The 57,422-nt window shown below is 70.6% G+C and carries 46 protein-coding genes, 4 tRNA genes and 1 pseudogene (1 of these 51 cut by a window edge); 27 read left to right on the top strand and 24 right to left on the bottom strand.

All coding sequences use genetic code 11. The features are described from left to right. Window positions 1-391, bottom strand: partial view of a response regulator transcription factor gene (locus ACZ7MX_RS11875; RefSeq protein WP_030415880.1) — the 5' portion only. The gene continues 311 nt to the left of window position 1, outside the view; 391 of the gene's 702 nt are visible here — the first part of the coding sequence; its start codon is at window positions 389-391; its stop codon lies off the left edge, out of view. 407 nt (window positions 392-798) lie between these two features. Here ACZ7MX_RS11875 and ACZ7MX_RS11880 point away from each other — a divergent pair, with 407 nt between their 5' ends. Next, window positions 799-1,437 (top strand): NADPH-dependent FMN reductase, encoded by a 639-nt coding sequence (locus ACZ7MX_RS11880; RefSeq protein ID WP_472131426.1) that lies wholly within the window; start codon window positions 799-801, stop codon window positions 1,435-1,437. 170 nt (window positions 1,438-1,607) lie between these two features. Here the strand turns inward: ACZ7MX_RS11880 and ACZ7MX_RS11885 are convergent, their stop codons facing one another. The 3 genes from ACZ7MX_RS11885 to ACZ7MX_RS11895 all read right to left on the bottom strand — a co-directional run bounded on the left by ACZ7MX_RS11885 (window position 1,608) and on the right by ACZ7MX_RS11895 (window position 5,507). Then, on the bottom strand, window positions 1,608-2,507 hold the full coding sequence (locus tag ACZ7MX_RS11885; RefSeq protein WP_472131427.1) for an amidohydrolase family protein: 900 nt from the start codon (window positions 2,505-2,507) through the stop codon (window positions 1,608-1,610). A 411-nt stretch (window positions 2,508-2,918) separates the two neighbouring features. Beyond that, window positions 2,919-3,875 carry a DUF2797 domain-containing protein gene (locus ACZ7MX_RS11890; RefSeq protein ID WP_472131428.1) on the bottom strand — a complete coding sequence of 319 codons (957 nt, stop codon included), beginning with the start codon at window positions 3,873-3,875 and terminating at the stop codon, window positions 2,919-2,921. A 579-nt stretch (window positions 3,876-4,454) separates the two neighbouring features. Beyond that, window positions 4,455-5,507 carry a GlxA family transcriptional regulator gene (locus ACZ7MX_RS11895; protein WP_472131790.1) on the bottom strand — a complete coding sequence of 351 codons (1,053 nt, stop codon included), beginning with the start codon at window positions 5,505-5,507 and terminating at the stop codon, window positions 4,455-4,457. A gap of 258 nt (window positions 5,508-5,765) precedes the next feature. Here ACZ7MX_RS11895 and ACZ7MX_RS11900 point away from each other — a divergent pair, with 258 nt between their 5' ends. Then, window positions 5,766-6,560, top strand: coding sequence for an NAD(P)H-dependent oxidoreductase (locus tag ACZ7MX_RS11900; RefSeq protein ID WP_472131429.1), 795 nt, complete (start codon window positions 5,766-5,768; stop codon window positions 6,558-6,560). A 144-nt stretch (window positions 6,561-6,704) separates the two neighbouring features. Here ACZ7MX_RS11900 and ACZ7MX_RS11905 read toward each other — a convergent pair. The 6 genes from ACZ7MX_RS11905 to ACZ7MX_RS11930 form a co-directional block, all read right to left on the bottom strand. Next, a tRNA-Met gene (locus ACZ7MX_RS11905) sits at window positions 6,705-6,778 on the bottom strand. Between the two features lie 117 nt (window positions 6,779-6,895). After that, entirely contained in the window at window positions 6,896-7,120 is a 225-nt protein-coding gene (locus ACZ7MX_RS11910) for a cold-shock protein (RefSeq protein WP_472131430.1), read from the bottom strand. 424 nt (window positions 7,121-7,544) lie between these two features. Further along, entirely contained in the window at window positions 7,545-7,955 is a 411-nt protein-coding gene (locus ACZ7MX_RS11915) for a VOC family protein (protein WP_472131431.1), read from the bottom strand. A gap of 98 nt (window positions 7,956-8,053) precedes the next feature. After that, window positions 8,054-8,446: a helix-turn-helix domain-containing protein gene (locus ACZ7MX_RS11920; protein WP_472131432.1), complete on the bottom strand. Its 393-nt coding sequence runs from the start codon at window positions 8,444-8,446 to the stop codon at window positions 8,054-8,056. Between the two features lie 481 nt (window positions 8,447-8,927). Then, window positions 8,928-9,000 (bottom strand) — tRNA-Arg (locus ACZ7MX_RS11925). A 431-nt stretch (window positions 9,001-9,431) separates the two neighbouring features. After that, window positions 9,432-9,522: transfer RNA gene (locus ACZ7MX_RS11930), tRNA-Ser, on the bottom strand. Between the two features lie 240 nt (window positions 9,523-9,762). Here ACZ7MX_RS11930 and ACZ7MX_RS11935 point away from each other — a divergent pair. After that, window positions 9,763-10,506, top strand: coding sequence for an SSI family serine proteinase inhibitor (locus ACZ7MX_RS11935; protein ID WP_472131433.1), 744 nt, complete (start codon window positions 9,763-9,765; stop codon window positions 10,504-10,506). 192 nt (window positions 10,507-10,698) lie between these two features. Continuing rightward, complete coding sequence (locus ACZ7MX_RS11940; protein WP_472131434.1) at window positions 10,699-14,760, top strand: PAS domain-containing protein; 4,062 nt, start codon at window positions 10,699-10,701, stop codon at window positions 14,758-14,760. A gap of 48 nt (window positions 14,761-14,808) precedes the next feature. Here the strand turns inward: ACZ7MX_RS11940 and ACZ7MX_RS11945 are convergent, their stop codons facing one another. After that, window positions 14,809-16,458 carry a long-chain fatty acid--CoA ligase gene (locus ACZ7MX_RS11945; protein WP_472131435.1) on the bottom strand — a complete coding sequence of 550 codons (1,650 nt, stop codon included), beginning with the start codon at window positions 16,456-16,458 and terminating at the stop codon, window positions 14,809-14,811. A gap of 294 nt (window positions 16,459-16,752) precedes the next feature. Between ACZ7MX_RS11945 and ACZ7MX_RS11950 the strand changes: the two genes are divergently transcribed. Further along, entirely contained in the window at window positions 16,753-16,989 is a 237-nt protein-coding gene (locus tag ACZ7MX_RS11950; protein WP_472131436.1) for a hypothetical protein, read from the top strand. Between the two features lie 50 nt (window positions 16,990-17,039). Here the strand turns inward: ACZ7MX_RS11950 and ACZ7MX_RS11955 are convergent, their stop codons facing one another. Further along, on the bottom strand, window positions 17,040-18,905 hold the full coding sequence (locus tag ACZ7MX_RS11955) for a SpoIIE family protein phosphatase (protein ID WP_472131437.1): 1,866 nt from the start codon (window positions 18,903-18,905) through the stop codon (window positions 17,040-17,042). 125 nt (window positions 18,906-19,030) lie between these two features. On the opposite strand from ACZ7MX_RS11955, the gene ACZ7MX_RS11960 reads away from it, so the two are divergent. Together ACZ7MX_RS11960 and ACZ7MX_RS11965 are read left to right on the top strand one after the other, a co-directional pair. Then, the gene (locus ACZ7MX_RS11960) at window positions 19,031-23,536 is read left to right on the top strand and encodes a HAMP domain-containing protein (protein ID WP_472131438.1); all 4,506 of its coding nucleotides are present in this window, start codon (window positions 19,031-19,033) and stop codon (window positions 23,534-23,536) included. Further along, window positions 23,533-24,027: pseudogene (locus ACZ7MX_RS11965) on the top strand (response regulator); the annotation flags it as partial. The gene ACZ7MX_RS11960 and the pseudogene ACZ7MX_RS11965, both read left to right, overlap by 4 nt. A gap of 535 nt (window positions 24,028-24,562) precedes the next feature. On the opposite strand, the gene ACZ7MX_RS11970 reads toward ACZ7MX_RS11965, so the two are convergent. The 7 genes from ACZ7MX_RS11970 to ACZ7MX_RS12000 all read right to left on the bottom strand — a co-directional run bounded on the left by ACZ7MX_RS11970 (window position 24,563) and on the right by ACZ7MX_RS12000 (window position 31,470). Beyond that, entirely contained in the window at window positions 24,563-25,096 is a 534-nt protein-coding gene (locus ACZ7MX_RS11970; RefSeq protein ID WP_030416267.1) for a SigE family RNA polymerase sigma factor, read from the bottom strand. Between the two features lie 126 nt (window positions 25,097-25,222). Then, window positions 25,223-26,470, bottom strand: coding sequence for a lipid-transfer protein (locus ACZ7MX_RS11975; protein WP_472131439.1), 1,248 nt, complete (start codon window positions 26,468-26,470; stop codon window positions 25,223-25,225). Continuing rightward, window positions 26,467-27,027: a MaoC family dehydratase gene (locus ACZ7MX_RS11980; RefSeq protein ID WP_472131440.1), complete on the bottom strand. Its 561-nt coding sequence runs from the start codon at window positions 27,025-27,027 to the stop codon at window positions 26,467-26,469. Before ACZ7MX_RS11980 ends, ACZ7MX_RS11975 begins: the two co-directional genes overlap by 4 nt. A gap of 85 nt (window positions 27,028-27,112) precedes the next feature. After that, a complete protein-coding gene (locus tag ACZ7MX_RS11985; RefSeq protein ID WP_472131441.1) occupies window positions 27,113-28,453 on the bottom strand; it encodes an acyl-CoA dehydrogenase family protein in 1,341 nt (446 codons plus the stop codon). After that, complete coding sequence (locus ACZ7MX_RS11990; RefSeq protein WP_472131442.1) at window positions 28,453-29,499, bottom strand: bifunctional MaoC family dehydratase N-terminal/OB-fold nucleic acid binding domain-containing protein; 1,047 nt, start codon at window positions 29,497-29,499, stop codon at window positions 28,453-28,455. The genes ACZ7MX_RS11985 and ACZ7MX_RS11990 overlap by 1 nt, the downstream gene beginning before the upstream one ends. Further along, complete coding sequence (locus ACZ7MX_RS11995; protein WP_472131443.1) at window positions 29,496-30,809, bottom strand: acyl-CoA dehydrogenase family protein; 1,314 nt, start codon at window positions 30,807-30,809, stop codon at window positions 29,496-29,498. Before ACZ7MX_RS11995 ends, ACZ7MX_RS11990 begins: the two co-directional genes overlap by 4 nt. 352 nt (window positions 30,810-31,161) lie before the next feature. Further along, on the bottom strand, window positions 31,162-31,470 hold the full coding sequence (locus tag ACZ7MX_RS12000; RefSeq protein WP_472131444.1) for a hypothetical protein: 309 nt from the start codon (window positions 31,468-31,470) through the stop codon (window positions 31,162-31,164). A 739-nt stretch (window positions 31,471-32,209) separates the two neighbouring features. Between ACZ7MX_RS12000 and ACZ7MX_RS12005 the strand changes: the two genes are divergently transcribed. Both ACZ7MX_RS12005 and ACZ7MX_RS12010 read left to right on the top strand, forming a co-directional pair. Then, a complete protein-coding gene (locus tag ACZ7MX_RS12005) occupies window positions 32,210-33,247 on the top strand; it encodes a bifunctional DNA primase/polymerase (RefSeq protein ID WP_472131792.1) in 1,038 nt (345 codons plus the stop codon). Between the two features lie 1,363 nt (window positions 33,248-34,610). Next, window positions 34,611-35,870: an adenylate kinase family protein gene (locus tag ACZ7MX_RS12010; protein ID WP_472131445.1), complete on the top strand. Its 1,260-nt coding sequence runs from the start codon at window positions 34,611-34,613 to the stop codon at window positions 35,868-35,870. 198 nt (window positions 35,871-36,068) lie between these two features. Here ACZ7MX_RS12010 and ACZ7MX_RS12015 read toward each other — a convergent pair whose 3' ends face one another. From ACZ7MX_RS12015 to ACZ7MX_RS12025, 3 genes are all read right to left on the bottom strand, one after another. Next, window positions 36,069-37,406, bottom strand: a complete 1,338-nt coding sequence (locus ACZ7MX_RS12015; protein WP_472131446.1) for a pentapeptide repeat-containing protein — start codon at window positions 37,404-37,406, stop codon at window positions 36,069-36,071. A 357-nt stretch (window positions 37,407-37,763) separates the two neighbouring features. Continuing rightward, complete coding sequence (locus tag ACZ7MX_RS12020; RefSeq protein ID WP_472131447.1) at window positions 37,764-38,429, bottom strand: YdcF family protein; 666 nt, start codon at window positions 38,427-38,429, stop codon at window positions 37,764-37,766. Further along, window positions 38,426-39,223 (bottom strand): GntR family transcriptional regulator, encoded by a 798-nt coding sequence (locus tag ACZ7MX_RS12025; RefSeq protein WP_472131448.1) that lies wholly within the window; start codon window positions 39,221-39,223, stop codon window positions 38,426-38,428. The genes ACZ7MX_RS12020 and ACZ7MX_RS12025 overlap by 4 nt, the downstream gene beginning before the upstream one ends. 668 nt (window positions 39,224-39,891) lie before the next feature. On the opposite strand from ACZ7MX_RS12025, the gene ACZ7MX_RS12030 reads away from it, so the two are divergent. The 15 genes from ACZ7MX_RS12030 (at window position 39,892) to ACZ7MX_RS12100 (ending at window position 51,318) form a co-directional block, all read left to right on the top strand. Beyond that, window positions 39,892-40,161: a DUF6284 family protein gene (locus tag ACZ7MX_RS12030; RefSeq protein ID WP_472131449.1), complete on the top strand. Its 270-nt coding sequence runs from the start codon at window positions 39,892-39,894 to the stop codon at window positions 40,159-40,161. Continuing rightward, window positions 40,158-40,616 (top strand): Pycsar system effector family protein, encoded by a 459-nt coding sequence (locus ACZ7MX_RS12035; protein ID WP_472131450.1) that lies wholly within the window; start codon window positions 40,158-40,160, stop codon window positions 40,614-40,616. The genes ACZ7MX_RS12030 and ACZ7MX_RS12035 overlap by 4 nt, the downstream gene beginning before the upstream one ends. Continuing rightward, window positions 40,613-41,746, top strand: coding sequence for a hypothetical protein (locus ACZ7MX_RS12040; protein WP_472131451.1), 1,134 nt, complete (start codon window positions 40,613-40,615; stop codon window positions 41,744-41,746). Before ACZ7MX_RS12035 ends, ACZ7MX_RS12040 begins: the two co-directional genes overlap by 4 nt. Window positions 41,747-41,756: 10 nt before the next feature. Next, on the top strand, window positions 41,757-42,059 hold the full coding sequence (locus tag ACZ7MX_RS12045) for a hypothetical protein (RefSeq protein ID WP_472131452.1): 303 nt from the start codon (window positions 41,757-41,759) through the stop codon (window positions 42,057-42,059). An 80-nt stretch (window positions 42,060-42,139) separates the two neighbouring features. Then, window positions 42,140-42,322, top strand: a complete 183-nt coding sequence (locus tag ACZ7MX_RS12050) for a hypothetical protein (RefSeq protein WP_472131453.1) — start codon at window positions 42,140-42,142, stop codon at window positions 42,320-42,322. A gap of 21 nt (window positions 42,323-42,343) precedes the next feature. Further along, window positions 42,344-42,736: a DUF6251 family protein gene (locus tag ACZ7MX_RS12055; protein WP_472131454.1), complete on the top strand. Its 393-nt coding sequence runs from the start codon at window positions 42,344-42,346 to the stop codon at window positions 42,734-42,736. Between the two features lie 72 nt (window positions 42,737-42,808). Continuing rightward, complete coding sequence (locus ACZ7MX_RS12060; protein ID WP_472131455.1) at window positions 42,809-42,976, top strand: DUF6257 family protein; 168 nt, start codon at window positions 42,809-42,811, stop codon at window positions 42,974-42,976. Between the two features lie 91 nt (window positions 42,977-43,067). Then, window positions 43,068-45,362, top strand: a complete 2,295-nt coding sequence (locus ACZ7MX_RS12065) for an FtsK/SpoIIIE domain-containing protein (protein ID WP_472131456.1) — start codon at window positions 43,068-43,070, stop codon at window positions 45,360-45,362. A 398-nt stretch (window positions 45,363-45,760) separates the two neighbouring features. Next, the gene (locus ACZ7MX_RS12070; protein WP_472131457.1) at window positions 45,761-46,249 is read left to right on the top strand and encodes a hypothetical protein; all 489 of its coding nucleotides are present in this window, start codon (window positions 45,761-45,763) and stop codon (window positions 46,247-46,249) included. Between the two features lie 85 nt (window positions 46,250-46,334). Continuing rightward, window positions 46,335-47,039, top strand: coding sequence for a class I SAM-dependent methyltransferase (locus ACZ7MX_RS12075; protein ID WP_472131458.1), 705 nt, complete (start codon window positions 46,335-46,337; stop codon window positions 47,037-47,039). After that, window positions 47,036-47,926 carry a bifunctional DNA primase/polymerase gene (locus ACZ7MX_RS12080; RefSeq protein WP_472131459.1) on the top strand — a complete coding sequence of 297 codons (891 nt, stop codon included), beginning with the start codon at window positions 47,036-47,038 and terminating at the stop codon, window positions 47,924-47,926. Before ACZ7MX_RS12075 ends, ACZ7MX_RS12080 begins: the two co-directional genes overlap by 4 nt. After that, entirely contained in the window at window positions 47,923-48,291 is a 369-nt protein-coding gene (locus tag ACZ7MX_RS12085) for a hypothetical protein (protein ID WP_472131460.1), read from the top strand. The genes ACZ7MX_RS12080 and ACZ7MX_RS12085 overlap by 4 nt, the downstream gene beginning before the upstream one ends. Further along, window positions 48,288-49,463: a DUF3631 domain-containing protein gene (locus ACZ7MX_RS12090; RefSeq protein WP_472131461.1), complete on the top strand. Its 1,176-nt coding sequence runs from the start codon at window positions 48,288-48,290 to the stop codon at window positions 49,461-49,463. Before ACZ7MX_RS12085 ends, ACZ7MX_RS12090 begins: the two co-directional genes overlap by 4 nt. 225 nt (window positions 49,464-49,688) lie before the next feature. Further along, on the top strand, window positions 49,689-49,880 hold the full coding sequence (locus ACZ7MX_RS12095) for a helix-turn-helix transcriptional regulator (RefSeq protein ID WP_472131462.1): 192 nt from the start codon (window positions 49,689-49,691) through the stop codon (window positions 49,878-49,880). Between the two features lie 70 nt (window positions 49,881-49,950). Further along, entirely contained in the window at window positions 49,951-51,318 is a 1,368-nt protein-coding gene (locus tag ACZ7MX_RS12100) for a tyrosine-type recombinase/integrase (RefSeq protein WP_472131463.1), read from the top strand. A gap of 140 nt (window positions 51,319-51,458) precedes the next feature. On the opposite strand, the gene ACZ7MX_RS12105 is transcribed toward ACZ7MX_RS12100, so the two are convergent. Both ACZ7MX_RS12105 and ACZ7MX_RS12110 read right to left on the bottom strand, forming a co-directional pair. Continuing rightward, window positions 51,459-51,545: transfer RNA gene (locus ACZ7MX_RS12105), tRNA-Ser, on the bottom strand. A gap of 51 nt (window positions 51,546-51,596) precedes the next feature. Then, on the bottom strand, window positions 51,597-53,180 hold the full coding sequence (locus tag ACZ7MX_RS12110; protein WP_472131464.1) for a S1C family serine protease: 1,584 nt from the start codon (window positions 53,178-53,180) through the stop codon (window positions 51,597-51,599). Between the two features lie 1,050 nt (window positions 53,181-54,230). Here ACZ7MX_RS12110 and ACZ7MX_RS12115 point away from each other — a divergent pair. From ACZ7MX_RS12115 to ACZ7MX_RS12125, 3 genes are all read left to right on the top strand, one after another. Then, on the top strand, window positions 54,231-55,157 hold the full coding sequence (locus ACZ7MX_RS12115; RefSeq protein ID WP_472131465.1) for a glycerophosphodiester phosphodiesterase: 927 nt from the start codon (window positions 54,231-54,233) through the stop codon (window positions 55,155-55,157). Between the two features lie 140 nt (window positions 55,158-55,297). Beyond that, a complete protein-coding gene (locus ACZ7MX_RS12120) occupies window positions 55,298-55,918 on the top strand; it encodes an ATP-binding protein (RefSeq protein WP_472131466.1) in 621 nt (206 codons plus the stop codon). 274 nt (window positions 55,919-56,192) lie between these two features. Next, window positions 56,193-57,161: a DUF5926 family protein gene (locus ACZ7MX_RS12125; protein WP_472131467.1), complete on the top strand. Its 969-nt coding sequence runs from the start codon at window positions 56,193-56,195 to the stop codon at window positions 57,159-57,161. The last annotated feature ends 261 nt before the right edge of the window (window positions 57,162-57,422 follow it).

A 57,422-nucleotide genomic window follows, 5' to 3' on the forward strand; every position in this document is an offset into this window, starting at 1 on the left:
CGGCCGCCGCCCCGGCCCGGCGCAGCAGGCCCCGCAGCCTGGCCACCACCTCCTCCAGGCTGAACGGCTTGGTGACGTAGTCGTCCCCGCCGGCCGTAAGCCCGGCGATCCGGTCCTCGACCGCATCCTTGGCCGTCAGGAACAGCACCGGCACGTCCGGCAGTTCGCGCCGCAGCCGTCCGAGCAGCGTCAGCCCGTCCATGTCCGGCAGCATGACGTCCAGCAGCACCGCATCCGGCCGCCAGCTACGGGCGGAGCGCAGCGCCCCCGCGCCATCCCCTTCGGCACGGATGTCCCAGCCTTCGTACCGCAGCGCGAGCGACAGCAGATCGGCGAGCGAGGACTCGTCGTCGACCACCAGCACCCGCACCGGGCTGCCGTCCGGCCGCAGCAACTCCGGCTGCTTCCCGGGCACTCTCCTGGACGCAAAACCCGCCGGAACCGAACCCGCCGGAACCGCCGTAACCGGAACCGACGAAACCGGAACTGACGAAGCATGAAGAGCCGCTGAAGACGACGAAGTCACGGTCATGCCGGTGAGCCTGATGCCCGCTCGTGAGAGCTCCCTTGCTCCTTCCTGTGAATCTCCTGAGAATCCCGGACGCCGGCCACGACCGGGCCCATGCTCGGTCCGCAACCGGGTCCGTGACCGGCCTGGGCCGCCCCCCGCGCGGTCCAGGCCGATCACCACTGCCCCAAGCATGGCACCCCCCACTGACAATCACTCTGACCAGCACTTTTGCCTCTTAACGGGTACCTCACCCACCCACCCAGGACCACCCGGCGTACCGTCCCCCCATGACACACGACCCTTTGATACACGGCCCGTTGACACACGACCCTCTGCCGCCGGCCCCTCCCACGCACACCTCCCTTCCGGGCGACTCGCTGACCCTCGTCGCCCTCTCCGGCAGCCTGCGCGCCCGTTCCTCCAACGGCGCGGTGCTGAACTCCGCCCTCACCCTGTGGAACGGCCCCGCCACCACCGCGGACATCGGCGCCCTCCCGCACTTCAACCCCGACCTGGACGGAGAGGACGCCACTCCTCCCGCCGCCGTCGCCGCCCTGCGCACCGCCGTCGCGTCCGCCGACGCCCTGCTCATCGTCAGCCCGGAGTACGCGCACGGAGTCCCCGGCGTCCTCAAGAACGCACTCGACTGGCTGGTCAGCAGCGGCGAGGTGGTCCACAAGCCGGTCGCGGTGATCACCGCGTCCCCGTTCCCCACCGGCGGCGATTACGCCAACGCCCAACTCCGGGAGACCCTGCGCATGATGACCGGCGAGGTCATCACGGCCGCCTGCCGTGAAATCCCCGCGATCGGCCCGAAGATCGACGCCGCGGCGGAACGCGTCTCGGACGAGGCCACCCTCACCGACCTGGCCGCGGCCCTGGCCCACCTGGCCACCGCCGCAACGGAAACGCCGGCAGCCCACTAGCGCCCCGGGCTACCTGGCACACCGCCAGCGCACCGTCAGCCCACTGATCCACCACGGTCTCCATCACGGCCTACACCACAGCCTCTGCTCCGGCCTCCAACCACGGTCCCGCCCGGTCTCCTCCACCTTCCCCGCCCCGGCCCCCCGGTCCGTTCTCCCGCACGGTCGGTCTACCCCCCGTTCTCCACCCCCGCTCCCACCCCGAACAACCGCGCCGCATTGCCGTAACAAACACCGCGCAACCACTCCTCCCCCATCCCCAACCGGGCCAGCGCCTCCAGTGCATGGGCGTACCCGTAGGGGATGTTGGGGAAGTCGCTGCCGAAAAGGACCCGTTCACCGAGCTCCGCCAGCCGGGGGCGCTCGGCCCGTGGGAACGGCGCGGTCCGTTCCGCGAAGTCCGTGAAGGCCATCGTCGTATCGAGGTGCACACCGGGATACCGTTCGGCCAGCTCCAGGAAGTCGGCGTACTCCGGCATCCCCAGGTGCGCGATGATCAGCCGGAGCCGGGGATGCCGGGCCAGCACCCGCGCGATCGGCTCCGGACCGGTGTGCTTACCCGCCGCGGGCCCCGACCCGCAGTGCACGACCACCGGCACCCCCGCCTCCGCGACGGCCCCCCACACCGCATCGAGCCGGGCATCGGCCGGGTCGTACGCCCCCACCTGCACATGCGCCTTGAAAACGCGTACCCCGCCGGCGAGTTCGTCCCGTACATACGCCTCCGCGCCGTCCTCGGGGAAGAACGTCGCGGTCCGCAGACAATCCGGCGTACGGGCCGCGAAGTCGGCCGCCCAGCCGTTCAGCCACTGCGCCATTCCCGGCTTGTGCGGATAGATCATCGACGTGAACGCTCGTACGCCGAAGCCGCGCAGCACCGCCAGCCGCTGGTCCTCCTCGAAGCGGTACGTGATCGGCCACTCCCGGCCCACCAGCGGCCCGGCCGCGTCGAAATACGCCCAGACCTTCGCCATCACGCGCTCCGGCATGAAGTGCGTATGGACGTCGATCAGCCCCGGCAGGCCCAGCCCCCGCCAGAACGCCCCCACCCTCTCGTCCCCGTCCGCCACCCCGACCCCTCCTCGTTCCTCCGCCACACCGACGGCCGCCACCCGTCGGGCACCGGCCGCTCCCAGCCTCGCAGGCGCGCCCGGCCCAGCAGAACCCTGCGCCACAGCCGAGCCCTCCCTCCCAGCAGAACCCCGCACGCCAGAGGAACCCCGCGCCTCAGAGGGACTCCCAAGAAGCACCGTCAGAAGCACTCCTCAGAAGAACTCCGCACCGCAGAGCAACTCGGAAGAACCCAGGAGAACCAAGGAGAACCAAGGAGAGCGCCCAAAGAACCCGAAGAACCCTGAAGAACCCAGAAGAACCCGCCCCCGCAAAAGCGCACCGCCCATCGCACGCCCAGAACAGACCCGCACGGTCAGGACAGACCCGGGCGCCAGAACAGACCCGCGCGCCATAACAGTCCGCCACGGTCAGAACAGACCTTCCTGCTCCCCTCCCCGCTCCGGCGCCCCCGGTACCGCCGTACGGGCCGGCAACACCGGCACGGTCGTCACCCGCCCCGTGGCCGCCCCCAGCACCCACCCCGACAGCAACCGCGCATCCATCACCGCAACCGGCCACGACCCACCGGCCCACGCACCCTGACCGGCCCCCTGACCCGCACCCCCGGAACGCCGCCCCTCAACCCCACCCACTGGGCCCACTGGGCCCACTGACCCGCCTGACCCCATGGGCCCCACTGGTCCCGAGGAGATGAGGGCATCCCCTCCCGCCAGCCGGAGATACACATCCGACCCGACCCCGGCCAGCACCTCCCCCACGATCTCCGCTCCCGCCGTCAGCCCGCCCAACACCGCCGCACCGGCCGGTACCCGGTCGAGCCCGAACAGCTCCGTATGGTCCGTACACGCGAACTCCACCGGCTCCAGCGTCTCCGGCCATCCAGTCAACGCCTTTGCCATCGCGTGCAGTTGAGCCAACTCGGCGCACCGCTCCGGTACCGTCGGCAGCACCCCCCGCGCCGCCCGCTTCGCCGCCTTCGTGAAGCGGTCCGGGATCCCCAGGGCACTCCCCAACACCGCCTCGGCCCGTCGCGCCGCCATCAGCGGACCGCGGCCCAGCCATGCGTACGCCACCGCCCCCTGCTCCACCAACCGCGCCGGCCCCCGCTCGGCGGCCGTGATCCCCACCTTGAGCAGACCGGGCCCGAAGTACGCGAGGTAGACGGCGTACGGACGCGGGTCATCGGCCATGGTGTCCGCGGCCACCGACCGCGACCGGTCCAGCTGGGCGCACCGCGCGCACTGATCCTTGGCGCTCTCCCCGTCCAGCACCGCCGAATACGGGCACAGCAGCCAACGGCCGGCCCGCCGCACGCCCAGACAACGGCGCTCGCCCTGCGCCGCGAAGGCCAGCCTCTTCCCCACGGGGAGCGGACTCTCCCGCTCCTCGTCCCGCTCGGCGCAATACCAGCCCAGCCGCTGCCCGAACCACGCCGAGGCCCCCTCCGCCCCAGCCCCCGCCGGAGCCGCCACACCGGCCCTCGTCAGCCCGTCAGGCTCCCTCAGCCCGTCAGGCTCCCCCAGCCCCCCACCGGCCTCGCTCAGCGCTCCGGAGGCCGTCAGCGCACCAGTCACCGGCCCAGCCCTGGACCCCGCTCCGCCCGGCCCGGACCCCACTCCCGGCCGCAGCCCCAGCCCTGGCCCCGCCCCCGGCCGTACCCCCGAACCACCGCCCGACCAGCGCGGTCCCGTACATCGCCACCACACCTCGCCAGCGTACGACTCGCCACTGACAACGCCCGCCTCCCGCAGAGCGCCAGCTTCCCGCAGAGCGCCGCCTCCCGCACAAGCGCCCGCCTCATGCACCCCGCGCGAACCCGACCCTCGCGAGCCACAGCCTCTGGCCCGCCCCCCACGAGCCACGACCCCCGGCGCCCGACCCCGCCCCGGCCCCGCCCCCACCAGCCGTAAGAAGTCAGCCACCCACCCCGCTCCCCACCCCCTTCAAGCCACCAACCCACCTCCACCCCGACCGCCCGCCCTCGCCCCCAACGCCGGTCCCGGGGGCACCTCCGGCGCCGAATCCGGGCCCACCCCCGGCTCAGGCCCTGACCCCGCCCCCACCCCCGGCCCCCGAAACGTATTCCGGTACACCCGCGGCGACACCCCCAGCGCCGACTGCAGATGCTGCCGCAGCGACGCCGCCGTCCCGAAGCCGGCCTCCGCCGCGATCCGGTCCACCGTCAGCTCCGTCTCCTCCAGCAACTGCCGTGCCCGCTCGATCCGTTGCTGGGTCAGCCACTGCAACGGCGAGATCCCCACCTCCTCCCGGAACCGCCGGGTGAAGGTCCGCACGCTCATCGCCTCGCACGCCGCGAGCTCCCGCAGCGTCACCGGCCGGTCCAGGTGTTCCAGCGCCCAGGCCCGCGCCCGGCCCGTCGAGGACACCTGCGGCTCCGGCATCGGCCGCCGGATGTACTGCGCCTGGCCGCCCTCCCGGTGCGGGGGTACGACGGTCCGCCGAGCCACGTCATTGGCGACGGCCGCCCCGTGGTCACACCGGACCATGTGCAGACACAGGTCGATCCCCGACGCGACCCCCGCCGCCGTCAGCACGTCCCCCTCATCCGTGTACAGCACGTCCGCGTCCAGTTCGACGTGCGGAAACAGCCGGCGGAAGTCGTCCACCGACCGCCAGTGCGTGGTCGCCCGCCGCCCGTCCAGGAGCCCGGCCGCCGCGAGCACGAACGCGCCTGTACAGATCGACGCGATCCGCGTCCCGGGCCGGATCCGCTCCAGCGCCTCGGCCAGTTCCGCGCTCAGCCGCCCGGCCGTAAGCTCCGCCCGGTCGTAATCCGCCCCGGAGGCCGGCACGACCACGGTGTCCGCCTCGGCAAGCGCCTCCGGCCCGTGCGCCACACACACGGTGAAATCCGTGTCCGTCCGCACCTCACCCGGCTCCAGCGCACACGTCACCAGCTCGTAGAGCCGCTCCCCGTCCGCCGAACGGGCCTCGCCGAAGATCCGGTGCACGATGCCCACCTCGATCGGCAGCATCCCGTCCCGCACCAGCACCGCCACCCGATGCCGCCGCACCCCATCCCCACCCCTCACTCGCCCCGCCCCATCCCACGACGCCCCACGGCCCAATCCCATGACGTAATCCCGCGGCCCATTCCCATCACCGGCCCGCAGCCGACCCAATCACCGGACCGACCCACGCTCGACCCATCACCCACCCCATGGCCCGATCCTTGCACAGTATGGCCATCCGGCCACTCGTCCGTACGCCCACCCGTCCGGACAGTGGGAGTCATGAAGATCCTCTGGCTGTTCGCCCACCCCGACCCGCGCTCCCTGAGCAGCGCCCTCAAGGACGAGGGCCTGCGCGCGCTCGAAGCCCACGGCCACGAGTACCGCGTCTCCGACCTGTACGCCATGAAATGGAACCCGGTGGTCGACGCCACCGACTACGGCCACGACCCCGCCGACCGCCTCCACATCGGCCCGGCCTCCGAACGTGCCTACCACCACGGCCACTTGACCCCGGACATCACCGCGGAACAAGAGAAGGTCACCTGGGCAGACACGGTGATCATCCAGTTCCCCCTGTGGTGGTACGGCATGCCCGCCATCCTCAAGGGCTGGTTCGACCGCGTCTTCATCAAGGGCTTCGCCTTCGGCCACACCGATCCGGAGTCCGGGCGCCCGCTGCGCTACGGCGACGGCCGGCTCACCGGCAAGCGCGCCATGGTGATCACCACCGCCGGCGCCCGCGCCGCCACCCTGGGCCCGCGCGGCGTCAACGGCGACCTCAACGATCTCCTCTTCCCCCTGCAGCACGGCACCCTCTGGTACGCCGGCATGTCGGTCCTCCCGCCCCTCCTGATCCCCGGCGCGGACCGCACCACTCCCACCGCCTACGCAACCGCCGCCACCCGCCTACGCGAGCGCCTGCGCACCCTCCCCACCACGGAGCCCCTCGCCTTCCGCCACCAGAACACCGGCGACTACGACGACAACCTCCTCCTCCACCCCCACCTCACCCCCACCCCACCCACGGGCCCCTCCGCCCACTACACAACCCCGCCCCCACCCCACCACCCCTGACGCCCCTGCCACCGCAAGACCGCGCGACCGCCCGACCGCCCGACCGCAAAGCCTCGGAACACAAAAAGCCCCGCAACGAAAAACACCTAGGAACGCAAAAAGCCGCAGGACCGTGGATAAAGATCCACGGTCCTGCGGCGTCAGTAGCGGGGACAGGATTTGAACCTGCGACCTCTGGGTTATGAGCCCAGCGAGCTACCGAGCTGCTCCACCCCGCGTCGGTTCCCCGAACACTACGCGACTCCCGCCCCCACGCCTAATCCTTTCCCCCACCGACCACCACACCGCCACACACCCGGCCCGGCCAGCCCTGGCACAAAGGCTCTCCCGTGATGTCAGGCAGACCGAGGCACGATGGTCACCGCACGGTAGTCGTATCCATCCTGCTTGAAGCCGGGGGCTTCCCACACGAGGTCCACCTGCTGGCCGGGCGCCAGCGTGCGGAAGCCGGCCGCCTGGATGTCGGAGTAGTGGCCGAAGCAGCCGCCAGGTGTCTCGGGGCAGTCGAGGACGCCCCACCCTTCTTCGTCGCTCCACTCGCGGACAATCGCGGTCACCATGGGCGAAACTCTACCGACCCTGTCTGCCCCGGCTGTTCAGGAACGTCACCCGCAGCGGAGCCGGGGAAGCGCACCTGGTGGAGCGGAGCGCAGCCGGCGCCTTGACGAGGTGGAGAAACCTGTAACAACCCAAGGACCTCCGGCGCCTGAACAACTGTTGGCAGAACCAGCAAGCGCAATTGCGTTACGGCAGAGGAGGATGACCGGCGTACCCACAGAGAGGCTGAGCCGGTTGGCTTCCCTCGGGCTGGTGCCTCGTGCCCGATGCCTGGTGTTTCACCTTCTCGTCCCCCCTCGTACCCCTCTACCGCCGGTGGCGTTTTTGGCGCGAACGGTGAGGCAAGACGTGGCAGAACTGCCGGAGGAGCGAAACGCGGCCCAGGAGGTGTCCGATGGGGCAGTCGCCCGACCCATCGAACGCTGCTCAGACCCGCGGCTGGGTGAAGCGAATGCGGTTGCCGAAGGGGTCGCGGAGGCCGCAATCGGTTCCGTAGGGACGATCGGTGGGTTCCTCGGTGAACTCCACGCCCCGGCCCAGCAGCGTCTCGTAGGTCTTGCGGCAGTCGTCCGTGGTGAAGATGAGCCAGCCGCCCATCGCGCCCTTGGTCACCAGTTCCCGTACCTGCTCGGCGGTTTCCTCGGACATCGCCGGCGCGCCGGGCTTCTCCAGCAGGATCTGGCGCTCGGGGTGCCCGGGGACGCTGACGGTCAGCCAGCGCATGAAGCCCATGTCGACGTCGGCGGTGACCTCAAGGCCGAGCTTTCCGACGTAGAAGTCGAGGGCTTCGTCCTGGTCCAGGACGTATATCTGCGATTGCGTGATGGCGTTGAACATGTCCCTCACGCTACTGAGCACGCCGGACGAAAACTTATCCAAAACTGCTCAGTCGACGGACGTTCCACGCACGGGGAGCCGGCGGCCGGCTCGAAGGGTCAGGCGCTCGGTCGCGCCCACGCCATCGTGAAGCAGGTGGGCACGCCCGTGGCCGCCGCTTGCTTGCGGTACTCCCTCGGTGACCGGCCGACGATGTCATGGAAGGTGCGACTGAAGGTCCCGGGACTGTTGAAGCCCACCTCGAAGCTGATGTCGGTCACCCGGCGATCGGTCTCCCGCAGGAGGAACATCGCGCGTTCGACCCGACGGCGCTGCAGGTAATGGTGGGGCGTCTCACCGAAGGTGGCCCGGAAGACGCGCGAGAAGTGCGCCTCCGACACATGGGCGATCCGCGCCAGTGCCGCCACGTCCAAGGGCTGCGCATAGGCACGGTCCATCGCATCCCGCGCCCGAAGCATGCGACGGTTACTCTCCTCGGCAGCACGACTCACGGCGCCATCACACCACAGCCCTGCTACGCCGAAAGACGGGGCCGTGACCGCTCCCGCCGCCCCTATTGGTTTGGTGAGGTGCTGGCCTTGGTGAGGTGCTGGACCTGCGCCGGCCGGACGTAGACCTGCATGAAGGCGTCGTCACCGTCCGGCAGGCGCTTCGCCGGGTCGGCGGGTCGGCGGGGAGTTGCTGACCGTCGCCCCGTGATCACGGAAGTCCTGCCCCCCCCAGCTCGATCCGCGCGCCCATGGACCTCCACACCTCCGTGCGGCACGACTCCCAGCGCTCCGCCTTCGACCGCGTCGGGGTGCGCCGAGTGGTGACGGCAGCCGACGGGACGATGACGGTGGCGCGGCCGGCGTCCCAGTGGCCATCTGATCCACTCCGCATCAGCCCTCTGAGGCGGTTGCCGTCAACCACTACCGTCACCGCCAACGCCAGAGGCCCCGTTCGCTATCGAACGGGGCCTCTGGCCTGCTGTGCGCTCGGCAGGATTCGAACCTGCAACCTTCTGATCCGTAGTCAGATGCTCTATCCGTTAAGCTACGAGCGCTTGGCTTTCCGGCGGTTTTTCTTGCCGGTCGGCGTTGCGGGAACAACATTACATGACCTGCGGCGTCAGGCGAAATCCATTCCTCTCACCCCCTCTGACCTGCGGAAATGCGTTTGTGGGCGGGGGTGGGGGTGAGGCGGAGCCGGGACGGCGGTCGGCGATCCGAGTGAAGTTCGGGTGGGGGGAACCCTCTTCGGAGCCGGGCTTGGACGGACTGGACGGGTGGGCTCGATGTTCGGGTGTGACGGGGGCCACTGGGGAGAACGCCCGTCAAAGACCGGGGGAGGGAGATCCCGGGGAGGCTCCGGGGGAAGATCCGGGAAAGGTTTCGGGGAAAGCCAGGCCCAGGGATCAGGGAAGCGTCCGGGGAGATCAGCGCCGGAAAGCGTTCAGGCCCCGGTCGGGGTGACCGGGGCCTGGACGGAGACGAGCGGAGGCGGAGGGATTTGAACCCTCGATCGGGGGTAAACCCGAAACCGCATTAGCAGTGCGGCGCCATAGACCGGACTAGGCGACGCCTCCACGCACCCCACGCGCGCAGGCGCGCTGTGGTGTGTGTCGATGATGGCACAGCTCCGAGGGCTGTCACCAATCGCCCCCTACGGTACTAGGCGCGCGGGCCACCCGGCAAAGACGTTCCTGCGGCGCAACGTCGGGGGCGGCGGCGCGTTAGGAGTGTGGGGCCGTGGCGATCGCTGTGTCGTGCGCCCCCGGCGTGTACGTACCGCGTACCGCCCCGCACTCGCCTCTCTGGAGCCTGTGATGTCGCACCGCCGGACGTCGTCCCCCTTCGCCGCCGCTGCCACCGTCGTCACCGCCGTCACCGCAGCCACCGCCGTGCTGGCCCTGGTGGCGCCCGTCGCGTCGGCCGCCCCGATCCCGCTCCCCCACCACCGGTCCGGCGGCGGCGTGACGGGCGCGGGCCACCACGGCCCCGAGGGGAGCGGGAACGGCCATGGGGGTGGGGAGGAGCGGCGTACCGGTGGAGCGGGGGCGCTGATCGGGCCTGATCTGGTCATGGGGCGGAATGCGCATCGGGAGCAGCTGGCCTCCCCCGATGACCGCCAGGTCGCCCACCACGCCACCCACCGCACCGCCCAGCCCGGCGGCCACCACGCCACCCCTCACACCGCCCAGCCCGTCGCGGCGGACCGGCGTGGGGCCCAGGGGGCGCCGCGGGATCACCTCACCGTTACCGTCCGCCGGTCCGGGTCGGCGCATACGGACGGGACCTTCGAGCTGTATTGCCACCCTGCGCACGGCACGCACCACCATGTGCGGCGGGCGTGCGCCAAGCTCGACTCCATGACGCGGTGGGGGAAGGACCCGTTCGCGCCGGTGCCGCAGCACGCGCAGTGCACGATGATCTACGGCGGACCGGCGACCGCGCATGTCACCGGAACGTGGGCGGGGCGGCCCGTCAACGCGGACTTCCGGCGCACCAACGGGTGTGAGATCGAACGCTGGAGCCGCTTCGAACCTCTGCTCCCGGCGACCAGTTCGTGACCCGTTTCGTGCCGCAGTAGCGTCCCAGGTCAGGACGAGGGGCACATGTCGGGCGTGCGGCGAGTCGCACGGCGCCGCGGCATAACCTCCCCGTCATCCGCCTCCGCGTCGCGCGCGAGTGCCCGTAGACTCCATCCCGACGGTCCGCCGCGGCGGGCCCGGCACGGTGCGGTAACAGGAGGGAAGCGTCTCGTGAGCAGCAGGCCATCCCGAGGCGCTGCTCGCCTCGCAGCCATACTCGACGCCCTCCCCGACGCGCTGTTGCTCGTCAACTGCAACGGCACCGTCGTCAACGCCAACACCATCGCGCTGGAGACCTTCGAGGCGCCGGGTACGGCCCTGGTCGGGCGCGGTCTGCTGGACCTGCTGCCGGACTTCGACTCCAAGCGGATCCCGGGCTCGATGCGGCGCCGGGACGAGGAGGTCGCGGGGCAGCGGACGAAGCCGACGCGGATGGTCGCGCGGCGGACGGACGGCACCGAGATGCTGGTCGAGGTGACCAGCGCCAATCTCGAGGACGGCCGGACGCCGTACGAGTCCGCCTTCGAGGCCGCCTACGCCGATCACCGCAACGGCTACACCGGCGACGAGCTGCTGATGCTCGTCGTACGGGACCTGAGCGGCACGCTGGACACCGAGGCCGAGCTGGCCCGCCAGCAGCGGCAGACCGAGATGATCCTGCGGGCCGCGGCCGAGGGTGTGGTCGGGGTCGATTCCGAGGGCAAGGTTGTCCTGGTCAACCCGTCCGCGGCGCAGATCCTCGGGTACCGGGCGAGTGAGCTGGGCGGGAAGGAACTGCATCCGCTCGTCCATCACTCGCGGGCGGACGGGTCGCCGCTTCCTTGGGAGGACACGCCGCTGGCCGACACGCTCAAGTCGGGGCGCAAGCACCGGGTCCGCGGGCAGGTGCTGTGGGCGAAGGACGGGCGTGCGGTGGCCGTGGACCTGACCACGGCGCCGGTGCGGGACGGCGATCAGCTGGTCGGCGCGGTGATGACCTTCACCGACCGGCGGGCCTTGGACGCGCTGGCGGCCCGGCATGCCCAGCTGCTGGCCGTCTTGGAGCAGGCGCTGCGCGGTCCGCTGGAGGAGCTGAAGGGCGAGCTGGGCACGCTGGCGTCCGATCCGGCCGGCCAGTTGTGGCCGGAGGCGAACCAGATCCTGCACCACCTCGCGGCCGGCCACGCCCGGATGACGACGCTGGTGGACAACGTCCTGAGCTATCAGCGGCTGGACGCCGGCAAGGAGAAGCTGAACCGCGCGAAGGTGTCGCTGGACGGTGTGGTCGCCGCGGGCGTGGAGGGCGCGATCGAGCTGATCGGGCCGGGCCGGGCGCAGTTCGCGGTGCATGCCCCGCCGATAGAGGCGGTGGTGGACGCGGAGCGGGTGGCGCAGGCGCTGTCGCATCTGATCGCGGATGTGGCGGGCGTGGATTCGACCGGGCGGATGCCGGTCGGTGACGGCGCCATGGGGACCGGCGGGCGTGCCGCGATTCCCGGGGACTCGACGATCGTGGTGGCGGCGGCCAAGCGCGGCGAGGTCGTACGGATCGAGGTGCGCGGGCCGTTCGGCGGCGGTGACCCGGTGCACGAGCCGCTGGTCCGCGGGATCGTGCGGCAGCACGGCGGGCTGCTGCAAACCCATGAGGTGCCGGGCAGCGGTCCCGGTACGGGCGGCAGCGCCTACGTGCTGGAACTGCCGGTGGGGATCGACGGCGCCGACGACGTGACGTCGGCGGACGGTGCCGCGGAGACCGGGACGGGGGAGGTACCGGCCGGCAACGAGACGACGGTGATGCCGGTCCCGACCGCGCGGGCCCGGGGTACACAGGTCGACGCGGCGGACGAGGGCGTAACGGGCCAGGGGCCCGCGGTGGGTGACGGCGGTACCGAGGGGGCCGGTGAGTCCCTCGGTGCCGGTGTGGAGCAGGGTGCGGCGGTGCCGGCGCAGGCCGGTGGCGCGTCGCCGACCGGACGCCGGCGGGCCCGGCGCCCCGTTGGGGAGCAGGGCGCGCCCGAGGGTGTGCCGGGCGAGCCGGCGGCTGCCGAGGGCGAGGGCCCGGGGCTGCCGCCGGGTATGGCGGGTGCCGAGGCCGTGCCTCCTACGGGGCGCCGGCGGGCGCGGCAGGGTGCCACGGAGGGCGCCGGGCTGCCCGCGCTGCCCTCGGGTGCAGACCCGTCCGCCGGCCGGCAGCCGGGGCAGGTGCCGGCCGCCGGACCGGACCGGGGCGAGGCCGCCACCGGGCCGGGTGCCGCGGCCGGGCCGTCGACGGGCCCGGTGCCCGCACGTCCGCAGATTCCGGGCCAGGCCCCGGCGCCCGCCCAGGCGCAGGGGCTGGGTCCCGTCCAGCCCGCCGGCCGGCGGGCCCGCCGGGCGCTGGCCGAGGCGCCGGAGCGCGCCGCGCAGGGCGAGCGGGGCCGGGCGCCGGCCGGCGCCGGTGCCGCGCAGCAGGCCGGGCAGCGGACGGCGTTCGCGCTGCCGCCGGCCGCGGCGGACCGGGTCCCGCAGCCGGCGCCGTCGGGGCTGCCCGCGCTGCCCGCGGTCGCCGATCAGGTGCCCGCGCAGGCGGCCGGTCCGCAGGAGGCCGGCGGTACGGGCCGGCGCCGGGCGCGTCGGCCGGTGGCCGGTGGTCCGGAGGCCACGCCGCCCGCCGGGCCGCCCGGGTACGCCCTGGAGGCCGCCGCCGGGAATGCCGACTCGGCCGAGATCCAAGGCGATTGGGACGAGCCGACCGGGCGCCGTCGGGCCCGCCGGGCGGCCGCCGAGGAGCGCGCGGCGGCCGCGATGGCCGACTCCGAGTCGTCCGGGACGTTCGTGGCCGGGCCGGAGGGGCTGGTGGCGCAGCCCGCCGGGTCCGACGCTGCCGCCGAGCCGGCCGGTCCGGGCGGGGCCGGTCCGGCGCCCGCCATCGCGCCGGTGCCGGGCGGGGACGCGCCCGCCGGGCCCGAGGTGCCCCCCGCACCGACCGGACGCCGTCGTGGCCGCCCCAGCCCCGCCGAGGAGGCGCCCGCGGCTCCCGTACCGGCACAGGGCGGGCCGGGCGGTCACCCGCACCGTCAGCCGCTCCCGCCGGGCTCCGAGGACGAGGCGGCGGCCCAGGGCCGGGCGTTCAGCGTGCGCACGCTCGGGCAGGGCGTGCCGTTCGCCCAGCAGATCGCCGGGCAGCAGCGGCCGTTGCCGCCCGGCAGCACCCCGCCCGGTGGTACGTCCGGGGGTTCGGGCCGGCGCCGTAAGCTCGCCGCGCCGCCGCAGGACGGTGAGCGCGCGGCGGCCGCCGGGCCGGTACCGGACGGGGCCGGGCCGCGTCCCGGTCCGCAGCCGACGGCGCCGCAGGACCGTGTGCCGGCGGCCGGTCAGCCCGGGGCGGCGCCCGCGGCGCAGCCGCAGCCGCATCTGATGGACGCCAGTGAGGGGCGGGCCTTCGCGATCTCCGCGCCCGACGAGGGCAGCGAGGGTCCCGAGCCGCTGGACGGGCCGAACGGTGCCATAGAGGTGATGGACCGTCAGCCCATGCCGATGGACGACGAGCTGCCGCCGGAGCCGCTGGACAATCCGCGCCGGCTGCTGGTCTGGCCGGCGCCGGACGTCGCGACCCAGCAGGCGCTCAGCGACCGCGGCTACCGCCCGGTGATCGTCAACTCCCGTGAGGAGGTCGACGCGCAGATCGCGGCGTACCCCGCGGCGCTCTTCGTCGACCCGCTGACCGGGCCGATCACCCGTACCGCGCTGCAGTCGCTGCGGCAGGCGGCGGGCGCGGCCCAGGTGCCGGTGCTGGTGACCGCCGGTCTGGGGCAGGCGACCCGGGACGCCGCCTACGGGGCGGACCCGGCGGTGCTGCTCAAGGCGCTGGCGCCGCGGGACGGCGAGAACCACCCGCCGCGGGTGCTGCTGATCGAGCAGCACGACGCCATCGCCGGGGCGCTGATCACGTCGCTGGAGCGGCGCGGGATGCAGGTGGCGCGGGCGAACGCGGACACCGACGCGGTGACCCTGGCGACGCAGATGCGCCCGAACCTCGTCGTGATGGACCTGATGCAGGTGCGTCGCCGGCGGGCCGGGATCGTCGACTGGCTGCGCGCGAACGGGCTGCTCGACCACACCCCGCTGGTCGTCTACACCTCCGCCGACCTCGATCCGGCGCAGCTGCCGCGGTTGGCGGCCGGTGAGACGGTGCTCTTCCTGGCGGAGCGTTCGACGAGCGCCGAGGTGCAGTCCCGGATCGTCGATCTGCTGGCCAAGATCGGTACCAACTAGCAGCCGGCGGTACCGGGCGCCCGGTCGTCGGGCGCCCGGTGGGGCCGGTCAGGCCAGCAGCGTCACGTCCAGCTCGCCGTCCGCGTACTGCCGCCGCAGCACCTTCTTGTCGAACTTGCCCACGCTGGTCTTGGGCACCACCGGGATCACCGCCCAGCGCTCCGGCAGCTGCCAGCGGGCGATCCGCTCGCCGAGGAACGCCTTGAGGTCCTCGTAGCCGATGGTGGCGCCCTGGTTCAGGACGACGGTGGCCAGCGGCCGCTCGCCCCACTTGTCGTCCGGTACGGCGACCACCGCGGCCTCCGTGACGTCCGGGTGCGCCATCAGGTGGTTCTCCAGCTCGACCGAGGAGATCCATTCGCCGCCGGACTTGATGACGTCCTTGGCGCGGTCGGTCAGGGTCAGATAGCCGTCCGGGGTGAGGGTGCCGACGTCACCGGTGCGCAGCCAGCCGTCGGGGCTGAACTTGTCGTCGGGGCGCAGCGGTTCGCCCTGGGCGCCGCCGTAGTAGGCGCCGGCGATCCACGGGCCGCGGACCTCCAGCTCGCCCGCCGCGGTGCCGTCGTGCGGCAGCTGCGCGCCGTCCGGACCGATCAGCCGGGCCTCGACGGAGGCGGGGAAGCGGCCCTGGGTGGCGCGGTAGGCCCACTCCTCCTCGCCGCTCACCCCGGCCGGCGGGTGCGAGACGGAGCCCAGTGGCGAGGTCTCGGTCATGCCCCAGGCGTGGACGACGCGGATGCCGTGCCGCTCCTCGAAGCCGCGCATCAGGGCGGGCGGGCAGGCGGAGCCGCCGATGACGACGGTCCGCAGGCACGCCACATCCCTTTTGGTCGCGTCCAGTTCGGCAAGCAGCCCCTGCCAGATGGTGGGGACCGCGGCGCCGATGGTGGGCCGTACGGTCTCGATCATCTCGGCGAGCGGGGCGGGCTGCAGGAAGCGGTCCGGCATCAGCAGCGAGGCGCCGGCCATGAAGGCGGCGTGCGGCAGGCCCCAGGCGTTGACGTGGAACATCGGCACGACGGGCAGCGTGATGTCGCGCGACGAGAGCGCGAACGCCTCGGCGGTGTTGACCTGGAGCGAGTGCAGGTAGAGCGAACGGTGGCTGTAGAGCACGCCCTTGGGGTCGCCGGTGGTGCCGGAGGTGTAACAGAGGGCCGCGGCGTCCCGTTCGTCGAGTTCCGGCCAGTCGTACGTCTCCGGGCGGTCGGCGATGAGCTCCTCGTAGTCGTGCACCCGGGCCCGCGCGCCGTCCAGGACGGACCGGTCGCCGGGGCCAACGACCACGATGTGCCGGAGCGTCTCCAGCTGGGGCAGCAGCGGGGCGAGCAGCGGCAGCAGGCTGCCGTTGACGAGGACGACCCGGTCCTCGGCGTGGTTGATGATCCACACCAGCTGCTCGGCGGGCAGCCGCAGGTTGAGGGTGTGCAGCACCGCTCCCATGGAGGGGATGGCGAGGTACGCCTCCATGTGTTCGGCGTTGTTCCACATCAGGGTGCCGACCCGGTCCTCGTCGGCCACGGACAGCTCGTCGCGCAGCGCGTGGGCCAGCTGGGCGGCCCGGCGGCCGATCTCGGCGAAGCTGCGGCGGTGCGGCTCGCCGCCCGTCCAGGTGGTCACCTGGGACCGACCGTGGACCGTGGATCCGTGGGTCAGAATCCGTGAGATCAGCAGCGGTACGTCCTGCATCGTGCTGTACACCAGGGGCCTCCCAAGACAGCGGCCGTTACGCGAGGGTAATTTCCTGGTGATTGTGCTGGCATACCACGCGGTATGTCACTAGCCGGCGGCCACGAGACTGATTTCTTCCTTCTGTTCGGTTGCCTGCGTGCGAGTTCGGTCACTTGCGGATCGGGTCCGGTCACCTGCGGCCGGCCGGGACGCGAGCCGGGCGTTCACCCACAGGGATGGCCCGCCGGACGGGTTGCTTGTGTGGCGCCGGGGCGGGCCGCACGCTGGCGGGCAACCGGTCACCCCTGCTCATTGGAGCCCCTCATGCGCCCCCACCTCCGCCGTTGCCTCGTCCTCGCCGCCCTGGGCGGTGTCGGCGTGCTGGCGTCCGGTGCCGCCCAGGCGGCGCCGCGGACCACCGAAGTGCTGCGGCCGGCCGACGGCGGGGCGGCGCCCGGGCACCGGCTGTCCGGCGGGCAGTTCGACCCGGTCGCCGGACACGGCGGCGGGGTCGTCGCGGGCGGCGGGGAGCTGCTGGTCAGCCGGGCCGGCGGGGCCTGAGCCCAGGCGGTACGGCCCACCCGGACCGGCCGCGCCGCCGCTCCCGGCCCTCAGGTCCGTGGCTCGACCGTCGGCGGCAGCGCCTGGAGGACCAGCACCGACAGGTCGTCCTCCACCGGGCCGGTGCCGAAGTCGTGCGCGGCCCGCCGTACGTGCTCGGCCAGCGCCTTGACGCCCAGCCCGAGGCCGTCCCTGAGCACCTCGATCAGACCGTCGTTGTCGTCCAACTGCCAGTTGCCGCACCGCCGTTCGGTGACCCCGTCGGTGACGCAGAGCAGGGTCTCGCCGGGCCGCAGGTCGAAGGAGCTGGCCTGGTACTCGGTGCCCTCGTCGATGCCGAGCAGCATCTGCGGTTCGGAGGCCGGCTCGACGGTGCCGTCGACGAACATGTGCAGCGGCGGTGGATGCCCGGCGCTGGCGACCGTACAGCGGGCGCCGGGCACGCCGGCGTCGACCTCCAGCTCGCCGTACAGCAGGCTCAGGAAGCGGGCGCCGGCCTGCTCGCCGCCCAGCTCCATGGCCTCGGCGGTCTCCTCGGCCATGGCGAGGTTCAGCCGGCCGAGGACGGACTCCACGCCGTGCCCCTCGCGGGCCAGCAGCCGGACCAGGTGCCGGGCCAGTCCGGTGACGGACATCGCCTCGGGGTCCTTGCCCTGGACGTCGCCGAGCAGGAAGCACCAGCGGCGGCCGCCCATGGGGAAGACGTCGTAGAAGTCGCCGCCGACGGTCTGCCCCTCGCCGTGCGGCTCGTAGACGATCGCGGTGTCCACGCCCTCGATGCTGGCCAGTGAGGCGGGCAGCTGACGGCGCTGGAGGGCCAGGCTGATGGTGGTCTGCCGGGTGTACTGACGGGCGGTGTGGACGGCCTGGGCGACCCTCCGCGCGACGTCCTCGACCATCCGCACCACGGTGTCGGTCATCCGCAGGTGTCCGGCCCGGCCGAGCAGCAGGACGCCCTGGTCGGTGTCGCGGGCGGTGAGCGGGAAGGCGAGCGCCGAGCCGCCCGCCGGGGACGCGCCGGCGTGTTCCGGCCAGGGCCAGGGGGTGCCGCCGGTGCGGAACATCTCACGGGGCGGGTCGCGCTCCAGGTCGGCGCGGAGCGGGGGGATGCGCCGCTCGTCGACGTGCCAGACCCGGGACAGCTGCCGTCCGCCGCCCTCGGTGCTCAGCCAGATGGCACACCAGTCGGCGAGCCGGGGGACCAGCAGCTGGGCGGCGAGCGCGGTGACCATGTCCTGGTCGAGCTGGCCGGCCAGCAGCTCGCTGGTCTCGGCGAGGAAGGACGGGCCGCCGCGGTCGGCCCATTCGGCTGCGTGCGCCGCGGGGGGCAGCCCGGCCTCCGGGTGGCCGGGGCGGGCCGGGGGCTCGGCGCGGTGCTCCTCGGCCGGAGGCCGGGGCCGGGGCTGGGACGGGCTGACCGGTTCGCCCTCGGTGGCCTCCAGCCGGAACCAGACCGTCTTGACCGCCCTGCGGTAGGTGACGCCCCATGCCTCGGACAGCGCGCTGACCAGCTGGAGGCCGTATCCGGGCTCTCCCGTGCGGGCGTCCACCCCGCCGCGCACGCCCCGGGCCGGGTGGCGGTCGGAGACCTCCAGGACCACGCCCACCGTCGCCCGGCCGCTCCCGGTTCCGGGGTCGGGCGGCGGGCCGTGTTCCAGGCGGCAGGTGACGTCGATGTCGGTGCCGGCGTACATCACGGCGTTGGTGACCAGCTCGCTGGTGAGCAGTACCGCGGTGTAGATGAGTTCGGAGCTGATCGCCGGGGCTCCCGGTCCGGCGGTGGCGGGCGGTGCGGCGGCCCGTTCGGTGAGCAGCGCGCGGACGAATTTGCGCGCACCGGAAGCCGCGAGCTGGTTGGCCGGCAGACCCTTCCGGGACACGGTTTCCGTCGCGTACGGGCTGGACAGCGCTGCCACTACGGGCCCCTGATATACCGGGAGAATGTGATTACAAGCGCTTTATACTATGTCATACCCGCCCCAAATGGATCTCTCCGCGGGAATGTGTCTCTCCACAACAATCATTGGGGGGAGGGTGCGTCATGGCTCCTGACCCGCCCCAGCCGGACGGCAACGGCCAGTGGGTGCGCACGAGCGAATTGCGGCCGCTGCTCGCGGCGATGAATGCGCTGCGCGACGGGGATTTCACCAGCCGGGTGGAGATCCCGGACGGCCCCGCCGGGGACGGCGTCCTGGCGGACCTGGTCGGCGCCCTCAACCAGATCGTGGCCCGTAACGCCCATCTGTCCTCCGAACTCCAACGGGTGCGCGGAGAAATCATCCGGCAGGGCCGGCTGGACGAGCGGATCTCCGCCAGCCCCGGCCAGGGCGCCTGGACGACCAGCATCGAGGCGGCCAACACCGTGCTGGACGCGCTGGTGGTCCCGCTGGCCAAGGCCACCCGGGTGCTGGACGCGGTGGCCGACGGCGATCTGACCCAGCACGTCGAGCTGCACGACGGCAGCCGGGAGCTACGCGGCGATCTGCGCCGTCTGGGCAGCGGGGTCAACCGCATGGTCGATCAGCTCTCCCTGTTCACCGGCGAGGTGACCCGGGTGGCCCGCGAGGTCGGCACCGAGGGCCGGCTCGGCGGCCGCGCCCGGGTCCAGGGGCTGTCCGGCGACTGGCTGCACGTGACCGAGGCGGTCAACACCATGGCGTCGCGGCTGACCGCGCAGGTCCGGGACATCGCGGTGGTCACCACCGCGGTGGCGCGCGGCGACCTGACCCAGCAGGTGACGGTCGAGGCCACCGGCGAGCTGCTGGAGCTGAAGCTGACCGTCAACAAGATGGTGGACCAGCTGCGGGCGTTCGCCGACGAGGTCACCCGCGTCGCCCGCGAGGTCGGCACCGAAGGCCAGCTGGGCGGCCGCGCCCAGGTCAGGGGCGTGTCCGGGGTCTGGAAGGACCTCACCGACAACGTCAACTTCATGGCGTCCAACCTCACCTGGCAGGTCCGCAACATCGCCCAGGTGACCACGGCCGTCGCCAACGGTGACCTGAGCCAGAAGATCACCGTGGACGCGCGCGGCGAGATCCTGGAACTGAAGTCGACCATCAACACCATGGTCGACCAGCTCTCCGCCTTCGCCGACGAGGTCACCCGCGTCGCCCGCGAGGTCGGCACCGAAGGCCAGCTGGGCGGCCGCGCCCAGGTCAGGGGCGTATCCGGGGTCTGGAAGGACCTCACGGAGAGCGTCAACTTCATGGCGGACAACCTCACGTCCCAGGTCCGCAACATCGCCCAGGTCGCCACCGCGGTCGCGGAGGGCGACCTCGGCAAGAAGATCACCGTCGAGGCGAAGGGCGAGATCCTCGAACTGAAGTCGACGATCAACACCATGGTCGACCAGCTCTCCGCCTTCGCCGACGAGGTCACCCGCGTCGCCCGCGAGGTCGGCACCGAGGGCAACCTCGGTGGTCAGGCGCAGGTCAGGGGCGTGTCCGGGGTCTGGAAGGACCTCACCGACAACGTCAACTCGATGGCGCTCAACCTGACCTCCCAGGTCCGCAACATCGCCCAGGTGACCACGGCCGTCGCCAACGGTGACCTGTCCAAGAAGATCGACGTCGACGCCCGCGGCGAGATCCTCGAACTCAAGGACACCGTCAACACCATGGTCAAACAGCTGCGGGCGTTCGCCGACGAGGTGACCCGGGTCGCCCGCGAGGTCGGCACCGAGGGTCGGCTCGGCGGCCGCGCCCAGGTCCACGGCGTGTCCGGCGTCTGGAAGAACCTCACCGACAACGTCAACTTCATGGCGGACAACCTGACCTCCCAGGTCCGCAACATCGCCCAGGTCGCCACCGCCGTCGCCAAGGGCGACCTGTCCAAGAAGATCGACGTCGACGCCCGCGGCGAGATCCTCGAACTCAAGACGACGATCAACACCATGGTCGACACCCTCTCCTCGTTCTCCTCCGAGGTGACCCGGGTCGCCCGTGAGGTCGGCAGCGAGGGACAGCTGGGCGGCCAGGCCCGGGTCGAGGGCGTCTACGGCACCTGGAAGCGGCTGACCACCAGCGTCAACGACCTGGCACTGAACCTGACGACGCAGGTGCGCGCGATCGCCGAGGTGGCCAGCGCGGTCACCCAGGGCGACATGTCCGGCTCGATCACCGTGGACGCCCAGGGCGAGGTCGCCGCGCTGAAGAACAACATCAACCTGATGGTGGCCAACCTCCGCGAGACCACCCGCGCCAAGGACTGGCTGGAGTCCAACCTCGCCCGTATCGCCAGCCTCATGCAGGGCCACCGCGACCTGGTCGAGGTCGCCGACCTGATCCTGCGCGAGCTGACGCCGCTGGTGAACGCCCAGTTCGGCGCGTTCTTCCTGGCCGAGGCGGGCGCCGAGCCGGGCGAGGGCCTGGAGCTGATCGCCGGTTACGGCACCGGCCAGCCCGAGGGCCGGCGCTCCCTGCCGCGGCTGCGTCTGGGCACCCCCGGCTGGGGGCTGATCACCCAGTCCGCCATGGAGAAGAAGCGGATCGTGGTCGACGCCGTACCGCCCGACTACATCACCATCAGCTCCGGCCTGGGCGCCGCCGCCCCGGCCAGCATCGTCATCCTGCCGGTCCTCTTCGAGGACCAGGTGCTCGGCGTCATCGAGCTGGCGTCCTTCAGCCGCTTCAGCGACGTCCACCTCGCCTTCATCGACCAGTTCGTGAACACCATCGGGGTGTCCATCAACACCATCATCGCCAACTCCCGCACCGAATCGCTCCTTTCGGAATCCCAGCGGCTCACCGCCGAACTCCGCCAGCGTTCCGACGAGTTGCAGCTCACCAACGCCGAACTGGAGGAGAAGGCCGCACTCCTCGCCACTTCCTCCCAGTACAAGTCCGAATTCCTGGCGAACATGTCGCACGAGCTGCGCACCCCGCTGAATTCCCTGCTGGTCCTCTCCCGGCTCCTCGCCGACAACCCCGACGGACGGCTCTCCGCGCAGGAAGTGGAATTCGCGGTCACCATCCACCGGGCCGGCTCCGACCTGCTCCAGCTGATCAACGACATCCTCGACCTGTCGAAGATCGAGGCCGGCCGGATGGACGTGCACCCCAAGCCGCTGCCGCTCATCAAACTCCTCGACTACGTCCGCGCGACCTTCCGGCCGCTCACCGTCGACCGCGGCCTGACCTTCGACGTCAAGGTCGCCGACGACGTCCCCGAGGAACTGTTCTCCGACGAACAGCGCCTGCAGCAGATCCTCCGCAACCTCCTCTCCAACGCGGTGAAATTCACCTCCACCGGCGGCGTGGAACTCCTCGTGGCGCGCGTTTCCGGGCGGCATTTCGAGGAGGAATCGCTGCGCACCGCCGACGATGTCGTCGCGTTCTCCGTCAAGGACACCGGTATCGGCATTCCGCCGGAGAAACTCGGCGGGATCTTCGAGGCGTTCCAGCAGTCCGAGGGCACCACCAACCGCAAATACGGCGGCACCGGCCTGGGCCTGTCCATCAGCCGCGACATGGCGGCGCTGCTCGGCGGCCGGATCACCGCCGAGAGCGAACCCGACGTCGGCTCGACCTTCACCCTCTACGTCCCGGCCCGCTACACCGCACCGCTCCCGGCCCTCGGCCCGGCCGCGTCACCCCGGCCCGTCGACGGCACCGAGCCCAGGCCCGACGGCGGGCCCGAGGTCCGCCCCGGCGTGGCGGCGGAGCACCGCCCGGGCGGCGGGACCGCCCGCGGAACCGGGCTCGCCCCCGTCACCCTGGGGGCACCGGCCGCTCCGACCGTGCCGTCCGCCCCGGCAGCGGGCGGCCAGGGCCCGCCGGACGACGCCTTCCCCGGCCGGTCCGAGTCGGCCGCTCCCCGTACGGCCCCCCGCCCCACCGACGGCGGCGACGTGACCTGGCCCGAGACCACCCGCCTCAAGGACTGGCTGAGCGGCCGCCCCGGCCAGATCCTGATGAACCGCCGGATCCTCATCGTCGACGACGACATCCGCAACGTCTTCGCGCTCACCCACGTACTGGGCCGGGTCGGCATCAATGTGAAATACGCCGAGAACGGCCGCGAGGGCCTTGAAGTTCTCGACCGGACACCGGACGTCTCCCTGGTGCTGATGGACATCATGATGCCGGAAATGGATGGTTACGAGATGATCAAGGCGATCCGACAAGCCCCGCGATTCGCGGACCTGCCGGTCATCGCGCTCACCGCGAAGGCCATGCCCGGCGACCGCGAAAAGGCGATCGAAAGCGGCGCCAGCGATTACATCCCGAAACCGGTGGACGTGGACCGTCTCCTTTCGGTGATCTGCCAACTGCTGGACCCGAATGCGGGCCAGGATTCCGGGGGCGCCTGCGATCCGGACGGCGGGGACGGGGACCGGGACGGGGACGGGGACGGGGACAAGGCTGGAAAAGCCGGGCAGACCGGGAAGGGCGGGGAGAGCGGGAAGGCTGGGGAGGCCGGAGAGCCCAAGGCGACCGGGAAGGCCGCGGAGACCACGGTGGCCGGGGCGGCCACGGCGGCCAAGGAAATCGGAGAGGTTGACCGGCAGGACGACACGGCGGGACCGGAGTCGGGGCGGCGGTCATGACGACGACACCGGACACCTCATCGAGCATCCTCATCGTCGACGACATGGAGGAGAACCTCGTCGCACTGGAGGCCGTGCTGGGCTCCCTCACCCAGAAAGTCGTCCGCGCCCGCTCCGGCGAAGAAGCCCTCAAGGCAATGCTCCGCGAGGAATTCGCGGTGGTCCTCATCGACGTCCTGATGCCCGGCATGAACGGTTTCGAGACGGCGGCCAACATCAAGGGCCTGGACCAGACGAAGGACGTGCCCATCATTCTGCTCACCGGCGCCTCGGTCGACCCCAATTACGCCTACCGCGGCTACACGGTCGGCGCCGCGGACTTCCTCATCAAGCCCTTCGACCCCTGGCTCCTGCGCACCAAGGTGAACGTCTTCCTGGACCTCCACCGCAAAAACCGCCAACTGGCCGCCCAGGCAGAACAATTGAAGCGCCTCCTGACGAACGAGAACCGCCCGGGCGCAGCCGAAGCGGAACAGGCGGCGGGCGTGTCCACGTCCACCCCCACGCCCACCCCCACGTCCACCTCCGCCTCCGCCTCCGCCTCCACGGAGACTCGCGGGGCGGAGAGGGCCGAGGAGGGGCATGGGCCCAAGGAGATCCATGCGCCGGAGGAGACCCGGGCGGCTGCTGACGTGCCGGAGAGCGCGGCCGCATCCGCGACGTCCGGGGAATCCAAGGCGCACGGGGAACCCAAGACGCCCAAGGCGCACGGGGAGACCGAGGTAGCCGGCGGCCCCCCTGAAGGCCCCGTACCCCACCCGACGACCCCCAGGTCCTCCGCCCCGGACCCCGTCCCCACTACCGCTCCCGCTACCGCTCCGGGCGATGCGGCCCGTCTGGCGGACATCGCCGGCCAGTTGGCAGACCTGGAGCTCCTCCTGCGCGACGCCTCCTCGGTCGACCGCACCCATCTGGCCGACCGCGTCGCCGAACTGGAAGAGGCGGTCGGCAGACTGCTGGTGAACCGCGAGGCGTAAGCCCCGCCTCCGTCTCCCTCTCCTCCGTCTCCCTCTCCGGGCCGTTCCCTCAGGCGATCATGGCGAGTTCGGGGTCCTGGCGGAGCTTGGCCAGGGCGCGGGAGACGGCGCTCTTGACCGTGCCGACCGAGACCTCCATGACCTCGGCGGTCTGGGCCTCGCTCAGGTCCTCGTAATACCTGAGGACGACCATGGCCCGCTGGCGCGGGGGCAGCCGCATCACCGCGCGCCACATCGCATCGCGCAGGCCCTCCAGCTCGGCCGGGTCGGGGGACGGCAGCGGGTCGGGCTCGGGGAGCTCGTCGACGGCGAACTCCTCCACCCTGCGCTTGCGCCACTGCGAGGTACGGGTGTTGATCAGCGCGCGGCGGACGTAGCCGTCCAGCGCGCGGTGGTCCTCGATCCGCTCCCAGGCCACATACGTCTTGGCCAGGGCGGTCTGGAGGAGGTCCTCGGCGTCGTTCGGGTTGGCGGACAGGGACCGCGCGGCGCGCAGCAGGACCGGCCCCCGGGCCCGTACGTAGGACGAGAAGCTGGGGAACACAGCGGCGGTCGAAGCGCTGGTGCACACAGGCGTGGTCATGGCTCCCACGCTAGGAGCGAGGGGGGTGCGGGCGGATCGGTCCCAGGTGCCGAAGCGGTCTCCCCCTCAAGTTGTACGGAGACGGCGGGCCCCACCTCCTCTGGGGGGAGGGGGCCCGGCGGTCCCCTAGGGGGCGGCCGCTGGACTGTCCGGGGGACCGGCCGGTGGACTGTCTGTGGGGCCCGCCGTGGGACCGGCCGGGGTGGCGGCTTGGTCCCGGCTGAGGACCAGCCCGGAGGTCGGTACGCCGGTCCCCGCCGTGACCAGCACGTGGGTGGCGTCCGGGGCCTGGTTGGGGGAGGTGCCGCGGAGTTGCCGGACGGCCTCGGCGATGCCGTTCATGCCGTGCAGGTACGCCTCGCCGAGCTGGCCGCCGTGGGTGTTCAACGGAAGGACGTCCGCGGCAACGAAGCCGGCCGCCTCGCCGGGCGCGCAGAAGCCGAACTCTTCCAGCTGCATGAGGACGAAGGGGGTGAAGTGGTCGTAGAGGATGGCGACGTCGATGTCGGCGGGGGTCAGTCGTGAGGTGCGCCAGAGCTGGCGGGCCACCACGTTCATCTCCGGCAGGCCGGTCAGGTCGTCGCGGTAGAAGCTGGTCATCTGCTCCTGGGCGCGGCCGGCGCCCTGGGCCGCGGCCGTGATCAGTGCGGGCGGTTGGCGCAGGTCACGGGCCCGCTCGCGGGTCGTGACGACGAGGGCCTGGCCGCCGTCGGTCTCCTGGCAGCAGTCCAGCAGCCGCAGCGGCTCGGCGATCCAGCGGGAGGCCGCGTGATCGGCGAGGGTGATCGGTTTGCCGTAGAAATACGCGGCCGGGTTGCGGGCGGCGTGACGGCGATCCGTGACCGCGACATGACCGAAGGCCTCGGGGGTGAGGCCGTAGGTGTGGAGGTAGCGCTGGGCCGCCATCGCGACCCAAGAGGCGGGGGTGAGCAGACCGAAGGGGAGGTTCCAGCCGAGCGCCGCGCCCTCGGCGGAGGGCTGCCGTTCCTGGACGCCGGAACCGAAGCGGCGGCCCGAGCGTTCGTTGAACGCCCGGTAGCAGACGACGACTTCGGCGATTCCGGTGGCGACGGCGAGGGCCGCCTGCTGGACCGTTGCGCAGGCCGCGCCACCGCCGTAGTGGACGCGCGAGAAGAAGGTCAGCTCCCCGATGCCCGCTGCTTGCGCGAGGGTGATCTCGGGGGTGGTGTCCATGGTGAAGGTGACCAGACCGTCGACGTCGGCCGGGCCCAGCCCGGCGTCGTCGAGTGCGGCGTGTACCGCCTCGACGGCGAGCTTGAGCTCGCTACGGCCGGAATCCTTGGAGAACTCCGTCGCGCCGATCCCAGCGATGGCGGCGCGCCCGGAGAGCGCGTCGGGGCGGTGCAGGCTCATACGGTGCCCTCCGGGGAAAGGCGGGGCGAGGACGCGCAGGACGCCGCGGCCTCACCCGGAGGCAGGCGGAGGGTCGCCGTGCCGGTGACGTGGTGACCGAGCGCGTTGGTGCCGATGATGCGGACCTGGACGGTGGTCCCACCGGGGGTGGGGGTCGGAGCGGGGGCCCGGGCGGGGGCCGGGGCGGCGTCCGTGGCGCGGCCGACCTCGGTGATCGTTGCCGTCAACGTCATGGTGTCTCCCGGGTAGTTGGGAGCACCGAGCCGTATCGCGAGCTTCTGCAGCACGGCGGTGGGACCGAAGTGGTCGGTGAGGTAGCGGCCCACCAGCCCGTTGGTGGTGAGGATGTTCATGAAGATATCGGGGGAGCCCTTCTCCTTGGCGAGCTCGGCGTCATGGTGCACGTCCTGGTAGTCGCGGGAAGCGAGGGCACCGGCAACGATCAGCGTCCGGGTGATCGGAATCTCCAGAGCGGGCAGTACGTCACCGGCCCGGAGGTCGGCACGGAGGTGGGCCCCGAGGTCGGCACGGAGGTCCGGCGTGCGTTGGTCAGGCATGCGCTCTTCAGGCATGCGCTCTTCGGGCATGCGCTCTTCGGGTGTGCACTGCTGAGGTGCGTCGCCCTGTTCAGGTCTGTGCCGTTCAGGCGTCGTCATGCTGCTCCTCCTCGGTCGACGGCTCGATCACCGGATCGATCACCGGCTCGGCCACCGACTCGGCCACCGGCTCGGGCACCGGCTCGGTCAGCAAGTCACCGAGTTCTTCCAGGAGTTCGGCACCGCAGCCGAGGTGGGCGTCGAGCTGGCGGCCCCAGAGGAAGTGCCGGTGGACGGGGTGTTCGAGGTCCGCGCCGATGCCGCCGTGCAGATGCTGGCCGGTGTGCACCACGCGCCTGCCCGCCTCGGAGGCCCACCAGGCGGCGGTCAGCGCTTGCCCGTCGCACGGCAGCCCCTCGTCGTGGCGCCAGGCCGCCTCGTAGGTGGTGACGCGGATGGCCTCGGTATCCATGTACGCGTCGGCCGCGCGGAGCAGGACCGCCTGGTTGGTGGAGAGCGGGCGACCGAACTGTTCGCGGGTGGTGGTGTGGGCCACCGTACGCGCCAGCGCGCCGGCACAGACCCCGGCCTGCAGGGCGGCAAAGGCGATGCGGGCGCACGCCAGTACGTCGTCGTACGGGGCCGGGGGCCGGTCCGCTGATCCGTCCCCTCGCGGGCCGCCCAGCCGCCCTCTGCGCGTGCCGACGAGCCGATCGGCCCGCGTCCCGCCCAGTCGCTCCGCCGGCGTTCCGTCGAGCGTGAGCCGCCCCGCCGCCCAGGGCGCGGTGATCTCCACCGGCTCGACCCGGGCAGCCGCGACACGCACCAGCCAGAGCACCCGCTCCGCGTCCGGGACCAGTACGTGGGTGGCGTCCCGCAACCACGGCACAACGGGGACGACTCCGGTCAACCACCCGGTGCCACCGCCCACGATCGCCTGCCCGGAGGGGGACGCGGTGCCAACTCCCGTAGGCACGGGGGCGACGCCCGTAGTTGCGGGGAGGGCACCCGTAGTCGCGGAGACGACGCCCGTAGTCGCTGGAAGGGCACCCGTAGTCGTCGGGAGGGCGCCCGCAGTGGCGGTGACGGCGCCCCGTGCCGGGAACGCGCCGGTCGCCACCGCGGTGCCGTCCCGTAGCGCCGGCAGCAGCCGTGCCCGCTGTTCGTCCGTGCCGTGCCGGGCGACGGCCAGCACGCCGTACGCGCAGGTCGCCGCGAGCGGTACCTGCGCGGTGGTGCGGCCCTGTTCCTCCAGGACCAGCGCCAGCCCCAGCAGCCCGATCTCCTCGACGGCCGCCGGCAGCCCGGCCGCGCACAACGCCTTCCAGAGCTCGGCGTCCGCGGCGGTACCGGCCGCCGCGAGCCGGTCGTGCGTCGCGAGGTCGCCGAAGATCCGCGCCGCGAGCTGCTGGGCGGCGGACTGCTCCTCGGTGGGCGTGAAGTCCATCAGCCCTCAGCCCTCCCCTTCCCCACGGAAGACCGGCCACCGCACGCCTCGGCCCCACGAAAGACCGGCAGCTCCAACTCCTCGTCCACAGACAGGAATTCCAGCTGCACCGGCATCCCGATCCGCACCTTGTCGCAAGGCACGCCGATCACGTTGCTGACCATCCGCACGCCCTCGGCGAGTTCGATGAGCCCCACCGCGTAAGGCGGGTCGAAGGCCGGGAAGGGCGGGTGGTGCATCACCACGTACGAGTAGACGGTGCCGGTGCCGCTCGCCTCGACCGTGTCCCACTCGGGGGAGCCACACGCCTGGCAACCGGGAAGCCAGGGGAAGCGCAGCGTCCGGCACCCACCGCACCGCTGTATCAGCAGCGTGTGCCGGCTCACGCCTTCCCAGAACCCCGCGTTGTCCCGGTTGATCACCGGCCGCGGCCGCCGTGCCTTCGCTGGTGCTGGTGCCTGCGCTGGTGCCGGTGCTGGTGCCTGCGCCCGCTCCAAGTGGGCCTGCGCCTGCGGTGCCGATGGCGGTGGCGGTGGCGGTTGTGGCCCCTCCCGACGTGCCTGCGCCGGGGCGTACTTGAGGATCCGGAAGCGGTGCGTCCCCGCCAGTTCCCCGTCCGCCAGGATGTCCATCCGCGTCGTGACGAAGTGACCGGCCCCCAGCTTGGTGACCTTGCGCTCCGACACGGACTCGATCACCGCGTGGAAGGTGATCCGGTCGCCCGGCCGCAGCGGCCTCAGATACTCCTGCTCGCAGTCGGTCGCCACCACGGCCGTGCAGCCGGCGCCGTCCAGCAGCGCCGACAGCTCGTCGTACGCCCCCGAGCGGCCCTGATGGCCGGAGAGCCCGCCCATCGTCCACGCCTGGAGCATCGTCGGCGGGGCAATCGCGTCGGGCCCCTCGTACGCCGGGTTGGCGTCCCCCATCGCCTCGCACCAGTGCCGGATCATCGCCGCGTTGACCGGGTCCTTGCCGACGCCGGCGGTGGCCGCGGGCCGCCCCTCGTACGCCTTCAGCCGCTCGAACAGGTCCCCGGTGGCCGTCATCGCCGTCCCCTCCGCATCCCCAGCCGCATCGTCGCGACGATCTCCCGCTGGACCTCGCTCACGCCGCCCCCGAACGTGTTGATCTGCGCCGCACGGTTCATCCGCTCCAGCTCGCCGTCCCCGTAGGCGCCCGGCGAACCGGCCCGCACCAGGGCGGCCTCGCCGACCACCTCCTGGCACATCCGGTAGACCTCGACCGCACTCTCCGTCCCGGCGAACTTGACCCCGCTGGCATCGCCGGGGCTGAGCGTCCCGGCGCCCACCTCACCGACCAGCCGCCAGTTCAGCAGCCGGGTCGCGGCCAGCCGCGCGTGCACCTCGGCGAGCCGGGACCGGACCCACGGTCGGTCCGCCGGCCGCTCCCCGGTCTGCGGGTCGGCCGTCCGGGCGTACTCCAGCGCCGCGCGGTACGCATCCTCGGCCTGCATGCCGATCGCGGCCAACGCCACGCGCTCGTGGTTGAGTTGGTTGGTGATGAGCTGCCAGCCGGCGTTCTCCGCACCGACGAGGTGGCCGGCCGGAACGCGTACGTCGTCGTAGTACGTGGCGGTGGTCCGCAGCCCGCCGACCGTCTCGATCGGCGTCCAGGAGAAGCCCGGCGCACCGGTCGGCACCAGGATGATCGAGATGCCTTTGTGCTTGGGCGCGTCGGGATCGGTGCGGCAGGCCAGCCAGATCCAGTCGGCCTGGTGAGCGTTACTGGTGAAGGTCTTGGCCCCGTTGATCAGCCAGCACCCGTCGGCCTCCCCATCGGCCGCGTCACCGGCCTCCCCACCGGTCCCGACACCGGCCGCGTCACCGGCCTCGCCACCGGTCCCGCTTACGCCTCCACTACCGGACCCGCCGCCCTTTGCGCCTCCCAGGGGCTCCTGCCGCCCCTCCGTATCAGAGGCCGGCTCGCGCACCGCACGAGTACGGAGCGCCGCGAGGTCGGTACCGGCCTCCGGCTCCGTATAGCCGATCGCGAAGACGATCTCGCCCCGGAGGATCCGCGGCAGGAAGAACTCCTTCTGCCGCCGCGTGCCGTATTTCATCAGGGTCGGACCGACGGTGTTGAGGGTGACCATGGAGACCGGAACGCCGGCGCGGTACGCCTCGTCGAAGAAGACGAACTGCTCGTCGGGGCCGCGCCCCTGCCCGCCGTACTCCGTCGGCCAGCCGAGGCCGAGCATGCCGTCGGCGCCGATCCGGCGCAGCACCGCACGCTGGGCGGCAGCACCCTCCGGCACTCCGTTCGGCATCACGTCCCGGAAGTACGCGCGGAGTTCGGCGCGCAGGCGTTCCTGGCGCGCGGTGGGGGCGAGGTGCACGTCGACGGCCTCCCCTTCTGTGTCCCGGATCCCGGCGGGCCCGGACGGCCCGAGGGCCCCGTGGCCCCCTGGCCCCCCGCCCCGGCGGTCCGGCGGTCCGGCCGTCCGGCGGTCCGTGACGGCCCCACACCGGCACGCACAAGTGGGCCCGCACAGGTGGTCCCGCACAAGTGGGCGCGCACAGGTGGGCACACGTAGGTGGGCACACAAGCGAGCGGGTTCCTGACTGTCCGTCAGAAACCCGCTCACTGTCAAGGCCGGCGCGGTGAACCCCGGGCAGCCCATGCCCTCGGTACCGGCCTCGACGTATCACCCCTCGGTCAGCCGCCACTCCCCATACGGCGGCCCCGGGTCAGCCGATGTTGTTCCCGAAGCTGACGGTGGCGTTGCCCTGGTCGATGGTCGTGAAACCGGACCCGTTGACGCTCGCGGTGTTGTTCTGGTTGTCGACGCCGGCACCGTTGGCGACCTGCTGGCCGTTGGTCGCATTGCCGTGATTGTCGCCGCCGATGAGGACGCCCCCCTGGCTCGTCGACGCCGCATTCGACCCGTTGCTCGCAAAGCCGCCGTTGTCAGCCTGCGCCACGCCGGAAAGGAGCGCCACCGCGAAGGGCAGTGCGGCGGCACCGGCGAGGACGCGGGCAGTACGGGTGCTTGCCATGTCAATTCCTCCTACGGAACACAACTTCTGGATCCGACCTGCCGAACCGGGCCCGCGGGGCCCGACCACGTCCGGTCAATTGCGTAACTCCGTTGTTCCATCGGGCAGTTGGTCGGCCACCACGATGCTTGCCGCAACGTCGCGACGTCGCGAGCTCAGGCTTGCCCACGAATCCCCGGCGAATCCGCCACGAAGGCCCGATTCCCCCGCAAGCATGAGGAGCCCCGGGTAAACCCCCGCTGCACCACGTCGCCCCGCCTCCACCCCACGACGAGCACACCGGCACACCAGCACCCCCACCCCCACAGGGATAAGCGCCCCCTACCCGCCCGGCTCAGCCACCCGGCGCACGGGCCCTCCCCCGCGCGCCCCTCTTCCCTTCATCGAACATTCGTACGAAAATAACGGCATGGCACCCCTGCACCTACGCCATACCGAGCCACCGACCGCCGGGCGGTGGCAGGAGTCACCGACCAACGGGCGCCGGCAAGCCTCACCGACCGACGGGCGTGGGCACGCCTCACCGGCCGACGGGCGCCGGCAAGCGCCACCGACCGCCGCCCCGTCACGCCCACCCGCCGACAAGCGGTGGGCGCCCCCACCGCGCCCACCGGCCACCGCACCCACCGCCCCGCCGACCGACCACCCCCGCACCGACCACCCCACGGCCGACGAGCAGCCGGCAGGCGAGCAGACGGCAGGCGAGCCGACAGCTGGCAAACCGACGGCCGTGGAGCAGATGGCTGGCAAACCGACAGCAGGCGAGCCGACGGCCGGCGAACGGACGGCCGGCGACCCGACCGCCGGCCACAGCACCCCCACCGACACCCCGACCGACCCCCCGCCACCCCCCAACAGGAACGGCAGCCCCCCTCCCACCCTCACCCCACCCCCCAACGCTCACCCCTCCGCCCATGCCGCCGCCCTGGCCGAAGCACTGGTGGCCGCCGAGCGCGGCTATCCCGTCCTCCCCCTCACCCGCGCCAAGCTGCCCGCCCTGCGGTCCCCGCACCGTGGGCATCCCGAGGTCCCGCCCTGCCACGGCGGCTGCGGCCGTCTCGGGCACGGTGTCCACGACGCAAGCACCGACCCGTTCACCATCCGCCGCATGTTCGCCGCCGCCCCCTGGGCCACCGGCTACGGCATCGCCTGCGGGCTGCCGCCGCACCACCTCATAGGTCTCGACCTCGACACCAAAAACGGCGCCGACGGCCTCACCGCCCTGCTGCTCCTCACCGAGGCGCACGACTTCCCGGTCCCGCCGACGATCATGGTCCGCACCCCCAGCGGCGGCCGACACGTCTGGTTCACCGGCCCGCCGTCCCCGCCCGTCCCGAACTCGGTCGGCCGCCTCGCCCCCGGTATAGACGTCCGCGGAGCGGGCGGCTATCTGGTCGGCCCCGGCTCACTCACCGCCCACGGCCGCTACGTCCTCGCCCCGAACGCCCCGGCCCGCCCGGCCCTCGTCCCCAGCGCCCTGCTCACGCTGCTCACGGCCCCGCCCATGCCCACCCGGCGCGCCTCCCCGAAGCACGCCGGTGCCGGATACGAGCCCCCGCCCGGCGTCCCGCCCCAGCCCGCCGCGGCGCTCGTGCGCTTCGTGCGCTCCTCCCCGGTCGGCCAGCGCAACGCCCGGCTCTTCTGGGCCGCCTGCCGCGCCTACGAGGACGGCCTCGGCCCGGAACTCGCCGCCCGCCTGACCGAGGCCGCCTGCCACACCGGCCTCCCCGAACACGAGGCCCGCGCCACCATCACCTCAGCATCCCGCCAGCGCTGACAGGCGCCACCCAAGGCTCTCCGCCCCTCCCCCACAACACACCGCCCACCCCGACAACCCACCACCCTCCCCGACCACACACCGCCCTCCCCGAGGTAACACCCCCCGCTAAATCCCGCGCTCCGGCTTCCTGCCCTCGATCAAGGGCCGCTCCTCCGTAGCCCAATCCCACCCCTCCACCGAAACGACCTCCGCCTCGGCAACCAATTCCTCAAACTCCCGCATACAACCCATAACCCCAAACTTCCCCCCACCACCCCCACACCGCCACCCATTTACCCCCAGCCCCCACTGCGTCCCCCACGACCTCCCCCTTGCCGACTGCTCTCCTGAGACGGCCGGACACACGGAGCCTCCGAGGGGACGGCGCAGCAGACAACAGAAAAAGGCCGCTTCCAGCGAAAGCAGCACCCCCCCTTCGCCATCCCCCCGGGGGCAGAGCCGCACGAGCAGCCGCACCCCGGCCCAACCTCCCCACAGCGAACCGCGCGCCTACGAGAGAAAAGAAAGACCACCGCTCTTCCGGTCCACGCCTCGTCCACGTCTCGCCCACACAAGCTGACCCCAACCGGGACGACCGCGCTGCAGACTGCGACACCTGAAACACCGAAGGGGCACCCGATCCGTTCGGGCACCCCTTCTGACCAGCTAAGACGCCGATCTCTGCGGAGGCTGTGGGATTTGAACCCACGGTGACGTTGCCGCCACGACAGTTTTCAAGAGAAGGCTTCCCCGGCCACCCGCAGGCTACTGAGCTGCGGAAATACCCGTGGTGCCCACATACCAGCTCTTGCCGGTCCACCCCTGGTCCATGGGCTGAGGTAGCGGAGGTACGGATCGGATCGACACGGGGTGTCTGCACAGCTGCATCAGAAGAGCATCAGCTCTTGCTCCGACCTTTCGGCCCCCACAGTGCGGGGCGAGGAAGGTACTCGACTCAGTTCCACAATGCTTTCCGACCCGTGGCATAGCAGCAGGTTCAGCGCCCGATCGCGAGGACGCGGGTGTTTGTGATCCACGATCTTGCGCATACCCGGACTTACCGCGACGGAGCGGCGGCAGACTGGGCACCGTGTACGCGGCCAGACGGCCATGAAGCACCTCTTCCTACGCACCGTTCAGTTCCCCGACGGCCGGGGGACAACGCTGTGCGATGGGTCCATGAGAGCGGCCCTAGCGTGCGGTCCCATAACGGACCGACGTAACTCGTAAACCTCCGAATCTCCCTGAGAAAGCTGTTAGGGCCACTGAAGAACGCCGAACTTCGCCGGACGAGCCCCGGGTTCGGCAATGTTCGGCAAACGTCGGCGATCTTCGGGAGCGTAGCCGTAGGCTTAGCTCTCTGGCACAGGGGAGGAGTGGCATGATCGAGTTCTATTCCACTGAGTCTTCCGATGGTGACGCCGCCCGCGTCTACGCACGTGAGCTGGCCACCTTTGCCGCTGCTCTTCGCCAGTCGCACGTTGAGCATGGCGCTCCGACCTACAGCACGATCTCAGCGTCTGCGCGAAGGACGGGCCGTGTGACCTTGTCTCCGTCCGCCATCTCTGAGGTCTTAGCCGGCAAGCGGCTTCCTTCGTTGGACTTCACCCTGGAGTTGATACGTCAGCTAGGTGGTGCCGACCAGAGGACGCGAGAGCAGTGGCGTGAGCACTGGAAGCGGGTAAAGCTCTTGCAACGCCAAGCAGGCCTGGTTCGAAGAAGAGGGACGCAATCCACCCTCTCACCGACCGCTCCAGGGCAAACTCCCAGCGTCGCTGCATCGGACGATCCCCCGTCGCCAGCCGACCTCGCTACGTCACTCGTAGATCAGGCACAGGCGCAGGCGAACGCGATTCTTGCAGCGGCAAAATCCGAAGCTGAAGTCATCGTTACATCCGCCCGGAAGCAGGCGTCTGAAATTCTGCGTTCAGCAAAAGACAATGTTGATCAACCCGCTGCAGGCCTGCGTAACAGAAAGTCGCTCCGGATCGCACTGGTAGGCCCGCCGGCAGGAGGAAAAGGAACCCAAGCCGCGTTTCTCAGCAAGCATCTCAACATCCCCCATGTATCCCTTGGAGATGTGTGGCGCCAAAATATCAGCGACCGCACCAAGCTCGGAATTGAAATGAAGCGAGCATTGGAAGCAGGTGATTTGATCCCTGACGAAGTGATTGTGGAATCAATGATCAACCGCCTAGCTCAGGACGATGTTCGCAAAGGTTTCCTGCTCGACGGTTTCCCCCGCAACTTGCGGCAGGCTGAAATACTGGACGAGGTGCTCGCCCTCGACGCGAAAAAGATTGACCTAGCGCTACATGTCGATATCCCGCAGGAAGAGGCATTCCACCGTTGCAGCGGTCGGCGGGTCTGCAGGGACAACTCAATGCACATCAACCATGTCGTTTACGCAAAACCCAAGAAATACGGAATTTGCGATATCTGTGGCGGGGATCTCGCACTTCGAGAAGATGATTCAAGGATGGTAATCGGAAAGCGCTGGGAAATATGGGATCAAGTCACAAGTACTGTCGTCCAGAAATACAAAGACGAGCAACGCCTAATTGCAATCCACGGCCTGGGAGAGGTCGCAGAAGTGACCGACCGCGCAATGGCCGCAATGCTCGCCTACTTTGCAGAATGAGAGGATTGGGCCGTTCTTCGTGAGGCAGAGATGCCCACGCTCAGCGTTGCGTCAGCGCAAGTGCAGGCCCCATTTGCGAGCCCCCAGGCTTAAGCCGCCGCTGCCGCACTGGCCTATAGGATCCATGCTCACCCGGGGCACGCCAGGCTACGCGAGCAACAGATGCAGCGATCAGCTCTGAGTGTCACAAGAAAACCCTCATTCGGAGAAAAGCCGCCGAGTGAAGGTGGCAATTACGATCGCTTCGATAAACAGACCAACGAATGCCTCTCCAGCCGCCACTGCAGCGAAATCTGTGCCAGGGCTATACATCTCGCCCCCTGGATAGAAGGCTCTTCCATGAAATGCGGCTACACTCAACACCAACGCCTCTCGCCAGCTATAACTCTCATGGCCTCCAGAAAGCCCTTGCCTATAACAGAAAGCGAAGAGAAGGACCGTTGCGGAATACAAAAAGATGCTTCGATAGAGGCGGTATCCCCAGCCAGAAATGGCGCCCAACATAAACGAAAATGCGAAAGTCGGCCACTTCTTTGGATCTGAAAGCGAGTGGAGCAGACTCCAGAATCGCGCCACTTCGGCCCTATAGAGAAAGCGACGAGCATGGTCGAACATTCCCTGATCTCGAAGTACCTCACTCAGCTGCCTATAAGATTGCGATGCTTCTGAATACCAGGTGATGCGACGCGCATTGTGTACTGCCCATGTGTCTCCCTGCCGCTTCCGCGCCTGATGACTGGACTTCTTCTCGTCTGCGACTTTTTTCACCGCGCCCCAGTCAATTCCGGAAAGAGAGACGCCATTCCACTGAACATCGAAAATCCTCGGCGCCACGCCTTGAGGGGATGCGAACCTGGCTTCATTCAGTCTTGTGTCTCGATCAAAGGTCACACCGTGCAGATTCGCAGGAAAGTCTCCATCAAGATTCGCCCGAAACAAGTCGGCGCCTTCCAAGTGGCAATCGCTCAGTTTGGCCTCTCGCATGTCTGCATATGACAGAGCAGCTCCCCTAAGGTCAGCTCCAATAAGGGTACAGCTGCGGAGATTCACTCCTGCAATTCTATAAAGAATGTCACGGCGATCGGAATCGGGCACCTGCTGATCGATCATCCTCCAATCAGGTCCTGATATGCCAGCCCGAATTTGCCCCAAAGGAAGACCGCTGAGATCTTCGCCACTAAGATCCGCTCCGCGGAGATCAATTTCGGCAGCGTTCCTACTCTCGCCCACCAGCCACTCCAGGTCATCGCGTTGCAGATGGATTCCTCTGAAGGGAAAAGCACCACGAAGAACGTCGCTGGAAGAAGCTAGCCTTTGGCGAAAGTTATGCTGTCGAACTGGGGAGATTTCTGGGCGTTTCCTCCACGGCTGCCCGATACTTTCCCAGTAAGACTCCCAGGCAACCTGGTCATCTTGTCGCGGCTTGATAGGGGCAAAAGAAGCATCCTGTTCGGGGTGGGACATTTTCGCCAGGCCACCTGCAAGCCGAGAAAACAACACTCGCAGGGCTCGGGCTGCCCTTCCGTCTTCAGTCACGTCTCTCTCCCGCATGCACACCAAGGCCACGCCCTACCGACGCCCTGAACTTCCTTCAAGCATGAGCGGTGCTACTGCAGGACGCGAGCTGTAGCCAGCCCGGACATGGGGGTGGTGTCATTCTTTTGAGGACACCGATCGAGTGTCGGTGAGCCGTAGCGGCGGCAGCGTCAGGGAAGTGCTCGGTGCGGAACACCGACACGACGTGGGGCGGGAAGTGATCGTCATTCGTTGCTGCAGTGGGTGGCACCACGCATTTCCAGGGCCAGAGTTCGTCAGCTACGCGCGAGACCCGTAGCAACAGCGTGCCACGGACCAAGGACCGCTCCCCATACTCGTGAAGCCCCGAGGGTTCGCTCAGTGAGCGGTGCTCGCACCGCCGGCGAGTCGGCTCGTAAATCCTTCGTCGCGCAGACGATCGAAGGCCGCTCGCACTTCGCCCGGCACTGGCAGGCTGATCATGAAACCCTGTTTCGGGTAGATCAGAAGCCGCTGCAACGAACCAACGAGCATGTCGATCACCAAGCGGGGGTCCCCTATCGAGTCCACGTACCCCTCGAACGTCATGGGTGTGGAGGCGCTCACGATTTCCACGTCGGGCCAGAGCTTCCGCGCCGTGGCGTATGCGCGTCGTTCCTCGTACGGCTTGCTGATCAGTAGTACGGACGTGACGTCGATGCCGGCGTCGTCCACCAGGGCCCGGGAGAACTGGATGTTCTCGCCCGTGTTCCGGGCGCGAGGCTCGACGAGGATCGCCGACTCGGGAACGCCCAACTCCACTGCGCGCTCCCGGTAGTGGACGGCCTCGCCCCTCGGCATTCGTTCCCGCGTCGTCGCGCTAGTGGAGCCAGTGAAGACAATCAGCGGCATCATGCCGCGGTGAAACAGGTCCGCGGCGGTGTCGGCTACTCCGAGGTCGTGGCTACCCAGGCCAAGCGCGATCGAGCAGGGCCGAAGTTCGTGGTGCATCTGCTGGAAGTCCCAAAGGAGTTGGGCGTCCGCCCACGCCTGTGCGGAAATCACTTCCCTGCCTCCTCATCGCGTCGGGCCGAGTCAGGGACTCTGAAGTCGTAAGACCAGGCGAAGCGTGAAGCCGCATGCACGCCGATCGCGAACTCGACCACGGTGCCGTCAGCCGTGTACGTCGTCCGGTGCAGTTCGACCACGGGCTCTCCCGCCGGCAGCCGGAGGAGCTTGACCTCGTCGGGCGTAGGGACACGCGCGAACAGCTCTTCTCGCATGTGGTCGATCTCGTAACCGTTGTCGTACAGCACCCGAAAGCCCCCGCCGCGGCCGGCCGGGCCCGGGGTCGGGTCTACGATCCGTGTCCCTTCAACGTGCTCGGGCCGGTAGTAGCTGGTCAACGTGTGCGTGGGCTGCTCGCCCTCCTTCACGAGCCTTGCCCGTGCGTAGACCTCGGCCCCTTCTGGGAGTCCGTGAGCAGCAGCTACTGCAGCAGGAGCCTCAACACGGCTGACGGTTTGAGTCTGCTCGCCGCGCCGATAGGCGCGCCCTGAAGCGACTCGGTCGGCGATGAACGCGACCTCATCCCCGTCGCGCCACTTGGCCTTGTCGTAGCGCTCGATCCCCAGTCGCTTGAGCGGGGTCTGCGCGCGTACGACCGTGCCGTGGCCGCGGGAGGACGTGACAAGCCCTTCCGCCTCAAGAGCCTTGTACGCCTGGTGAACGGTGGACTTCGAGCCCTCGCCTGCCTCGACGAGTTTCCGGATCTCGGGCAGCTGCTGGCCCGGGGCGTACTCCCCGCTCCTGATCTGCTCGGCCAGCCGGTCCGCCAGCTCTCTCCACTTGGGCGCCATCCCGGAGCTCCTCTCGACGGGTCCAGTGAAACACAGTCCCAGGACTGTTGACAGTCCTGGGACTGTGCGCCATTGTCTTACTCAAGCGAACGCAGTCCCAGGACAGCGCGCGCTAAGGGCCTTGTTTGGCCTGCACCAAATGCACGACCAGCGCCGCCCGGAAGGCCCGCGAACACGGGTTGGAAGGAAGCGGTCGTTCTTTGAGAACTCAACAGCGTGCCAAGTCGACGGGGTGCGAGTCCCCGTCCCCGCAACGGCCCGGGAGAAGGCCGCGGCGGCCCCTTAGTGGCAGGCGAACCTGACCTGTCCGCGTGCCAGCTCTGGAGAACAGCGCTGGGGAGCACCCCTTCATTTCTGAAGATCAGCCCCTTCGTTGCCACCTGGTACGCGCCGCCCTGCTGGCGTCAGAGCAGTGACGATGACGCACCCGATTTCCCGGCTCGGGACCGGTGCCCGTGGCAACGGCGCACCGGTGAAGCCCGTGTATCCGCAGTGCTGTGGCGCTGCGGCCGGTTGCCTCCTCCGCCCGTCCGGGCGCCCCTGCGGGGCTGCTCGTACGGGCGGGGTTGAGGGGAGCTGGACCGCTCCACTCTCACGACGGCGTGCGGCCCCGGGGTGCGATCCCGGGGCCGCTCTGGGCCGTCCCACTCGTCAAAGGAGCCGACCCGATGAGGAACATCGGTCCTGTTCAGGCGGTCGTTACCGCCACCGAGTACGACCGCGGCCCGACGGCCGCGGAGCTTGATGCGATCGACGCCGAGATGCCGCTCATCTCCGCGGAGGTCGAGCTGCTCGACGCGCAGATCATCGTCCTCGACCGGGTTCCCTCGGAGGTGGACGAGCGCCGGTTGCGGCGGGCCCGCCGCCGGGTGCTGGCCGCCCGGCGGGAGCTGGCCAACGTGTCCGCCACGGCTTTCGTGCCGGAGGTGGGGGCATGAGCTTCCAGGACACGGCACTGACCGCGGCGCACGCGGAGGTCAAGGCGGAGCTTGCCCGCACCGACTCCAAGGCCAGTCTGCTGCTGGCGTTCGTCGGCGCGATGCTGGCCGGGGCCTGGTCGGTCGCCACCAGCGTCCGCCTCTCCCCGGCCGCGGTGGCGTTCGGGGCAGCCGGGGTGGCGGTGCTGCTGGCGGCGGCGGGGCTGCTGCTCTTCACGGTCCGGCCCAACCTGGGCGGGGGCCGCCGACCGCAGGGCTTCCCGCTGTGGGCCACCCTCACCCCCGACGAGATCCGCGACGCACTGAGCGAGGACGACCGGCACGCGCACATCGCGGCGCTCTCCCGCATCGCCGTGCTCAAGTTCGGCCGGCTGCGGCGCGCGATCGACCTGACGTGCGTGGCCGGCGGGCTGCTGGTGCTGGCGGGGATTCTCGCGTGGGGCGGTGGCTCATGAGCTACCTCGCCGAACTCCGCATGGAGAAGCGCGCCGACCAGGCCGCGGCCGCCGAACAGGCCCGCAAGGACGCCGCGGCCGCCGAGGAGCGCCGCGCCGCCCGCCGGCGGGAGGACGACGAGCGCGCCGCCCGTCTGCGGGAACAGGCCCGCACCGACAAGGCCGCCGACCGTGCCGCGCGGCAGGACCGCCGGCGAGAGCGCGCCGAGCGTCGGGCGCAGGCCCTCACCCCGGAGCAGATCTACCGCAACGGCACGCTCGCCCTGGTCGTCGCCTCCGGGCTGGCCTCCCTGCCCGCACAGATTGCGCACTTCGTCGGCATCCACCCGATGCTGACGCCGGTCCCGCTCGGGCTGGAGGGCGCGGCCTGGGTGATGGCGGCCGGCGTCGCCTACGCCGACGCGCGCTCCGCACCGGCGTGGGTGCGCTGGCTGCTGCGGGGCCTGGTCGCCACGTGCGCCGCGTTCGCCGCTCACATCAACTACGGCTACGGCCTCTCCCTTGCCGGGCACGGGCTGACCGCCGGTGACGCTGCGGCGGCCGGCGCGGGGCTGGCGGCCGTGACCGTCCTGGGGCCAGTCGTGTTCGAGATCCGGCAATGGGTCTCGACGCTCGCCGGTCGGGACGAACAGGCCCGTAACGAGCGCCGGCACGCGGCCCGCCGGTGGCGTCACCACCGCAAGGTGCTGCGCGTCGCCAACCGGCTGATCTCTGCTGCACCGTTCGGCACGCTGCCCGCCGAGGACGCCTGGAAGCTTGCGTGGACCATCGTCCACGGCCCAACCACACCCGGCATGACCCCGGACCTGGAGCGCCACGCGGCCGCTGCTGCGACCCGTCTGATCGAGGCTCGCACGCCGGACGCGGACGCCATCGGCCGACGCATCCGCGCCGGGCTGGAACACCCGCAGTACGTGCTCCCCGACACCGGCAACGTCGTGCCGCTGCGCCGCGAAAAGCCGCAGGTCGCGAACCAAATGCCCCCCACTGCCGACAAGGGCGCGAAGGCCCCGCGCAAGCGGTCCGCGCCGCCCCGCCGGCGCAAGGGCGACACCCCCCGCTACCACCCCGCCGCACGCGCCGTCGCGGCCGACGCTGCCCGCCACTCCACCGTCACCGTCAACGTCTGAGAGGCCCGCCATGCAGACCACCACCACGACCCAGACCGTGTGGCCCGAGGGCGTCATCGCTCGCTACCTCACCCTCGGCGGCGCCACCGTCGACATCCGGATCGATGCCAGGCGCGGCTTTGCCAATGCAGCCTGCACCGGCTGCAACACCCTGCATGAGCCCTTCGACTACCACGGCTACTACCTGGACTGTGAGTACAGCCCGGCGGAGGCCGAGGAGAAGGCACTCGAAGACGCCCGCGAGGACGCCGCGAAGTGGGCCCAGACGCACGCCGAGAAGTGCCGTGCCATGCCCCGCCCCGCCGCGGCCTGACTGGCTGCCTGTCCGCCCCGGGCCAGCACCGGGGCGGGCGGGGAGCTGGGACAGCCCCGGCCCACGGCATGGAGGCCCACATGCTCGGACGTAAGAGCAGCAGCAACGACGCCGTCATCGCCCACAAGGCCGCCCTGAAGGCCCTGCACGACAACCAGCGCGAGGAGATGGCGGCCGGCATCACCCATGAGACCGACACCTACCGCGAGCTGAACGCGGCGGTTCACGAGGCCGAGAAGCACGTGCCCTGGTACCGCCGCTGAACTGCTGAAAGGAGGCGGCCCGTGAAGCCGCGCCGCTACCAGTTCGACAACCCCTTGCCCGCCCCACGAGAGCCGCAACAGCCGGTCGTCTACCGGCCCGAACCTCTGCCCGCACCGGCCGCCTACGACCAACAGCAGGTCATCGTGCAGCACATCCACCAGGCGCCGCCGGACCGCACCGTTCAGCGCGTCGCTCTCGGCGCCGGCATCGGTGGCGGGGCGGTCGCGGCGGGGGTCTACTTCGGCCCGCTGCTGGTCGCCGCCATCTCCTCGATGGCCATCTCCCTCGCGGTCGTTGCCTTCGTCGTGGTCGTCATCGGGTGGGGGTCGGTCACCCTCGTGCGCTCGCTCGGCGGCCCGGACGGCAAGGCCGCCGCTCAGAACGTCGCCAAGGCCCGTCGCAAGCGCGGCTGACGGCTGCCCGATCCGCCCGTCTCGTACGGGCGGTGAGGGGAGCTGGACAGTCCAGCTCCAGATCGGAGCGTCATGGCCCAGGAACCGCCGCTGACCGCCGCCGAGAAGGCCAAGGTCACCCTTCTTACCGCCCGCATGTGCAAGCGCTCCCTGGCGGGTGAGGACGTGGACCTCTCCGACCTTCAGCGCAAGGTCGAGCGCATCCTCGACACCGCCGCCAAGCGGGCCGAGGCCAAGTAGCTACGCCCCGGGACGGCCGCACCCGGCCAAGGAATCCGACCGTCCCGGGCCTTTCCCTGCACACCCTTCAGCAGCGACGGGAGACACCATCATGACCGAACCCGCGGCCGAGCAACCGCCGTTGGGGACCGTGCACGACCTCGACGAACACCGCGTCACCCGCGCCGCCGCCGCGCCGACGCTGACATCCCTGGTCAAAGACACCACCGCCCCCGCATCCGCTCCGGGCGCCGACCCGATCGAAGAACCGCAGCGGCCCATCGTTGACGCTGAGCCGCCCTCCTCCGGCCGCCTTCGCCGGATCAGGCGTGTCGCCCGTGGGGCGCACCGGCTGGCCACGCACGACCGCACTCGTACCGCCGTGCAGATGGTGGCGCGGCATGGTGGTTATTTCGTCGGTGGGGCCGGGGTCGTTGCCAAGCGGAGCTGGGAGGGCCGCACGGTGGCCGTGCATCACCGGATGCGGGCCATGGCCCTTGCCGCCGGGGATCACGCGGCGGCGGCCGAATGGCAGGACCGGGCGGACCGGTTCCGCCGGGAGCGCCACGAACGACGGATCGAGCTGATCCACAAGGTGCCGACGATGGCGAAGTCGGCTGCGATCGGCACGGCTGCTGCCGAAGGCGTCCTGCTGCTGGTCGGTATCTGCATGGCCATCCATGACCGCGAGCTGCATGACGTGGTGGCTCCGACGCTGGCCGCGATCGACGCGGTGCGGGCGCTGTGCTGGTTCGTCGGGATCGCGTGGGGCCCGGCTCTGGGGCTGGCGCTCGTGGCCTGCCTCTCCCATCTGTGGCGCGCCGGCCACAAGCACCAGACGGCGCCCGCCTGGGCCCGGCCCGACTCCGGCACGCCGGACGACATCCCGATCACCCCCTCCATCGTGGTCAAAGCCCTCTCCGACCTGGGCATCCCCGCCTTGAAGAAGGCCATCAAGGAGATGGCGGACGGGGCCGCCGGGATGCTCGGGCCGATCCGCCTGGCGGGGTGCGGCATCGAAGTCGATGTCACCTTGCCCTCCGGGGTCTCCACCGAGGAGATCCTCGGCAAGCGCCGCAAGCTCGCCGAGAACATGAACCGGCACGAGCACGAGCTGCACATGACGATCCCGCCGGCGCCCCGCACGGTCAGGATGTGGGTCGCCGACTCCGGCGCGCTGGACCAGCCGATCGGCCCGTCCCCGCTGGTCACCGACCCAGACCTGACCGCCGACATGCGAAAGGGCCGGGCGCCCTGGGGCCAGGACCTGCGCGGCGACACGGCGCTGATCTCCCTGTGGCAGCGGCACATGCTCATCACCGGCCTGTCCAACCAGGGCAAGACCGCCAGCCTGCGGGCCCTGGCGCTGTGGCTCGCGTTCGACACGCGCGTGGAGTTCCGCCTCGCCGACCTCAAGGGCGTCGGGGACTGGCAGATGTTCGACGGGATCGCCACGGTGCTCATCCAGGGCCCGACCGACGAGCACGTCATGGAAGCAACACACATGGTGGAGGGGGGTGTGGAGGAGATGGGGCGCCGCATCGATCTGATGCGGGAGCTCTCCACCAAGGGCTGGAGCCAAGACAAGATCCTGGCCGACCCACGGTTCAACCCCCTGGTGCTCATCGTCGACGAAGCCCAGGTCGCCTACGGCTCCAGCGCCGTGGAAACACACATCACCGACAGCGGTGCGGTCCGCAAGGGAGCGCCCTACGGGGGATCGAAGGCAGACAGCCGCTACTTCCAAGCCGTGAAGAAGGTCCACGATCAGGGGCGCGCGGTGAACGTCACGATCTGGGAGGGCACGCAAGACCCCACGAACGAGAACCTCCCCAAGCGCTCCCGGGAAGGCAACCACATCCGCGCGTCCCTGGTGCTGGGCACCGAGTCGCAAGCCCGCATGGCCGTGGGCGACTCGGCGGTCGACGCCGGCGCGGCCCCCCACAAACTGCGGCAGGGCCTGGACAAGGGCACGCTCGTGGTGGCTGGCGACGGCATCAAACTCGCTCCCGGCCAGCCCTCGGTGACGGTCCGAACCCACTTCATCGACAAGGACCCCGCCAAGGAGATCGCCGAACGGGCAAAGGCACGCCGGGCCGGCGTCGCGCCGCAGACCGCCGCGGAGCCCGCACAGGACGTCGACCACCTGGCCAACGTGCTCGACGCGCTGGGCGACGGCAAGCGCATCCAGACCCAAGAGGTACTGCGTCGGCTCATCAGCACGCACCCCCATGCCTACGACGGATGGGAGCTGCACGACCTCACGCGAGTACTTCGCGAAGCAGGCGCCGAGCCGAAGGCCACAAGGGCCGACAACGGCAAAACCGGCGTGGTGTGCGTCTCCCGCGCCCGGGTGGAGACGGCCATCGAAGCACGCGAAGACACCGCCGACCGCGACGCAGAGTAGTCGCAGACTGATGGAGGAAGGTGGTGGAGGCACCGGAATCTGATGGAGAACTCCACCAGACGGTCCACCACCCACCTCCACTGGTCCTCAACTGCGCAAACAACGCCTCGATGGGCCTGGTGGACCTGATGGAGGTGCCCCTCCAGCGGTGCCCGCGAGCCCGGTTTTCGGGCCGTGAGGCCCCTCTCCTCCTGCATCTCCCATCGGTTACGCAGAGTACCCGGCACAGTCGGCAGCGGCCGATCGCGCCTCCATCAAGCACGACCCCAGCTCGGCGGGTCCGCACCCGCCTCCCACAGCGAGCCCTACCCCTACCCGCACTGCTGCCAGTGCGGCGCCGACGGCTCCAGCGAACGCCCCGACTGCATCTGCGAGTAACTCACCCAAGGAGAGCTGACGTGAACTTCAGCGACAACGAGATCGTGACCGTGGAACTGGACTGCCCGGGCTGGACCAAGCCCCACACCTGCGACATCACCCGCCACCAGCTCAACGCACTGCTCGTCGCCCTCGACGACATGGCCGCCGACACCTACGAAGCGGCCCGCCGCCTGGCCCAGAAGTGGCCCACGCCCGAAGAGGCGTACGCCGACGCCCCGACCATCGCCTACGAACAGGCGTGGACCGAAAGCACCGCCAACGCCTCCGCCGACGAGCTGGACCGGGACTGGTACCTGCGCCACGCCGCGCTGCTCGACCGCATGGCCCTGCGCGATGACCCCGACCAGGACACCTGCGCCGCGGAGGACGCCGAGGCGACCGCCACCGTCCTGCTGGACATCGACCAGGCGCCCCGGGGCTGCGACCCGCGCGCCTACGTCCGTCAGCAGTACGCCCTCTGGGCCGCCGATCAGACGAACGACCCGCGGGCCAGCGCCCGCAGCTAGCAACGCCCAGGGCGGCCCGCGTCTCGCCAAAGTCCCGGGCCGCCCTGGTCTCTCCGCTCACTTCACAGAACAGGAGACCTCCAGCATGACCCACCCTGTCCTCATCCGGCGAGCCCGCCTGCGGGTCTTGGCCGCTTTCTGCGGTGTCGGCGGTGACACCGCCGGCTACCTGGCCGCCGGGTGCCACGTCACCGGCGTGGACCTCGCCCCCCAGCCTCGCTACATCGGCGACGTCTTCCACCAGGGCGACGCCATCGAGTACATCCGGGCCCACGGCCACGAGTACGACTTCATCCACGCCGGGCCGCCGTGCCAGTTCGACTGCACCCTGACCGCCGGCACCAACGCCGCCAAGCGCTCCAACTATCCCGACCTGCTGGAGCCGACCCGGGACGCGCTGGAGGCCACCGGCCGCCCCTACGCCATCGAACAGCCGCCCGGCCGCGCGTCGAAGCGGATGAGGGTGGACGTCACGCTGTGCGGGGAGATGTTCGGCCTGGCCGTCATCCGCCACCGCAACTTCGAACTCGGCCACTGGACCACCCCCAAGCCCGTTGAGCCGCAGCACCGTGGCCGGGTCGCCGGCATGCGGCACGGCAAGTGGTACGACGGCCCGTACTACGCCGTTTACGGCGAGGGCGGCGGCAAGGGCACCGTCGCCGAATGGCAGCAGGCGATGGGCATCCACTGGACGAGCGTGCGCAAGGAGATCGCCGAGGCCATCCCGCCCGCCTACGGCCGCTGGCTCGCCAACGCCTTCCTCGCCAGCACGCTGGAGGTGGCGGCATGAACGAGCACCTGCTCAAAGCAGCCCTGGACGCCGCGGAGCAAGGCTGGACAGTCATCCCACTGCGCCCTGGGGACAAGCGGCCTGCGCTGCACGGTGAGGCGTTCTGCCCCGGCACCGGGGACTGCGCGGGCGGTCACCTCAAGTGGGAGCAGCGCGCCACCACCGACCCCGACCGCATCCGCGCCGCCTGGGCCACCTTCCCCTTCAACGTCGGCGTCGCCACCGGCCCGTCCGACCTGGTCGTCATCGATCTCGACATGCCCAAGAGCAACAGCAAGAAGGACACGCCTTGCGGCGTGACGACCTTCCAGGCGCTCTGCGAGCGCACCGGCCACCCCGTCCCCACCACCCGCACGATCCGGACTGCAAGCGGCGGGCGGCACCTGTATTTCACCGCCCCGGCCGGGGACCGGCTGAGCAACTCGGCGGGCAAGCTCGGGCCGCTGATCGACACTCGGGCATGGGGCGGCTTCGTCGTCGCGCCCGGCAGCACCACGGCCGCCGGCACCTACACCGTCATTGACCCCACTCCGCCTGCCCCGCTGCCGGATTGGCTGTACGGCCTCCTGGCGCCCCGTCAGCCCTCCCGGGGCCTGACGGCCGCGCCGTCGTCTCTCAGGGCCTCTCGGTACGCGGCAGCGGCGCTCACGGCGGAAACCGCGAGCGTGAACAGCGCGCCGGAGGGTCAGCGCAACGCCACGCTGCTGCGGGCGGCGCGAGCCCTGGGGCGGTTCGTCGTCTGGGGCGACCTTCCCCGCTCGGTGGTGGAGGAGGCTCTTCAGGCGGCTGGGGAGCTGGCCGGTCTGTCGTCTGCCGGGTGCCGCTCGACGATCCGCAGCGGTCTGAACTGGTCCATCGCGCACAACTCGCAGCGGAGGACGGCATGACGAACCCGACCCGTCCCCCTCTGAAGAGCCTTCCTGACGCCCCCGACGGCACCGGCTCCGCCGAACCGGCACGCACCCCGGCCGGCAGTGGTGCGCCGAAGGGCGTCGCCCGTCAGGGCGTCCTTTCAGCTCTTCGCTCTGAGGGGCACCAGCCCACCCAGCCCGCGGCCGTACCGGTCTTCTACGGGCTGCACATCATCGCCCAGCCCAAGTGGCTCATCTCCGTGAGCGCGGCCTGTCCCTGTGGCTACCGACGCCGGGCCGAGGGCCGCGGCGACATCCAGCCGCTCATCGAGAACTACACCCGCCACAAGCAGCACTGCCCCCGCCACGGCAGCGCCAGCAACAGGAAGAGGGCCGCATGACCAGCACCCAGCAGCAAGCCACCGAGGTGGCCGGCGGTGCGGCGCTGCTCGATGAGGTGGAAGCCTTCCACCGCCGTTTCAACGTCTTCCCCCACGAAGCCGCCTACGTCGCCGTGACGCTGTGGGACGCCCACGCTCACCTGCTCGACTGTTTCGACTCCACCCCGCGTCTGGCGTTCCTGTCCCCAGAACCGGGGTCGGGGAAGTCACGGGCGCTGGAAGTCGTCGAAACGCTCGTACCACGCTCCATGGCGGCTGTGGACGCATCCGCCGCCGCCCTGTTCCGGTCCGTCTCTGGTGTCGACGGCGGACGGCCCACGATCCTCTTCGACGAGATCGACACCGTCTTCGGGCCCAAAGCCGGAGAGAACGAACAGCTCCGGGGGTTCATCAACGCGGGCCACACGCGCGGTCGGGAGATGTACCGGTGCGTCGGAGACGGAGCCAACCAGCAAGTGCAGGGCTTCCCCTCGTACTGCGCTCTCGCTGTCGCCGGACTCGGCCACCTTCCGGACACGATCATGACCCGCTCGGTCGTCATCCGCATGCGCCGCCGTGCTCGCAACGAGAGCATCGAGCCGTTCCGCATCCGTATCCATGTGCGTGAGGGCAATCAGCTCCGAGACCGGCTCGCCAAGTGGGCCGAGACCGTACAGGAGCAGGTCACGGACGTTTTCCCCGAGATGCCAGACGGAGTCTCCGACCGCCCGGCGGACGTGTGGGAGCCCCTCCTGGCCGTCGCCGACGCGGCCGGCGGGGACTGGCCCGAGCGGGCCCGCGCGGCGTGCGTGGCGCTGGTAACCGCGTCCAAGGCCAACGACAAGGGCAGTCTGGGAATCCGGCTGCTGACCGACCTGCGCGATCACGTCATGGTCGGCATCGACCGCCTGCCCACCGTCGCCATCCTGGATCGGCTCAACGCCCTGGACGACGCCCCTTGGGCCGACCTCCACGGCAAGCCGCTCGACAATCGCCGCTTGTCGAAGATGCTCGCGGAGTACATGACGGCCGACAACGAGCCCATCGCCTCCCGCAACATCAAGACCGCAGGGAGCGTCCTCAAGGGCTACTACGCCGCCGATCTCTTGGACGCGTGGGCCCGCTACTGCCCCCCACCCCCGGAAAGTGCGCTACTTCCGCTACCTCCGCTACCCAGCAGGTCAGAGCCCTGAAATCGGTAGCGGATGAGCCGAATTTATCCGCTACCAAGCAGCACGCTGCCGCTACCCACCCGCAGCCACACAGCGGGCGGGTAGCCGCATCTATCCGCTACCGCTACCCCTACCCGCTACCTCGATCATGGCCCTGACCAGGGCGGTAGCGGAGGTAGCGGAGGTAGCGGACCTGAGAGAAGGGGGCCCTTGGCCCCGTGAGCCATGCCTCGAAGGAGTCGCACCATGGCCCGCCCCAAGATGCTCAAGCTCCCCGAAGTCCTCGCCGAACTCGACATGTCCCGCGCCGCCTTCTACCGCATGCGCGCCCGCGGCCTCGGCCCCCGGGTCGTGAAGCTGCCGAACCACCAGATCCGCATCCGCCGGGCCGACCTCGACACCTGGCTGGCCGGCCAAGAAGAGCAGTCCGCAGCCTGATCTCCTCCCCGCTGATGGGCCCGGCTGTCGCACCGGCCGGGCCCACTTTCATTCGCCAGGAGAACGCCCCTTGCTGACCTTCGAATTCACCATGCACGCCATTCGTGAGAGGCCCGATCGCCCCAAGCCTTTTCAAGTCCGCTGGAAGGTTGGCTCACGCCCTCACTCCAAGGCCTTCAAGACCAAGACGCTGGCCGACGGCCGACGATCACAGCTTATGGCTGCGGCTCAAAGGGGCGAGCAGTTCGATACGGAGACCGGTCTTCCCAAATCTGAACTCACCGCGCTTCAACCGCAGATGACCTGGTTCGACCATGCCAAGGACTATGCCAAGATGAAGTGGTCCGAGGCTGCGTCGGCGAAGGGCCGGGCCACTCGTGCCGACGCGCTTGCCGCCGTCACTGCTGCTCTGGTCAAGGACACGAAAGGGGCACCCGCCCCGGCAGTGCTGCGACGGGCACTGACCGGCTACGCATTCAACTTCTCTGAGCACCGCACCCCGTCGCCGGAGCACCTCACTGCCGCACTCACCTGGCTATCGTCCAAAGCCCTCCCCGTGTCCGCGCTGGAGGACGACTCCGAGAAGGTCCGGGCAGCACTGAAGGCGTTGAGCACGCGCCTCAACGGAAAGCAGGCTGCAGCAACCACCATCACGAACCGTCGCACCGTCTTCAACAATGCACTCAGATACGCCGTGGAGCGAAAGCGCCTTATGGCGAACCCACTGCCCTCCGTGGACTGGTCTCCGCCCTCCACGGACGATGAAATCGACTGGCGGTACGTCCCCAACCCGCGACAGGCGAAAGAGCTCATTGACGCCGTCGCCACCCTTGGCCCCCGCGGCGAGCACCTGCATGCGTTCTTCGCGTGCATCTACTACGCGGCCACCCGGCCGGCGGAAGCCATGAACCTCAGGAAGGCCGACTGCATCCTTCCCGAGACCGGCTGGGGCACGGTGGTGCTCTCCGGCAGCGCGTCCCGCGTGGGCTCCACCTGGACGAACGACGGGAAGCCTTACGAAGAGCGCGGTCTGAAGCGTCGGGCACGGTCCTCGGTGCGCGACATCCCGATCCCGCCGGAGCTGGTGCAGCTTCTGCAGGCCCACATCGACCGTTACGGGGTGGCGCCGGACGGACGGCTGTTTCGGGCGGCGCGAGGTGGGGTCCTGCTCAGTAAGGAGTACACAGACATCTGGAAGGAGGCCCGCGAGGTAGCGCTCCCCCCGCACCAGTTCGACAGCCTGTTCGCGGATGTGCCCTACTGCGGGCGGAAGGCCGGCATCTCGCTTTGGCTCGTCTCGGGTGTCGACCCCGTCGAGGTCGCCCGTCGCGCCGGCCACAGCGTGGCCGTGCTGTACAAGTTCTACGCCAGGGTGCTCGATGGCCGCCGCGACCAGGCCAACGAGGCGATCGAGCGGGCGCTTCGCGCAGCCGAGTGAGCCGGATCCTGGTCCACGCCTGGTCCACACAGGCTGATTCCGACCGGGATACACGCGGTACGGGGTGAGACAACATGCAAGTGGGAGGGGCCCGAGATACCTCGGAAAACCCCTCCCACCTGGGCAAACGCCCATCAGCGCGGAGGCTGTGGGATTTGAACCCACGGTGACGTTGCCGCCACGACAGTTTTCAAGACTGTTCCCTTAGGCCGCTCGGGCAAGCCTCCCCGCGGCGCCGGCGCGTGGGAGCGCGGGTGCCGCGGGATCAGATTAGCGCGTCACTTGTCGCCCGTGCGCTGCCCCAGGGTGACTTTGGCCGTGTGCTCCTTGCCGGCGCGCTTGTAGGTCAGGGTGACCTGGTCGCCGGGCTTGTGCTGCCAGATTTCGCTGATGAGGGTGGGGCCGCTGTCGATGACCGTGTCGTCGAGCTTGGTGATGGTGTCGCCGGGCTGCAGGCCGGCCTTGTCGGCCGGGCCGTTCGGGGTGACCGCGTCGGAGCCGTTGTTGCCCGTCTGGGCGATGGTCGCGCCGTCGCCGGTGTCCCGCATGCCGACCTGGACGCCGATCTGCGGATAGACCGGCTTGCCGGTCTTGATCAGGTCCTGGGCCACCCGCTTGGCCTGGTCGATGGGGATCGCGAAGCCCAGCCCGATGCTGCCGGACTGGCCGGATTCGCCACCCAGGCCGCCGCCGTTGCCGGCCGACTGGATCGCGGAGTTGATGCCGATGACGTTGCCGCCGGCGTCCATCAGCGGGCCGCCGGAGTTACCCGGGTTTATCGACGCGTCCGTCTGCAGGGCGCTCATGTACGACGCCTGGCTGCCGCCGCCGTCGCTGGACGCCACCGGCCGGTCCTTGGCGCTGATGATGCCGGTGGTGACCGTGCCGGACAGGCCGAAGGGCGCACCGATGGCGATCGTGGCATCGCCGACCTGCACGTTGGACGACTTGCCCAGCGGGAGCGGGTTGAGGGTGGCGTCACCCGGGTTCTTGAGCTTGATCACGGCGACGTCGTAGCCCTGGGCGTGGCCCACGACCTCGGCGGCGTACTTCTTGCCGTTGGAGAACGTCGCGGTGAGCTTGCCGCCGTCGGCCGCACTGGCGACGACGTGGTTGTTGGTGAGGATGTGGCCCTGCTTGTCGTAGACGAAGCCGGTGCCGGTGCCGCCCTCGCCGGTGGCGCCCTGCGCCTCGATCGTCACGACGCTCGGCAGCGCGCGCTGCGCTATCCCGGCGACCGAGGTGGGCTTGCGGTTCAGCGCGCCGGCGTCACCGGGCGCGGAGACCGTCGTCGAGGCGGTGTCGTCGCGGCCCGCGGCCCAGTAGCCGATGCCGCCGCCGACTCCGCCGGCGACCAGCGCGGCCGCCAGGACGGCGGCGATCAGCCCGCCGGTGCGCCGCTTGGGAGCCGGGGTACCGGCCCCCGCCCACGGGTCGCCCCCACCGCCGTACGGGGGCCCGCCCCAGCCGCCGCCGGAGGAACCGTGTCCGGCCACGGCGTACGGGGGGAGCTGCGCGGTGGGCTCACCACCCGGGTATCCGGGCGCGGGGGGCTCACCACCCGGGTATCCGGGCGCAGGGGACTGACCACCCGGGTGCCCGGCCCCGGTGGGCTCGCCACCTGGGTATCCCGACTGGTGCGACGGGGGCGACTGGGGTGGCTGCTGCGGGTGGCCGGGGCCGTCCGCAGAGGCGACGGTCGGGGCGAAGTCCGGCGGCGGGGGTGCCGCGGGGGGAGTCGCGGGCGCGGGCGGGGCGTCGGGAGTCTGGGCGCCGGAGGCGGACGCGGCAGCGCTGTCCGGCTGCGCCCCGGTCGGCGGCCTGGCCTCCGACGGGACGGCTCCCTCGTTCTCGGTGCTCACAGCTCTCTCCTCAGCTTCACGGCCTTACGGTCCCGGCCGGGCCCGGTGGCCCGTACGGGGGTCTTACGGTCCGGCCGGGCCTCACGGCCCGACCGGGTGGTGATGACAGTGACACGGAGTGCGTCCCCGTGGCGCCCCGGAGGGCTTCCCCGGGTACGTCCCGGAGTACGTCCCGGACGACGTCTCCGAGTACTTCCGGAAGACTTCCGGAAAACGTCTCCGAGTACCTCTCGGAGGGCGTCATCCGCGGTCGTCGCCGGAGTGCCGGTTGGACGGCGAGGCCCGGCCGGACCGGGTGGACCAGTTGGACCGGGCGTACCAGCTGGGCCGGGTGGACCAGCTGGACCGCGGTGGACCAGTTGGACCGTAGGGCCTGATCGACCGGGCCTGCCTCCGGTTGGTGGCTCGGCTACCCACTTCGCGGCTCGCCAGTACGCCCGGCCCGCCGTTCCGTGCTCCCGTACTCGCAGCACTCCCAGTAATCCCAGTACTCCCAGTTCTTCGCTGCTCCGGTACTCCCAGTTCTCCAGTACTCCAGTTACTCCAGTTGTCGACTGCTCCAGTGCTCCGGCAGTCCGATACCCCAGGATTCAGGATCCCGGCGGTCTCGGCGAGTCCCGGGCCGCCGGACCGGGCCGTCGGTCGGGGCCGCGCGGTGGATCCGCGGGTCCCCGGCCGGGCGGTACGGGCCGGGCGATACGGGCGAAGCTCCGTCCCAGCCTTTCCCACCGCGCGTCAGAGCGCCGTAAGCCGAGGCTGTGACTGTGCTCTCATCCTTTATGCCGGACAAAACGGGCGCATCCGATGTTCCGCACGTCGGGGTACGGTCGCCCCGCGCGCAGGGCTCCACACCGGGCTCCACGCCGAGATCCACTCCGAGATCCACGGCGGGGCCGGCGGCCGCCTCCAGCAGGCTCCCGTAACGAAGACCGAGAGGGACCCGGTCCCCCAGCCCCGGGGTCCACCCGGTCCCCCCGGCACCAGGGTCCGTCCGGTCCGCCCGCTCCGCCCGCCCGGTCGCCCGACACCGGCGAGTGGCACGATAACGCGGTGAGCTATGCACGCCCCGCCCAGGACCGTCGCCCGGATCGCCCCGCCATGTCCGTTGTGGCCCATCGAGGCGCCTCGGAGGACGCCCCGGAGCACACCCTGGCCGCGTACCGCAAGGCGATCGAGGACGGGGCGGACGCCCTGGAGTGCGATGTCCGGCTGACCGCGGACGGCCATCTGGTCTGCGTGCACGACCGGCGGGTGAACCGCACGTCCAACGGCCGCGGCGCGGTCTCCGCCCTCGAACTCGCCGATCTCGCCTCCCTCGACTTCGGCTCCTGGAAGGAGGAGGCACTCGGCAGCGGGACGCTCGGCAGCGGGGCGTTGGGCAGCGGAGCGTTCGGGGCCGAGGCGCCGGACCGCCGGGGCGGGGTGTTCGGCGGCGAGGCGCCGGACCGGCAGAACGAGGATCCCGAGCGGACGTCCGTTCTGACGCTGGAGCGGCTGCTGGAGCTGGTGGCCGATGCGGACCGCCGGGTCGAGCTGGCCATCGAGACCAAACATCCGACGCGTTGGGCCGGACAGGTGGAAGAGCGACTGGTCGAGCTGCTGGGCCGGTTCGGCTACACGAACCCGGCCAGGAACGCCGAGCAGCCGTCTCCGGTCCGGGTGATGAGTTTCTCCGCCCGTTCGCTGCACCGCGTCCGGACGGCGGCGCCCGCCATCCCCGTCGTCTACCTGATGCAATTCCTCACGCCCCGCTACCGCGACGGCCGGTTGCCGGCGGGCGTGGGCATCGCGGGACCCGGTATCCGGATCCTCCGGGCACATCCCGAATACGTCGCCAAGGCACATCGAGCGGGCAATCAGGTGCATGTATGGACGGTCAATGAGCCCGACGATGTCGTGTTGTGCCAGGAATTGGGAGTCGATGCGGTGATCACAAATCGCCCCAAGCAGGTACGAATGCAACTCGGCCTTGGCTAAAGCCCCTCACAGGGTGTGCACCGGCGCATTCGGCCGGTATCCGATGCCGGTTTGTGCGTCACTGCGTGTCGAGTGGCCGGTTTCCGGTCCAGTCCATTGGGGCATTCATCCCGTGGCGTGGGGCAAAGGAGGTCTCGGGGGTGGCGTTGGTGGTGGCACAAGAGGTGCCGACGTCGTCGATCATGGCCGTACCCCATGGCCCGGTGGGCGTGGGCATGGCCAGGCGGCGCATGCGTGAAGAGCTGTTGGCAAGCGGAGTTCAGGACACGGTCGTCGATGACGCGGTCCTGGTCCTTTCGGAGTTGCTGAGCAATTCCTGCCGGCATGCCCGTCCGATCGACGAACCCGGCCCGGCGGGCCCGGTGGCGGCTAGGAACAGCTCGCGGGTGGGGGCCGCGGCGTCCGTGCGGGCGTCCTGGCAGATCGACGGACAGGGCCGATTGACCGTTGCGGTCACGGACGGCGGAGGGCCGACCCGGCCGCGCCCGGCCACTCCTTCCGTCACCGCGCACGGCGGCCGGGGGCTGGCGATCATCCGCTCGCTCGCCAAGGACTGGGGCGTACGCGACAGCGCCCCGGGGGAGGTCACGGTCTGGGCGGTGCTCTCTCTTCAGGGCGCGTTCGCTACCCGCGTGGATCTGATGCCCGATCCGACGGCCACCGCGCTGACCGACCCGGTCGCCGGACTGCCGTCCTCACTCGCACCCACCGGCCGGCCGCTGAACCCGGCCGCCTTCCTGGACATCGAGGATTTGGCGTAGGGACGAGGAGCGGCGTAGGGGCCGAGGACTTGCCCTAGAGGTAACGGGGCTTGGCATAGAGGTGAGGGGGCTCGGCGTAGGGGCCGAGGACTTGGCCTAGAGGTAACAGGGCTCGGCATAGAGGTGACTGGGCTTGGCGTAGGGGGAAAGGATTCGGTCACCCCCCGCGAGACACCCGCGACGGCCCCCCGCACGGTCAGGGCGACCCGGTACGCGATGGCCTAGGCTCGCGCCGAAACGCGTACGCCCGGGATCGACCAGGAGAAGCCGTCGCATGGCCAAGAAGCGCCGCCCCCAGCCCCAGTCCGCAGCACCGCAGATCAAGGACGGGGAGGTGCCGGTCGTCGGCGCTCGTGAGCCCTGCCCGTGTGGTTCCGGCCGCCGGTACAAGGCGTGTCACGGGCGGCGCGCGGCGCACGCCGTCACCGAGTTGGTGCAGCGCCCCTTCGAGGGCCTGCCCGGCGAGTGCGACTGGGTGGCGATGCGCGAGCTGGTGCCCGCCGCCACCGCCGAGTTGACGCTGAAGGGCGGGCTGCCCGAGGGCGTGCCCTCGGTGACGCTGGCGACGGTGCTGCCGATGGCCTGGCCCGCGCTGCGCCGCGACAACGGGGCGGTCCTGCTCGGGCTGCAGAACGACACCGCCTCCGGTGACATCAGCCGCGACCTCGCGGACACCCTGCAGCGCGCACTGGCCACGGAACCGGGCAATCCGGTCGCTGCCGCACGCCCCTCCTCCGAGGGTCCGCGCCTCCAGGACCTGCTCGACCTGAACGCACCTTTTGAGCCGACCGTCCACACGGGCTTCGAGTTCTGGGTGGAGAACGCCGAGAACGCCACCGGTGAGGTCGCCGCCTCTCTGGAGCGGGCCAACGCGGCCGCCATCCCGACCGCCCGGATTCCCGGCCTGGAGGGCGCGTACTGGTGCGAGGCGCCCGAGAAGAACCACCTGCGCTGGGTCACCGCCCACCCCGAGGAGCAGCTGCTGGACGCCCTCGCCCGGCTGCACGCCGCGGGCACGTCCTCGCTCGGCGAGGGCACCCGCCTGGTCGGTTCGTTCCGCGCCCACGGGCTGGTCGTGCCGGTGTGGGACCTGCCCTCCGCGATGGGGGCGGACGAGGTCGCCAAGCCGGCCCTGGAGTTCGCCGAGCGGCTGACCGAGGCGCTCGCGGCGAAGACCCCGCTGACCGCCGACGAGCGCCGGGCGCGCGGCGGCCTCACCAACCGTCAGATCACCCTGAGCTGACCGTTGAGCTGACCGTCCCGGCGGCGCTCGCGCGCACCGTACGCATCGGGGGACCCTGGCGTGACACCGGTCACAACTCCCCCTACGCGACGGTAAATGAGCGTCCGGAATTCCACGATCGAATTTGCGAACCGCCGATCTCTTGTTACGGTTCTAAAAGCCCGGTCGCTGGTGCATCCCCCGTCGCCAGCGACCGGGCGCTTCCATGTCCGGAACCAGGCATTCCGACCGGCCCGGACGATCAGCGCGGACGAACAGCGC

Source organism: Streptomyces sp. NPDC107765 (assembly GCF_055657085.1).

What these genes read in the sequence shown, in the direction of transcription:
- ACZ7MX_RS12010 (WP_472131445.1), top strand. Translation starts at nt 34,611, where the DNA reads ATGATCGAGTTCTATTCCACTGAGTCTTCCGATGGTGACGCCGCCCGC.
- ACZ7MX_RS11960 (WP_472131438.1), top strand. Translation starts at nt 19,031, where the DNA reads ATGGCTCCTGACCCGCCCCAGCCGGACGGCAACGGCCAGTGGGTGCGC.
- ACZ7MX_RS12045 (WP_472131452.1), top strand. Translation starts at nt 41,757, where the DNA reads ATGCAGACCACCACCACGACCCAGACCGTGTGGCCCGAGGGCGTCATC.
- ACZ7MX_RS12035 (WP_472131450.1), top strand. Translation starts at nt 40,158, where the DNA reads ATGAGCTTCCAGGACACGGCACTGACCGCGGCGCACGCGGAGGTCAAG.
- ACZ7MX_RS11990 (WP_472131442.1), bottom strand. Translation starts at nt 29,499, where the DNA reads ATGACGGCCACCGGGGACCTGTTCGAGCGGCTGAAGGCGTACGAGGGG.
- ACZ7MX_RS12090 (WP_472131461.1), top strand. Translation starts at nt 48,288, where the DNA reads ATGACCAGCACCCAGCAGCAAGCCACCGAGGTGGCCGGCGGTGCGGCG.
- ACZ7MX_RS12085 (WP_472131460.1), top strand. Translation starts at nt 47,923, where the DNA reads ATGACGAACCCGACCCGTCCCCCTCTGAAGAGCCTTCCTGACGCCCCC.
- ACZ7MX_RS12065 (WP_472131456.1), top strand. Translation starts at nt 43,068, where the DNA reads ATGACCGAACCCGCGGCCGAGCAACCGCCGTTGGGGACCGTGCACGAC.
- ACZ7MX_RS11980 (WP_472131440.1), bottom strand. Translation starts at nt 27,027, where the DNA reads ATGCCTGACCAACGCACGCCGGACCTCCGTGCCGACCTCGGGGCCCAC.
- ACZ7MX_RS12095 (WP_472131462.1), top strand. Translation starts at nt 49,689, where the DNA reads ATGGCCCGCCCCAAGATGCTCAAGCTCCCCGAAGTCCTCGCCGAACTC.
- ACZ7MX_RS11970 (WP_030416267.1), bottom strand. Translation starts at nt 25,096, where the DNA reads ATGACCACGCCTGTGTGCACCAGCGCTTCGACCGCCGCTGTGTTCCCC.
- ACZ7MX_RS12025 (WP_472131448.1), bottom strand. Translation starts at nt 39,223, where the DNA reads ATGGCGCCCAAGTGGAGAGAGCTGGCGGACCGGCTGGCCGAGCAGATC.
- ACZ7MX_RS12040 (WP_472131451.1), top strand. Translation starts at nt 40,613, where the DNA reads ATGAGCTACCTCGCCGAACTCCGCATGGAGAAGCGCGCCGACCAGGCC.
- ACZ7MX_RS12005 (WP_472131792.1), top strand. Translation starts at nt 32,210, where the DNA reads ATGGCTGGCAAACCGACAGCAGGCGAGCCGACGGCCGGCGAACGGACG.
- ACZ7MX_RS11915 (WP_472131431.1), bottom strand. Translation starts at nt 7,955, where the DNA reads ATGTTCAACGCCATCACGCAATCGCAGATATACGTCCTGGACCAGGAC.
- ACZ7MX_RS11900 (WP_472131429.1), top strand. Translation starts at nt 5,766, where the DNA reads ATGAAGATCCTCTGGCTGTTCGCCCACCCCGACCCGCGCTCCCTGAGC.
- ACZ7MX_RS11880 (WP_472131426.1), top strand. Translation starts at nt 799, where the DNA reads ATGACACACGACCCTTTGATACACGGCCCGTTGACACACGACCCTCTG.
- ACZ7MX_RS11985 (WP_472131441.1), bottom strand. Translation starts at nt 28,453, where the DNA reads ATGGACTTCACGCCCACCGAGGAGCAGTCCGCCGCCCAGCAGCTCGCG.
- ACZ7MX_RS11935 (WP_472131433.1), top strand. Translation starts at nt 9,763, where the DNA reads ATGTCGCACCGCCGGACGTCGTCCCCCTTCGCCGCCGCTGCCACCGTC.
- ACZ7MX_RS12125 (WP_472131467.1), top strand. Translation starts at nt 56,193, where the DNA reads ATGGCCAAGAAGCGCCGCCCCCAGCCCCAGTCCGCAGCACCGCAGATC.
- ACZ7MX_RS11910 (WP_472131430.1), bottom strand. Translation starts at nt 7,120, where the DNA reads ATGGTGACCGCGATTGTCCGCGAGTGGAGCGACGAAGAAGGGTGGGGC.
- ACZ7MX_RS12030 (WP_472131449.1), top strand. Translation starts at nt 39,892, where the DNA reads ATGAGGAACATCGGTCCTGTTCAGGCGGTCGTTACCGCCACCGAGTAC.
- ACZ7MX_RS12075 (WP_472131458.1), top strand. Translation starts at nt 46,335, where the DNA reads ATGACCCACCCTGTCCTCATCCGGCGAGCCCGCCTGCGGGTCTTGGCC.
- ACZ7MX_RS11950 (WP_472131436.1), top strand. Translation starts at nt 16,753, where the DNA reads ATGCGCCCCCACCTCCGCCGTTGCCTCGTCCTCGCCGCCCTGGGCGGT.
- ACZ7MX_RS12000 (WP_472131444.1), bottom strand. Translation starts at nt 31,470, where the DNA reads ATGGCAAGCACCCGTACTGCCCGCGTCCTCGCCGGTGCCGCCGCACTG.
- ACZ7MX_RS11975 (WP_472131439.1), bottom strand. Translation starts at nt 26,470, where the DNA reads ATGAGCCTGCACCGCCCCGACGCGCTCTCCGGGCGCGCCGCCATCGCT.
- ACZ7MX_RS12060 (WP_472131455.1), top strand. Translation starts at nt 42,809, where the DNA reads ATGGCCCAGGAACCGCCGCTGACCGCCGCCGAGAAGGCCAAGGTCACC.
- ACZ7MX_RS12050 (WP_472131453.1), top strand. Translation starts at nt 42,140, where the DNA reads ATGCTCGGACGTAAGAGCAGCAGCAACGACGCCGTCATCGCCCACAAG.
- ACZ7MX_RS11895 (WP_472131790.1), bottom strand. Translation starts at nt 5,507, where the DNA reads ATGCTGCCGATCGAGGTGGGCATCGTGCACCGGATCTTCGGCGAGGCC.
- ACZ7MX_RS12080 (WP_472131459.1), top strand. Translation starts at nt 47,036, where the DNA reads ATGAACGAGCACCTGCTCAAAGCAGCCCTGGACGCCGCGGAGCAAGGC.